Raw genomic sequence first — 56,492 nt, forward strand, 5'->3', positions numbered from 1 at the left:
TCTGGAAGGTACCAATGGCCGCGCCGAACGCCTTGCGCTCCTTCACGTACTCCAGGGTCGCTTCATAGGCGGCACGGGCGATGCCGATGGCCTGCGAGGCGATACCGATGCGGCCAGCATCGAGCACGCTCATGGCGATCTTGAAGCCCTCGCCTTCCTGGCCCAGCACGTCTTCAGCCTGCGCCACGTAGTCGTTGAACTCGATCTCGCAGGTGGCCGAAGCGCGGATGCCGAGCTTCGGCTCCGTCTTGCCGCGACCGAAGCCCGCCTTGTCGGTATCGATGATGAAGGCGGTGATGCCGCGCGCGCCCTTTTCCGGCTCGCTCATTGCGAACAGCACGATGTACTTGGCCACCGGGCCGGAGGTGATCCAGCTCTTCTTGCCGTTGATGACGAAGGTGCCATCGGCCTGCTTCACTGCACGGCAGCGCATGGCGGTGGCGTCCGAACCGGACTGCGGCTCGGTCAGCGCGAACGCGCCGATGGCCTCGCCTTCGGCGATGGCACGCACGTAGGTCTGCTTCTGTTCCTCGGTACCGTGGGTGAGGATGCCGTTGCAGAACAGCGAGTTGTTGACCGACATGATGGTCGAATGGGCTGCGTCGGCGGCGGCGACCTCCACCATCGCCAACACGTACGCCACCGGGTCCATGCCCGCGCCACCGTATTCGGTCGGCACTTCGATGCCCATCAGGCCGTTTTCGCCCAGCAGGCGGATGTTGTCCAGCGGGAACTCGCCGGTGCGGTCATGGTGCTCCGCGCTGGGGGCGATCTTTTCCTGCGCGATGCGCCGCGCCACGTCCTGCAGCATCAACTGCTCTTCAGTAAAGCTGAAATCCACAACACCCTCCCGGGTACATGAAGTTATGGGCCGCGCACCGCGCGCCCAGGTGCCTCGATTGTACCGGGGCCCGCCAGTTTCCGTACGCCAGCGACTTGACCGCGGCAGGCGTTCTCAGCGAATATATCTCTATATCGCGATAGGTAGATATTTATGGATCTGGAAGACTGGTCGACCCGCCTCAAGGTGTTCGCCGATGCCACCCGCGTGCGCCTGCTGGCGCTGCTGGAGCAGGAGGAACTGACCGTGGCCGAACTGTCGGCGATCACCCGGCTGGCACAGCCACGGGTATCCACCCACCTGGCGCGCCTGAAGGAAGCCGGCCTGGTCCGCGACCGCCGTGCGGGCGTGTCGGCCTATTACCGCTTCGACGAGGCCCAGCTGGACCCGGCGCAGCGTGCATTGTGGCATGCCTTGAGCAATGGAAGCGACGACCCGTTGCTGCGGCAGGACGCTGAACGTGTCGCCGCCGTGCTGGCCCACCGTGCCTCCGACCAGAACTGGGCCGACAGCGTGGCCGGCGACATGGAGCGCCACTACTCTCCGGGCCGCACCTGGGAGGCGCTGGCGCGCACGGCGCTGCCGCTGCTGGAGACCGGCGACGTGCTGGACATCGCCTCCGGTGACGGCGTGCTGGCCGAACTCGTCGCCCCGCATGCCAAGCGCTACATCTGCATCGATACCAGCGCGCGCGTGGTTGCCGCCGCCAGCGAGCGCCTGCGCCGCCTGCCCAATGTGGAAGTGCGCGAGGGCGACATGCATGCGCTGCCGTTCAAGGACGGCAGCTTCGACCTGGTGGTGCTGATGCATGCGCTGACCTACGCCAGCAAACCGGCGCAGGCGGTGACCGAAGCCGCGCGCGTGCTGCGCTCCGGCGGCCGCCTGCTGCTGTGCAGCCTGGCCCGCCACGAGCACAAGGCGGCGGTGGAGGCCTACGGCCACGTCAACCTCGGCTTCAGCGACAAGGAGCTGCGCAGGTTCGTCGACAAGGCCGGCCTGCAGGTATCCAGCCTGGAGACGGTCACCCGCGAAAAGCGTCCGCCGCACTTCGAAGTGATTTCACTGATCGCCAACAAGCCCTGAGCCCGAGATCGCCATGCCTGCCCTGCCCTGGTTGCATCCTGATCGTGCCAACGCCCTGCTCGACGCCCTGCGCGAGCGGATCCTGATCATCGACGGCGCGATGGGCACCATGATCCAGCGCCATGGCCTGCAGGAAGACGACTACCGCGGCGAGCGCTTCGCCGGTGGCTACGATCATATGCATGGCCCCGCTTGCGACCACGCCGTGCAGGAAGGGCATGACCTGAAGGGCAACAACGATCTGCTGCTGCTGACCCGGCCGCAGATCGTCGCCGACATCCACACCGCCTACCTGGAAGCGGGCGCGGATCTGGTCGAGACCAACACGTTCAACGCCACGTCGGTCAGCCAGGCCGACTACCACCTCGAACACCTGGTGTACGAGTTGAACAAGGCTGGCGCAGCGGTGGCACGCGCCTGCTGCGATACGGTAGCCGCAACCACACCAGGCAAGCCACGCTTCGTGATCGGGGTGATCGGCCCGACCAGCCGCACCGCCTCGATCAGTCCCGATGTCAACGATCCGGGCTTTCGCAACACCAGCTTCGACGAGCTTCGCGACACGTACCGCGAAGCCATTGACGGCCTGATCGACGGCGGCGCCGACACCATCATGGTCGAGACCATCTTCGACACGCTCAATGCCAAGGCCGCGCTGTATGCACTGGAGGAGGCCTTCGATGCACGCGGCGCAAGGTTGCCCGTGATGATCTCCGGCACCATCACCGATGCCTCTGGGCGCACGCTGTCCGGGCAGACCGCCGAGGCCTTCCACGCGTCGCTCGCGCATGCGCGCCCATTGTCGATCGGCCTGAACTGCGCACTGGGTGCCGACGCGATGCGCCCGCACGTGGAAACCCTTTCGCAGGTCGCCGACTGCTACGTCAGCGCGCACCCCAACGCAGGCCTGCCCAATGCCTTCGGCGAGTACGACGAGACGCCCGAGGACATGGCCAGCACCCTGCGCGGTTTCGCCGAGGATGGCCTGTTGAACCTGGTCGGTGGCTGCTGTGGCTCCACCCCTGACCATATCCGCGCAATCGCCGAGGCCGTGGCCGGGCTGCCGCCGCGCGCCCTGCCCGGTGTCCAGGAGCAGGCCGCATGAATGTCGCCGCCACCGTTCCGCACTTCCCGCCCTATTGCTGTTGAGCCGACGCCTGCCATGACGCCTGTCCGCCCTACCCGCCTGTCCGGCCTGGAACCTCTGGTCATCACTCCGGACCTGCTGTTCATCAACGTCGGCGAACGCACCAACGTCACCGGCAGCGCGCAGTTCCGCAAGCTGGTCAAGGAAGGCCGCTACGAAGAAGCGGTGGACGTGGCCCGCCAGCAGGTGGCCAGCGGTGCGCAGATCCTCGACGTCAACATGGACGAGGGCCTGATCGATTCGGAAGCGGCGATGACCCGCTACCTCAACCTGATCATGTCCGAGCCGGACATCGCCCGTATTCCGGTGATGGTCGACTCCTCCAAGTGGAGCGTGATCGAGGCCGGCCTGAAGTGCCTGCAGGGCAAGAGCGTGGTCAATTCGATCTCGCTGAAGGAAGGCGAGGCGCTGTTCCGCGAGCACGCACGCAAGGTCCTGCGCTATGGCGCGGCCGCGGTGGTGATGGCATTCGACGAAAGCGGGCAGGCTGACACCTGCGCACGCAAGGTCGAGATCTGCACCCGCGCCTACCGCATCCTGGTCGACGAGATCGGCTTCCCACCGCAGGACATCATCTTCGACCCGAACATCTTCGCCGTCGCCACCGGCATCGAAGAGCACGACAACTATGCGGTGGACTTCATCGAAGCCACCCGCATCATCAAGCAGACGCTGCCGCACTGCCATGTGTCCGGCGGTGTTTCCAACGTCTCGTTCTCGTTCCGCGGCAACGAAACGGTGCGCCAGGCCATCCACTCGGTGTTCCTGTACCACGCCATTGCCGCCGGCATGGACATGGGCATCGTCAACGCCGGCGCCATGCCGATCTACGACGAACTGGAACCGGAACTGCGCGAGCGCGTGGAGGATGTGATCCTCAACCGCCGCAGCGATGCCACCGAGCGCCTGCTGGAAATCGCCGAGCGCTACAAGGGCAAGAAGGGCGCGGCGAAGACCGAAGACCTCGCCTGGCGCGAGAAGCCGGTGGCGCAGCGCCTGGCCCACGCGCTGGTGCACGGCCTGGATGCCTTCGTGGAAGAAGACACCGAACTGGCCCGGCAGGCGTCCAGCCGCCCGCTGGACGTGATCGAAGGTCCGTTGATGGATGGCATGAACGTGGTCGGCGACCTGTTCGGCGCCGGCAAGATGTTCCTGCCGCAGGTGGTGAAATCCGCGCGCGTGATGAAGAAGGCCGTGGCCTACCTGCTGCCCTACATCGAGGCCGAGAAGGCGCGCAGTGGCGACACCGCCAAGAGCAACGGCAAGATCATCATAGCCACGGTGAAGGGTGATGTGCATGACATCGGCAAGAACATCGTCGGCGTAGTCCTGGCCTGCAACAACTTCGAGGTGGTCGACCTTGGCGTGATGGTGCCGGCGCAGAAGATCCTTGATGCCGCGCGCGAGCACAACGCCGACCTGATCGGCCTGTCCGGCCTGATCACTCCATCACTGGAAGAGATGAGCCACGTGGCCCGGGAGATGCAGCGCCAGGGCTTCGACCTGCCGCTGCTGATCGGTGGAGCGACCACCTCGCGCGCGCACACCGCGCTGAAGATCGACCCACATTACAAGGCGCCCACGGTGTGGGTGAAGGACGCCTCGCGCGCGGTCGGCGTGGCCCAGTCGCTGATCTCGCGTGACCTGCGCGAGGCCTTCGTAGCCGCCAACGAGGCCGACTATGCCGAGATCCGCGCGCGCCATCGCAACCGTGGCGATGCCAAGCGCCTGGTTTCGCTGGAACACGCGCGTGGGCAGAAATTCCAGGGCGGCTGGGACACCTACACGCCGCCGGCACCGAACCAGCCCGGCCTGCACGTATTTGACGACTACCCGCTGGCCGAACTGGTCGACTACATCGACTGGACGCCGTTCTTCCAGGCCTGGGAGCTGGCCGGCAAGTTCCCGGCCATCCTCACCGACGAGATCGTCGGCACCCAGGCCAGCGATCTGTACAGGGACGCCCGCGCGATGCTTGAGCGCATCGTCAATGAGAAATGGCTGACCGCCAAGGCCGTGTTCGGCCTGTGGCCGGCCAACAGCATCGGCGACGACGTGCGCGTGCAGCACCCGCAGGGCGAGACCACCCTGCACTTCCTGCGCCAGCAGGTGGACAAGCCGGCCGAGCGCCCGGATTTCTGCCTGGCCGATTTCATCGCCCCGGCCGACAGCGGCAAGCAGGATTGGATCGGCGCCTTCGCCGTCACTGCCGGCATCGGCATCGACGCGCACGTAGCGCGCTTCGAAGCCGACCACGATGACTACAACGCGATTCTGCTGAAGGCCCTCGCCGATCGCTTCGCCGAAGCGCTGGCCGAGCGCCTGCACCAGCGCGTGCGTACCGAATTCTGGGGCCATGAGCACGCCGAGACGCTGGACAACGAGGCGCTGATCGACGAGGAGTACCGTGGCATCCGCCCGGCACCGGGTTACCCCGCCTGCCCGGAGCACAGCGAGAAGCGACGCCTGTTCGACCTGCTGCAGGCCGAAGCCAACGCCGGCATGGAACTGACCGAGAGCTTCGCGATGCTGCCTACGGCGGCCGTTTCGGGCTACTACTTCAGCCATCCGCAGAGCCAGTACTTCGTGGTCGGCCGCCTCAGCCGCGAGCAGGTCAGCGACTACGCCCGCCGCAAGGGCGTGGACCGCGCCCAGGCCGAGCGCTGGCTGGCCTCCAACCTCGACTACGACCCCGAATGACACAAAAAGGGGACGGAGGGGATTAAGTCGTTTGTGCCTAAAACGACTTAATCCCCTCCGTCCCCTTTTCGCTTCATCATTGCGCTGGGCTTTGACGGTTTCTCGTCCGGTGTCGTTTGCCCTGGTCGGCGCACTGCTGTGCTTTTTCGCACCGAGCCTGCCACTGATCCGCGCACGCCGGAGCCGCTTCAAGGCCTGACGCCGGCGCGGTCCTACTGCTGCAGCAGTACCTGCTGCAGCGACGGCAGCAGCACACGGTTGCCATGCGCGCTGAGGTGATCGCCATCGAAGAACAACGGCCGGCCATCGCGCTGCGCCGGGCACAGCACGTCACCACACAGCACCGGCATCGGATCCCGCAGCACACCCCCTGGCAGGCCATCGACCACCTGCTGCAGGCTGCCCAGCATCGGCGCACGCAGCGTTTCCATCGCCTCACGCGTGCTGTCCAGGCCGTTGCGGCAGACCTCGTTGCGTGAATTGAAGCGGTCAGAGCAGCGATACGGCGGCGCCGGCAGCACCGGTTTGGGCGCCTCCAGCACAATTCGCACACCGCGCTCGGCCAACGGTTTCCACTGGGTGATCGCCTCGGCCACTTCGGCCTCGCGTCCTGCAGTGGCTTCCGGGGTCACCTCGCCCGCCAGCTGCGCCTGCGCATCGAACAATACGAACTGATCGGACAAGCGCGGTATCCGCAGCGACACCAGCACCACGGCATCACCTGGCTGCGCACGCTGCGTGACATCGGCGAGCATCGCTGCGTCGAAATCACTGCAACCGGCACCCGCGCCGCGCCACTTCTGCAGGCTCACCTGCGGGCATCCACCACGACCGTAGAGAATTACCTCCGAGCCACTCTCAAGCGCCAGCCGCTGCAGCAGCTCGATGTAGGCCATTGCATGCGAATCGCCAGCAACGAACACCTGCTTCGGCGCACCGGCAGGCGCCGGCCGATCGCAGTCACCACGCGCATAGGTCCGCATGCTGCCACCTTCGAAGCGTCGCTTGGTGGTCACCAGGCTGCAGTCGGGATAGTCGCCTGCCACGCTCTTGCCGTTGGGATACCAGTCGCCGGGATGCCGACTGACCGTGCTCAGTGATATCCGCGGTGCCTGCAGGTACAGCAGCGTCTGGGTGCCGGCCGCGACCAGCAGCACAACCGAACCTGCCAGCACCCAGCGACCCGGGCGCAGACGCTGCGCCAAGGGGCCCCGGAACGGTTGCTCCACCCAGCGCCACGACAACCACGACAGCAGCAGCACCAGCGCCATCGCAGCACTCATCTGCAGGGGTGTCTGCAGGCCCACGGTCCAGCGCATCAGCACGAATACCGGCCAGTGCCACAGATACAGCGAGTACGACAGCAGGCCGATGGAGCGCATCGGCCTGCTGGCCAACAGGCGTGCCACCCAGGACCGGGGATGATGATGCAGCGCCCACAGCAGGCCTGCCGCCGCAAAGGTCGGCAGCAGGCCATCAGGCCACGGCGAACGTCGGGCCCGTGCGGTCCACAATGCCCAGCACAGCAAGGCCAGCGCCACCATCGCGAGCAGCGAGAACACGGGCGCAGCGCGCTTCAGTGCAATCGTCGTCACCGCATCCACTGGCTGGCGAACATGCAGCAGCTGGAACAGCAGTACGCCAACGCCCAGCTGCCACAGCCGCGTAGTGGTGGCGTAGAACGCCCACGATGGCGGCGCCTCGCGCAGGCCCAGCACCGCCGCATGCAGCAGCGACGCCGCGCTGACCACGGCAAACAGGCCAAGGCTGATCCAGCGCCCGCGCGCGCCGCGCGCCCAGGCCAGGAACAGCAGCGGGAACAGCAGGTAGAACTGTTCCTCCACGCCCAGCGACCAGGTATGGGTATAGGGATTGAATTCGGCCTTGGGCGCGAAATAGTCGTTGCCGATCAGCGCCAGCACCCAGTTGCTGAAGCCGAAGAATGCCATCAGCCCGGTCTTGTCACTGGCCTCGCTGAGCCAGGACTCGGGAATGAACAGCACGCTGCCGACGGCGGTCAACAGCAGGCAGCTGATCAGCGCAGGTGCGATGCGGCGGATGCGACGCGAATAGAAGCGCAGCATCGACTGCCACAGCGACAACGGCGGCAGCCGGTGCACCGACGCGCTGACCACGAACCCGGAAATGACGAAGAACACGTCTACGCCGGTGAACCCGCCCGGCAACCAGGCCGGGTCCAGGTGGAACACGATGACGGCCAGCACGGCAATCGCGCGCAGGCCGTCAATGTGCGGCACGTAGCCGCGGCTTGGATCAGCGGTCATCCCTTCCCCCCAACCGCGGGGGCAGTGCCGTCCGCGGTGGTTGCGCCTTTACCAGACCAGGTCGTCCGGCACCTGGTACTGCGGATCCGCATACGGATCTTCCTCGGCCGGCGCATTCGGATCGACCTTCAGCGCCACCGAGGCGGCGAACACCGCCTCGGACTGTGCCAGCACGTCGGCCGTTACCAGCAGGTAGCGGCCATTGAGCTGGACCACACCCAGCTCACCGGCATTGAGCGCGGTCAGCTGTTCGGCGGTCACATAGATGCGCTTGATCTTGCCGCCATACGGGAAGTGGCGGGCGATGTCCGCTGCCTCGGCGTTGAGGCTCTTGTCCTTCAGCAGTTCTTCCAGCTTGGCCTTCGCCTCGCGGCGCACGCGTGCTTCTTCCTGCTTCAGGCGCTCGGTCTCGATGCGCTCTTCCTTCTCCCGCTGCGCCCGGATGGCATAGGCCTTGGCCAGGTCCATCTCTTCGGTGCTGCGCGGCTTGCGCGGGCCCTGCTGGCCCTGGCCACCGCGGGCATGCCCGCCGGGCTTGCCCGCGCCATGGCCCTGCCCACGACGCTCACCGGGCTTGTGCTCGCCCTTGCCTGCGCCCTGCGGCTTTCCATTGCCGTTGCCGTTGCCACCCTTGCCCTGCGGGCGGCCATCACGGCGGGGGCCATCATTCTTGCGCTCGGGCTTGGGCGCGGGCTTGAAGCCCAGGCCCATCAGCTGGTCGCGGAGGGTATCGCTCATAGGATTCGGATCAGTAGTGCGGCGGCGGCGGTTCGCTCGCCGGATCGGAAGAATTCAGTGCGTTGCGGACCTTGCCCAGGTCTTCCAGCAGCACGCGCAGCACATCGGCGTTGCGCATGCCCTGCATGCGGGCATCAGCCAGCGCGTCGCTCAGCTCGGCCAGCGCCTGTTCCTGGAAGGACACGCGCATTTCCAGCTCGACCAGGCGCGCTTCCAGCGCCTGCTCGCGTTCAGTGGGCAGATCAGACATGCAACGAGCGCCCCCGGCCAATGCCGTAGTACGCAAGACCTGCGGCTTCCACTTCGCCCGGCTCATACAGGTTGCGGCCGTCGAACACCGCCGCATCCTTCAGCTGCTCGCGCAGCTTCTGGAAGTCGGGGCTGCGGAACTGCTTCCACTCGGTCACCACCACCAGCGCGTCGGCACCCTGCAGCGCCTCATCGGCACTGTTGCAGAACACCAGATCATCGCGTTCGCCGAAGATGCGCTGCGACTCGTGCATCGCCTCCGGATCGTAGGCACGCACCGTCGCACCGCCTTCCCACAGCTGCGCCAGCAGTCGACGGCTGGAGGCCTCACGCATGTCGTCGGTGTTCGGCTTGAAGGCCAGACCCCATACGGCGAAGGTCTTTCCACGCACGCCCTCGTCCTCGCCCTTGTCGTAATGACGCTGGATGAGGGCAAACAGATGGCCCTTCTGCGCATCGTTGACCGCTTCAACCGCATTGAGCAGCTTCGGCTCAAGGCCATACTGCTGGGCGGTACGGGCCAATGCCTGCACATCTTTGGGGAAGCACGAGCCGCCGTAACCGGCACCCGGATAGATGAAGTGCCAGCCGATGCGTGGATCCGAACCAATGCCCTGGCGGACCTGCTCGACATCGGCACCGACGCGTTCAGCGATGTTGGCGATTTCATTCATGAACGAAATCTTGGTCGCCAGCATCGCATTCGCGGCGTACTTGGTCAGTTCGGCCGAACGCACGTCCATTTCCACCACGCGGTCGTGGTTGCGGTTGAACGGCGCGTACAGGCGACGCATCACCGCCACCGACTCTTCGTTCGCCGCACCGATGATGATGCGGTCCGGGCGCATGCAGTCCGCAACCGCATCGCCTTCCTTCAGGAATTCCGGGTTGGACACCACGTCGAAGGCGATGTCCGCGCCACGCGCGGCCAGCTCTTCGGCAATGGCGGCACGCACCTTGTCGGCGGTGCCGACCGGCACCGTCGACTTGTTCACCACCACGGTCGGCACACTCATGTGCCGACCAATGGTTCGGGCTACGGCAAGCACGTATTGAAGATCGGCACTGCCATCCTCGTCCGGCGGCGTACCAACGGCGATGAACACCACCTGGCCGTGATCGATGGCGGCCGCGGCATCCGTGGTGAACGCCAGCCGCGCTGCGGCATGATTGGCCTTCACCATCGGCTCCAGGCCGGGTTCATAGATCGGGATGATGCCCTGGTTGAGGCCATCCACCTTGGCCTGGTCGATATCGACACAGACCACCTGATGACCAACATCGGCCAGGCAGGTACCGGTCACCAGTCCAACGTAGCCGGTACCAAAAATCGCAACGCGCATATCCGTATTCGCTCCTGAATGACTTACGGCAGAACGCCCAGCAGCTCGACGTCGAACGTCAGAGTCGCGTTCGGGCCGATCGGGCCGCCCGGGGTGCCGTTCTCACCGTAGGCGAGTTCGCCCGGGATCCAGAAGCGGTACTTCGAACCGACCGGCATCAGCGCGACGCCTTCGGTCCAGCCCTTGATCACCTGGTCCAGGCCGAACTCGGCCGGCTGGCGGCCGTAGGAACTGTCGAACACGGTGCCGTTGAGCAGCTTGCCTTCGTAGTTCACGCGCACCTTGCTGCTCGGCAGCGGGCGCTCGCCGCTACCCGGGCGGATCACCTGGTACTGCAGGCCCGACGAGGTGGTCACCACGCCCGGCTGGGTCTTGTTCTTGGCCAGGAATGCGTTGCCTTCCGTGCGGTTGGTCTGCGCAGCCTGGGCGGCCTTGGCCTGCATTTCAGCCTGCTTGGCACCCATGAAGGCCTGGATGGTGGCGGTCGCGTCAGCTTCCGTCATCTTCGGCTGGCCCTTGGTCAGGCCGGTGCTGATTGCGTCAAACAACGAGGCGACATCGATATCGTCCTTCAGCTGCGCCAGCGACGGACCCACCGAGTAGGAGCCGATCATCTGCGACACCTTGACGCGGTCGACCTTCGGCGGCTGCGAGCCCGGTGCCACGCCCGGCACCTGCTGGCCGCTGCGGGCCATAACGACCTGGCGCAGGGCGGCATCGGTGGCCTTGGCCTGTTCCTGGGTGATCTGCGGCTGCAGGCCCTCGAACGAACGCTCAACGGCGGTGCGCAGGGCGGCCACATCGATCTCATCGGCGATCGGGGTGAACGACTTGGCGACATCAAGGCCGATGGCGTAGCCGAGCTTCTGCTTGGGGGAATTCAAGGTTGCGGTCTCCTTGGCGGCTGCGGGGGCAGCCGGTTGTTGCGACAGAGCGACACCCGAAGTGCCCATCGCCAGAATCAGAACCGACGCCGCGGCGCCGCGCATTCCCATCTTCATTCGCTGCATTCCTGGAAGTGTCTGGGCGCCGACGTCGGCGCGAAAAGAAACATTGTCGCACGCATGCCGTCGATGTCGAGGCATGCGTGCTGGATATCAATGCGTGGCGGCTGCCGCCAGCGCCTTGTCGATGGCCGCGGTCAGCTGCGGATCGTCCGGCGTCACCTTGCTGGCGAACTGGGCAATGACCTTGCCATCGCGGCCCACGAGGTACTTGTGGAAGTTCCAGGCCGGCGCAACGCCGGTCGCTGCGGTCAACCGCTGGTACAGCGGCGTGGCCTGCGTGCCGACCACATGCACCTTCTCGAACATCGGGAACTTGACGCCGTAGGTCAGGGTGCAGAAGTCCTGGATCTGCTTCTCGTCACCCGGTTCCTGGCCCTTGAAGTCATTGGAAGGAAAGCCCAGCACCGCAAAACCGCGGCCTGCATAGCGCTTCTGCAGCGCCTCCAGCCCTTCGTACTGCGGCGTGTAGCCACACTTGCTGGCGGTGTTGACCACCAGCAGCACCTGCCCGTGATAGCGCTGCTGCAGATTCACCTGCTGCTTGCTGGCCAACGGCCGGTATTCCAGATCGAGCAGGTCGGCCGCCAGCGCGCTGGCGGAACCGGCGGCGCCGGCCACCATCAGGGCCAGCAGGGACAGGCCGCGCAGGCGGCACGGGGAAACGGTCGGCAGGGGCATCAGAGGCGGTCCGCGGTAGCCATTCACAAGGCCCGGCCAGTGCTGGCCGGGAATCGGCCGAACTATAGCACCGGGCTCTGGAGCCCCTGATGGCACAGGTCCACCCCGGGCTTTGCGCGGCGTGGCGAATGTGCTGCCCGGGCGCCATCGAAGGCGCAGTGATGACATAGCATGGACATCACTGAATGGAAGGCCGCCCCGAAAAGCCCCTTGCAGAAGATTCATTTCCCTTTTAAATCAATCGACTAAAGGGATGTTTCAGCAATCTGACCACCCCTGCCATCAGTTGGGGACGGCAAGGGGTTGCACGTAGGCGTGCCGGTGTTATAGTTGCATACAACACCAGTCACCTGAGACAGGGGGAAGCCATGAACGTCCGGATCCGTCGCAACCTCACCGCACCCGCGGCCGTCGCTGTTTCGACCCTGCTCGTGCTGGCCTGGTGGGCCACGCCCACCGCCCCTGTTTCCGCCGCTGCTGAAAGTGCGCAGGACGCGACTCTCTCCCCCGCAGGGAACGCCCCCTCCTCCTCCCCCCTCCCCCGCGTCGGCTGCACAGCGCGCTGTCCATGCCGTATTTCTCGTTCGCCCAGCCGCTGACCCCACGGAGCTGAATATGAGCGACATCCAGTGGAGCGACGGCGCTCCCATCTACCGTCAGTTGAAGGAGCGCGTGATCGCCATGATGCTCGACGGAATCCTCAAGCCGGGCGATGCCCTGCCTTCGGTGCGCCAGGTGGCCGCCGACTATCAACTCAACCCCATCACCGTTTCGCGCGCTTACCAGGAGCTGGCCGACGAAGGCCTGGTCGAGAAGCGCCGCGGCCTGGGCATGTTCATGACCGAGCAGGCGGCCACGCAGCTGCGCAGCAGCGAACGCGACCGTTTCCTCAACGAAGAATGGCCGGCGGTTCTGGAGCGCATCCAGCGCCTGGGCCTGAGCCTCGACGAATTGCTGCCCCAGGGGAAAGTCTGATGAATAGCACTGCAAGTGAGTCGGTCATCACCGCCCGAGGCCTGCGCAAGGCCTACAAGACCACGGTCGCCCTCGACAACGCCAGTTTCAGCATTCCAAGCGGGCGCATCGTCGGCCTGATCGGGCCCAATGGCGCCGGCAAGACCACCGCGCTGAAGGCCATTCTTGGGCTGACCTCGGTGGAGGGTGAACTGAGCGTGCTCGGCCGCGACCCGCGACTGCACCGCGACGAACTGATGAACGACATCTGCTTCATCGCCGACGTCGCCGTGCTGCCGCGCTGGCTGAAGGTGCGCGAGGCGATCGATTTCGTGGCCGGCGTCCACCCGCGCTTCGACCGCGCCCGCTGCGAACGCTTCCTGGCCAACACCAAGCTGCAGCCGAAGCAGCGCGTGCGCGAGCTGTCCAAGGGCATGATCGTGCAGCTGCACCTGGCGCTGGTGATGGCCATCGATGCCCGCATCCTGGTGCTGGACGAGCCGACCCTCGGCCTGGACATCCTGTACCGCAAGGAGTTCTACCAGCGCCTGCTGGAAGACTACTTCGACGAACAGAAAACCATCATCGTCACCACCCACCAGGTGGAGGAGATCGAGCACATCCTCAGCGACGTGATGTTCATCCGCGATGGCCGCATCGTGCTCGACGCGGAAATGGACGACGTCGGCCAGCGCTATACCGAGCTGCTGGTCAATGCCGACCAGCTGGACACCGCGCGCGCCCTGAAGCCGATCGACGAGCGCAGCCTGGCGTTCGGCAAGACGGTGATGCTGTTCGATGGCGTGCCGCGCACCCAGCTTTCCTCTCTCGGCGAGACCCGCATCCCGGGCCTGGCCGACCTGTTCGTCGCCATCATGAAGGGGACCTACGCATGAATGCCATCAAGCACCCCATCAGCCCGATCGGCACCCTGCGCTGGCTGCTCAAGCGCGAGTACTGGGAGAACCGCGGCGGCTTCCTGTATGCCCCGTTGATCGCGGGCCTGATCTCACTGGTGATGAGCATCGCCGGCATTGCCTTCGGCCTGTTCGCGCTGAACCGTGCGGCACGCGACGGCGGCCTGCACATCGATGGCGAGAACGTGAACATCAACGGCCTGAACCTGGCCCTGCTCACCCGTGACATCAGTGCCAAGGACCTTGCTGATCTTGGCAACGGCCTGGACCTGACTCTGGTACTCAGTTCAAGCTGGCCGTTCGTGGTGCTGGCCTTCGTCGTGTTCTTCTACTGCCTGGGCGCCCTGTACGACGATCGCCGCGACCGCAGCATCCTGTTCTGGAAGTCGTTGCCGCTGTCGGACACGCAGACCGTGCTGTCCAAGGTGATCAGCGCACTGATCGTGGCACCGTTGATCGCGGTCATCGCCGGCATCCTCACCATGTTCGGCTTCATGCTGATCATCAGTGCCGTCGCGCTGCTGCACGGTGGCAGCCCGATGACCCTGATCTGGGGCCCGGCCAGCCCGCTGACCCTGGCCGCTGGGCACCTGTCCTGGATTCCGGTCTATGCCCTGTGGGCCCTGCCCACCGCCGGCTGGCTGTTGCTGTGCTCGGCATGGGCCAGGAGCAAGCCGTTCCTGTGGGCGGTAATGTTGCCGCTGTTTGCCGGCATCATTGTCAGCTCCACCAAGATGATGCCGCTGTTCGGCCTGACCACCGGCTGGTTCTGGCAGAACATCGTCGGCCGCCTGCTGCTGGGCGGCGTGCCCGGCATGGACCTGCTGTATCGCCTCGGCGCCGACGAAGCATCGCGCCGCGATCTGGACTCGGTCGTCAGCCTGATGTCCCCCGCCTCGCAGCTGAAGTCGCTGGCGATACCGGAGCTGTGGATCGGCGCCGTCGTCGGTGCAGTGTTCATCTTCCTTGCCATCCGCCTGCGCAAGCGCGCCGGCGAGATCTGATCCCATCCATCCGGAGGCACCACCCATGCGTTCTTTGCTCGCCTGTTCTGCGTTGTTGCTGTTGCCGTTGTCGGCGCTGGCCGCCGATGCTCCGAACTGCAAGTTCACTGCCGCCCGCGCACTGAAGCTGGACGTGGCTGGTGCCAGGACGGTGGTGTTCGAGGTCAATCAGCATGACCTGAAGGTGGTCGCCAGCGCTGGCGGCGGCCAGCTGGACGGCCGCGCCTGCGCGTCCAGCCAGGAATGGCTGGACCAGCTGGTGCTGGAGCAGCGCAAGGTCGGCGACAAGCTGGTGGTGAGCCTGCGCCGCGACGGCCGCCAAAGCGGCATCAGCCTGGGCAACAGCTACGCCTGGCTGGATATCCGTGGCAGCGTGCCGGACAACATCCCGCTGCAGTTCAAGATCGGCTCGGGCGATGCCAGCGTGGAGAACGCACAGTCGCTGAGCGTGGACGTGGGTTCCGGTGACGCCGTGGTCCGCGGTACCCGCGGCAGCATCCACGCTGCAGTGGGTTCGGGCGACCTCAACATCGATGGCGGCAGCTCCCTGAATCTGCTGTCGCTGGGTTCCGGCGACGTCACCGTACGCAACATCAGCGGCGATGCCAGCACCGGTACCGTCGGCTCCGGTGACCTGAAGATCAGCGATGTGCGTGGCAACGCGCGACTGGATACCGTGGGCTCGGGTGATATCGAGTTCAAGCGCGTGCAGGGCAGCGTTGAAGTGGGCGTGGTCGGCTCCGGCGGGGTCGATCTGGCCGACATCGGTGGCAATGTGCATGTCCGCAGCCACGGCTCGGGCGACATCAACGTCGACGGCGTGCGCGGCACCCTGACCGTCGACCACAGCGGCAGCGGTGACGTCGATCATCGCAACGTCAGCGGCCGGGTCACTCTGCCGCGCAGCAAGTAAACCCTCTTCCAGACACTACCAGGGGAACACCATGAACCTGTTGCGCCTGTTGCCCGCTGTGCTGCTGTCCCTGCCGCTGATCGCCTGCGGCGGCACGTCGTCAGCACCCGACAAGACCGTTGGCAAGAGTGTGGCCGAAGCCACAGGCGGCGTCGGCGAGACCGTCAGGAACGCGATGGACGATGCCCGCAAGGATATCGCCCAGGGCAACATCAAGATCTCGGCGGACAAGCAGCCGCGTGCGGAGATCACGCCGGATGGCCGCCTGCTGATCGCGGGCAAGGAGATCGCCGCCAACGATATCCAGCGCCGTCATCTGCAGGACTACCGCGGCCACGTGGTCGCCATCGCGATGGACGGCATGGATGTCGGCCTGGCCGGCGCCAAACTGGGTGCCAGTGCTGCCGGCGAAGCGCTGAAGGGCATTTTCAGTGGCGACAGCGAAGGTGTCGAAAAGCGCATCAATGCCGAAGCCGAGAAGATCGAAGCCCAGGCCAAGCGCATCTGCGACCGCCTTCCGGCGATGCTGGCCAGCCAGCAGGCGCTCGCACGTGAACTGCCAGCATTCAAGCCCTACGCGACCATGGACCAGAGCGACGTGGACGACTGCGGCAAGGACACCGTGGTCCAGCGCTAGGCCTGTGACAGATCAGCGCACCCGGCCGGCAGCGGCGTCCGGCTGCCGGCCGTAGTGCGCCGCCCGGCTTACAATGGCGGCCCCGGACGCCCCCGAACCGAATGTCATGAAGAAGTTGTTTCTGCTGTTGACCGCCCTGCTCTGCCTTGGCCTGGCCGGCTGTGACCAGGAGTACCGCAACCACCGCGCCGAGCGTGGCAAGCCCAAGATTTCCGTCAGCGAAGGCATGGTCACCGTGCGTCGCCCGCCCGCGCCGAACATCATCATCCTCGCCGACGGCACGATGAAGATGGACGAGATCCAGATTCCGCTGGACGACGGGCAGAAACAGATGCTGCAGACCATGTTCGGCAAACTGCAGGTGCTGCGCCAGAACACCCTGGTGGCCGCACCGGCCGATCCCAACATGCAGCCGGTGAAGATCCAGCCGCCGGAGGGCATGGACGTGATTCCGGCGGACCTGATCCAGCGCATCCCGGAGTTCAAGGATTACACCGACACCTTCGGCAACATCGTCGCCGACCGTCGCTGAAAAAAAACGCCGCCCAAAGGGCGGCGTTTCTGCTTTCTGTAGAGTCGAGCCACGCTCGACTCCGGAACAACAGTCGAGCATGGCTCGACTCTACAACCGGCCGATCAACCGCCGGCGCCGCCGCCACCGGCCTGGATGCCACCGGCGGTCAGCGCGGTCGGGTCCAGCAGGCGACGCAGCTCGGCCTCCTCCAGTCCACTGTCCTCCAGCGCCACATCCAGCACCGGGCGCTGTTCCTTGTACGCGCTTGGCGATCGCCGCCGCCTTCTCGTAGCCGATGATCGGGTTGAGGGCGGTAACCAGGATCGGGTTGCGCGCCAGCGCCTCGGCAACGCGGTCCTCGCGCACCTTCAGCCCGGCAATCGCACTGTCGGCCAGCAGGGTGGACACGTTGGCCAGCAGGCCGATGCCATCGAGCAGGTTCACTGCGATCAGCGGCAGGGTGACGTTGAGCTGGAAGTTGCCGGTCTGCCCGGCCACGGTGATCGCAGTGTGGTGACCGATCACCTGTGCACAGGCCATCACCGTCGCTTCCGGAATCACCGGGTTGACCTTGCCCGGCATGATCGAGCTGCCCGGCTGCAGCGCCGGCAGTTCGATCTCGCCCAGCCCGGCCAGCGGACCGGCGTTCATCCAACGCAGGTCGTTGGCGATCTTGATCAGCGCCACCGCCAGCGCATTGAGCTGACCGGAAAGCTCCACCGCGTCGTCCTGTGCGGCCAGGCCTTCGAACTTGTTCTCGGCACTGTCGAACTTGAAACCGGTCTGCTGCTTCAGTGCCTTGGCCACCTGTGCACCGAAGCGCGGATCGGCATTGATGCCGGTGCCGATGGCGGTGCCACCCAGCGGCAGCCGGCGCACGCGCTTGAGGCTGTCTTCGATACGCTCCTGCGCCGACGCCAGCTGCGCCGACCACGCGCCGAATTCCTGCTCGAAGGTCAGCGGCATCGCATCCATCAGGTGGGTGCGGCCGGTCTTGACCACCTTGCGCAGGCTGCGGCCCTTCTTGTCCAGGGTCTTGCGCAGGTGCACCAGCGCCGGCAGCAGCTGCTCATGCGTCGCCAACACCGCCGACACCCGCAACGCGGTCGGAATCACGTCGTTGGAACTCTGCCCCTGGTTGACGTGGTCATTGGGGTGCACACTGGTCTTGCCCGCCTTGCCGGCACGGTTGGCCAGGGTGGCGATGACCTCATTGGCATTCATGTTCGACGACGTGCCAGAACCCGTCTGGTAGACATCGATCGGGAACTGCGCGTCCCAGTTGCCGGCGGCCACTTCGGCGGCAGCGGTCTGGATGGCCTTGGCCACGTTCTTCGGCAGGTGGCCCAGTTCTGCGTTGACGCTCGCGGCGGCGCCCTTGACCAGGCCCAGGGCACGGATGAAACCGCGCGGCATGCGCTGGCCCGACACCGGGAAGTTCTGCACGGCACGCTGGGTCTGGGCGCCCCACAGGGCGTCCGCAGGCACCTGCAGCTCGCCCATGCTGTCGTGTTCGATTCTGAAACCCTTGCTTGCAGCTTTGCTCATTGCATCAACTCCGCACTACTTCAGTTGGGGAAAGGGAAGCGGCGGCTGGCAGGGTGTCGCTTCCCGGGCTGGCGGCTGCGCCAACGATACTCCCTTGCCCGCAGCGTGGGATGACGAGGGCGGGCCAGATCGTTTCATCCGCAGGGCCGATCTGCACGCGCAAGGGGTAGTGCCGGCCGCTGGCCAGCAATCCATGGAATCGTGGGCCGGGCGTGGTTGCCGGCCAGCGGCCGGCACTACCTCACCGGCACGTCGTAGAATATGGCCCCCGCCGCTCGCCCCAGCCCTGCCGACATGTCCGATTCCGCCCTGCTCGCCCTGTCCCCGCTCGATGGCCGCTATGCCGGCAAGGTCGACGCCCTGCGCCCGATCTTCTCCGAGTACGGCCTGATCAAGGCCCGCATCACGGTCGAAGTGGAGTGGTTGCTGGCCCTGGCCGCCGAGCCGGGCATCGTCGAACTGGCCCCGTTCTCCGACGCCGCCATCGCGCGCCTGCGTGCCCTGGCCGCCAGCTTCAGCCCGGTCCAGGCCGCGCGCGTGAAGGAGATCGAACGCACCACCAACCATGACGTCAAGGCGGTGGAGTACTTCATCAAGGAACAGCTGAAGGACGACGCCGAGCTGGCCCCGGCGCTGGAATTCGTGCATTTCGCCTGCACCAGCGAAGACATCAACAACCTCAGCTACGGCCTGATGCTGGAACAGGCCCGCCGCGAGGTGGTGCTGCCGACCCTGGACGGCATCGCCAACAGCCTGCGCAGCCTGGCCCACGCCCAGGCCGGCCAGCCGATGCTGTCGCGCACCCACGGCCAGACCGCCTCGCCGACCACGCTGGGCAAGGAACTGGCCAACGTGGTCGCCCGCCTGGAACGCCAGCGCAGGCAGATCGCCGCGGTCGAACTGACCGGCAAGATCAATGGCGCGGTGGGCAACTACAACGCCCACATCGCCAGCTACCCGGACGTGGACTGGCCGGCCTTCGCCGAGCGCTTCGTGACCGGCCTGGGCCTGGTGTTCAACCCGTACACCACGCAGATCGAACCGCACGACAACATCGCCGAGATCGGTGATGCCGCACGCCGCGCCAACATCATCCTGATCGACCTGGCCCGTGACATCTGGGGCTACGTTTCGCTTGGCTACTTCAAGCAGCGCCTGAAGGAAGGCGAAGTCGGCTCGTCGACGATGCCGCACAAGGTCAACCCGATCGATTTCGAGAATGCGGAAGGCAACTTCGGCATTGCCAATGCGCTGTTCGAGCACTTCAGCGCGAAGCTGCCGATCAGCCGCTGGCAGCGTGACCTGACCGACTCCACCGTGCTGCGTGCACTGGGTACCGCGTTCGGCCACAGCCAGGTGGCGCTGGATTCGCTGGCCAAGGGCCTGGGCAAGCTGGAAGTGAACCCGCAGCGCCTGGATGCCGATCTGGATGCGGCCTGGGAAGTGCTGGCCGAGGCCGTGCAGACGGTGATGCGTCGCCACGGCCTGCCGAACCCGTACGAACAGCTGAAGGCGCTGACCCGCGGCCAGGGCATCACCGCCGAGTCGATGCGGGCGTTCGTGCAGGGGCTGGAGCTGCCGGCGGATGCGAAGCAGCGCCTGCTGGAGATGACCCCGGGCAGCTACACCGGCCTGGCCGAGTCGCTGGCGAAGAAGATTTAAGGAGTTTCCTTTGCGGCGGCGGCCGCGGGCGCTGCCTGCGGCAGGCAACAGCAACAGCAACATCAACGTCAATAGCGGCTCTGGGTTTTTGCCGTGCTTGGCGGGGCGGGTTGGATTCGCGGGACACGCCGTGAACCCGTCCTTGGGGGCTCGATGGCGCCATCCATGGCGCCAACGGTCCCGCGAACCCAACCCGCCCCACCTCTGACAGATTCCCGGTGACGGATCGAAGAGCATTGGGTTGTCGGGACGGAATTTGAAAGAGGGACGCGGCTTCGCCGCGTCCCTCTGTTGTTTTTGGCTGATTGTAGAGCCGAGCCCATGCTCGACTGCTTGTTCCAACAGCAAGCCGAGCATGGGCTCGGCTCTACAGGAGCATGAGCAAGCGCAGCGCGCGACCCGCTTTTGCCTTTGATCTTCTTCTTCCATTCCGTGGCGGGCCGCGCCGGAAACTGTCAGGGGCCGGGCGGGTGGGCCATGCAGGGGCGATGGCGCCATGGATGGCGCCATCGAGCTTACAAGGACGTACTTGCAGCGTCCCCTGCATGGCCCACCCGCCCGGCCAAGCGCGGCTTTTGATTCTGAACCACCCCGCCACGAGGGGCTCCGCCGTTGGCCGGACACCCCGCGACAAACCCGCGCACGTGCGCAATCCCCACGAACGGCGGACAATGGAGATCTCAGGCGGCCCGCCGCGCCGCCCCTCCCGCTTTCCGCTGCAAGGAACTCCCCCATGGCCGCCCGCAAGTCCTCCGCCCCCCTCATCGAAGTCACCGCCCGCCCCGGCCAGCCGCTGGGCATGGCGCCGGCCACCTTCCTGCGCGACTTCTGGCAGAAACGCCCGCTGCTGATCCGCAACGCCTTCCCCAACTTCCAGACCCCGGTGCAGCCGGAAGACCTGGCCGGGCTGGCCTGCGAGGAAGGCGTGCTGGCACGCCTGATCGAGCACGACAAGACCCAGGACGGCTGGCGCGTACGCACCGGTCCATTCCAGGAAGACGTGTTCCCCGCCCTGCCCGACCACGACTGGACCCTGCTGGTGCAGGACGTGGACAAGTGGGACCCGGACGTGCGCGCCCTGATCGAGCACTTCAGCTTCCTGCCGCGCTGGCGCATGGATGACGTGATGATCAGCTTCGCCGCCACCGGCGGCTCGGTCGGCGCCCACGTCGACCAGTACGACGTGTTCCTGCTGCAGGCCCATGGCCATCGCCGCTGGCAGATCGATGCCAGCGAATCGATCAAGGGCAAGCAGCCGCCGCTGGGCTTCCGCCCCGACGTGGAGCTGAAGCTGCTGAAGGTGTTCAAGCCGACCCACGACTGGGTGCTGGCGCCGGGCGACATGCTGTACCTGCCGCCGAACGTGCCGCACCACGGCGTCGCCGAAGATCCCTGCCTGACATTCTCGTTCGGCATGCGCGCGCCGTCTTCGGCCGAGCTGATCAGCGACTACCTGGACACCCTGATCGCCGATGCCGACGAGAACATCCGCTACCAGGATGCCGACCTGAAGGTGCCGGCCGACCCGAACGAAATCGACACGGTGGCGATGGCGCGGGTGATCACCGCGCTCAACGCCATCCGCATGAACGACCCGGACAAGCTGGGCGACTGGTTCGGCCGCTTCATCACCACCTACCGCGCGGCCGGCGAAGTGATGGCCCACCAGGCCGCACCGGCACAGGAAGAAGTGGTCCAGGCCCTGGCATCGGGCCTGCTGCTGCAGCGCCACCCGTGGGCCCGGCTGGCCTGGCGCCGGGCCAAGCGTGGCGCCAGCCTGTATGTCAGCGGCCAGGACTTCGCGCTGCCGGTGAAGGACGCGCAGCGCCTGGCTGGCACCGAACAGCTGGACGCCGCCGCTTATCGCGGCCTGTCCGACAAGGGCCGTGCCGTGGTCCAGCAGCTGCTGGTCGGCGGGGTGTTCCAGCTGATCGACCCGAATGAGGTATACGAGGCCGAAGACGAGGAAGACGGCGAGGATGCCGTGGTGCTCGGCGAGGTCGTCGAAGGCCGCGACCGCGTGGATGCGATCGACGCCGACGCGGTGTCCGACGATGTCCACTCCGTGACCGTACACGACGACGGCATCGAGGTCATCGTCAACTTCGAGGACGACGAGGAAGACGACAGCGGTGCTGGCCGCGCCTGAGTCGCCACCATGATCCGGGTCCAGCAGGTCAGCCACGCCGATGCCCACGTTGCCATCCACGAGGTGCGCCAACGCGTGTTCGTGCAGGAACAGGGCATCGCCGCCGAGCTGGAACGCGATGCGCTGGACCCGGTCAGTGCCCATGTGCTGGCGCTGGACAGTGACAACCAGCCGGTCGGCACGGGCCGGCTGGCCCCGGATGGCCGCATCGGCCGCATGGCGGTGCTGGCCAGCCATCGCAGCCACGGGGTCGGCGGGGCCCTGCTGGAAGCACTGGTGGAGGCCGGGCGCCGGCTCGGCCTGGCCGAGCTGCATCTGCACGCCCAGCTGCCCGCCCGTGACTTCTATGCCCGCCAGGGTTTCCTGCCCGAAGGCGAGGTGTTCGAGGAGGCCGGCATCGGCCACCAGCAGATGCGCCGCCGGCTGGGCGCGGCCAGCGCCATCGACAGCCGCGCCGAGGCGGTGGCCACCACCACGGCCATCATCCACCGCGCCCGTCGGCAGCTGTGGCTGCACAGCCGCCAGCTGGACCCCGGACTGCTCGACGCGCCCCCGGTACAGGCCGCCCTGCGCCGCTTCGTCACCGCCCGCCACGACAAGCAGCTGCGGGTGATCGTGCACGACGCCGCCGCGATCGCCTCTAGCGGGACGCCGCTGCTGGCGCTGGCCCAGCGCCTGCCCAGCGTGATCCAGTTCCGCGAGGTCACCGACCCGGTCGACCGTGCACTGGCCTCGGCCTGCCTGCTCAACGATGCGGGCGACTTCTACTTTCGTCTGATCGGCCATCGCCTCGACGGCGAAGCCGGCATCGCGCTGCCGGCATGTTCGCAGCCGTTCGAGCAGCAATTGCAGCGCGTCTGGGACCGTTCGCGTGATTGCAGCGAACTGCGCGCACTCGGCATCTGAGCGGAGCGGGCTGACTCAACCTGTCTGGAACCGGCACCGGGGGACGCGCGATACCTCTGGTGGTGCCCCTTCGTGTCCGGTTGGGGGTACAATTTGGCTGTTTGAACGCGCCCGCGCAGGGCTATTCATCTTCCTGCCGGGTCCTTCTGAAGCCATACCCCACAAAGCGAATCAACACCCTCCATCGTGGACAATCAACTGAAGCAGTTTGCGCAATCTTCGCAACTCGCCGGCGGCAACGCCTCCTATGTCGAGGACCTGTACGAGCAGTACCTGGTCTCCCCGGATAGTGTCGATCCCAAATGGAAAACCTACTTCGACGGCTTCAAGGGCCGTGAAGCAGGTGACATTCCGCACTCGGCCGTCATCTCCCACATTGCGGACGCGGCCAAGGATGCGCTGAAGGCCGGTACCGGCAACGGTGCAGGCGACGAGCGCGAGCGCAATGTCGGTCGTCTGATCACTGCCTACCGTTCGCGCGGCCACCTGGACGCCCGCCTCGATCCGCTGGGCCTGGCCGCACCGGTCAACACCCCGGACCTGGGCCTGCCGTTCCACAGCCTGTCCGATGGCGACCTCAACAGCGAGTTCAGCACCGGCGGCGTCGGTGGCCAGCCGCGCATGAAGCTGCGCGACCTGCTGGCACGCCTGAAGGCGACCTACACCGGCTCGATCGGTGCGGAGTTCATGCACATCTCCGAGGTCGAGCAGCGCCAGTGGATCTACAAGAAGCTGGAACTGGCCGGTGGCAACTACCAGCTGGACGCTGATACCCAGCGCCGCACCCTGGAGCGCCTGACCGCAGCTGAAGGCCTGGAGCGCTACCTGCACACCAAGTACGTCGGCCAGAAGCGCTTCTCGCTGGAAGGCGGCGACTCGCTGATCCCGATGATGGACACCATCATCCGCAGCGCCGGCAAGGATGGCGTCAAGGACGTGGTGATCGGCATGGCCCACCGCGGCCGCCTGAACGTGCTGGTCAACACCCTGGGCAAGAACCCGCGCAAGCTGTTCGACGAATTCGAAGGCAAGTTCGAGCACGACGAGCACGCCTCGGCCGGTGACGTGAAGTACCACATGGGCTTCTCGGCCGACGTCGCCACCGATGGCGGCCCGGTGCACCTGGCGCTGGCGTTCAACCCGTCGCACCTGGAAATCGCTGACCCGGTCGTGGCCGGTTCCGTGCGTTCGCGCCAGGAGCGCCGCAAGGACACCGCGCGCAAGCAGGTCATGCCCATCCTGATCCACGGCGACGCGGCCTTCTCCGGCCAGGGCGTCGTCATGGAACTGTTCCAGATGTCGCAGGCCCGCGGCTTCGCCGTCGGCGGCACCGTGCACATCGTGGTCAACAACCAGGTCGGCTTCACCACCTCCAACCCGCTGGACACGCGTTCCACGCGCTATGCCACCGACGTGGCGAAGATGATCGCCGCCCCGGTGCTGCACGTGAACGGCGATGATCCGGAAGCCGTTGTGTTCGCCGCGCAGCTGGCCTTCGAGTTCCGCCAGAAGTTCGCCAAGGACGTGGTCATCGACCTGATGTGCTACCGCCGCTGGGGCCACAACGAGGCCGACGAACCGGCGATCACCCAGCCGCTGATGTACCAGGTGATCCGCAAGCACGCCACCACCCGCGAGATGTACGCCGAGCAGCTGGAAAAAGCGGGCGTGATCGCCGCCGGTGCCGGCAAGGCGATGGTCGATGCGTACCGCGAGAAGCTGGATGCCGGTGAAGTGACCACCGAGCTGGCCAAGGTCGAGAAGACCCCGCCGACCAGCCCGCTGTTCGTCGATTGGCCGAAGCTGCTGGAAGGCAAGCTGTCCGACCCGATCTCGACCAAGGTCGAGAAGAACAAGCTGGTCGAGCTGGCCAAGCTGATCAACACCATTCCGGACGAAGTGCAGCTGCACTCGCGCGTGGCCAAGGTCTACGACGACCGCCGCAAGATGGCCGCTGGCGAGATCCCGGGCGACTGGGGCTTTGCCGAGAACCTGGCCTACGCCACCCTGCTCGACGAAGGCAGTGCCCTGCGCCTGGTGGGCCAGGACGTGGGGCGCGGTACGTTCACGCACCGCCACGCGATCCTGCACGACCAGAAGACCGACAACTACTACATGCCGCTGCGGCAGCTGGTGGATTCGCCGGAGAAGGCCACCGTCATCGATTCGCTGCTGAGCGAAGAAGCGGTGATGGCCTACGAGTACGGCTTCTCCACCACCGATCCGAACACGCTGTGCATCTGGGAAGGCCAGTTCGGCGACTTCGCCAACGGTGCCCAGGTCGTCATCGACCAGTTCATCGCCGCCGGTGAAGCCAAGTGGGGCCGCATCTCCGGCCTGACCCTGCTGCTGCCGCATGGTTATGAAGGGCAAGGCCCGGAACACAGCTCGGCGCGCCTGGAGCGCTTCCTGCAGCTGTGCGCGCTGGAGAACATGCTGGTGGTGGTGCCGTCGACCCCGGCACAGGCCTTCCACATGCTGCGTCGCCAGCAGCACCTGACCACCCGCAAGCCGCTGGTGGTGATGTCGCCGAAGTCACTGCTGCGCCACAAGCTGGCCGTGTCGACCCTGGACGAGCTGGCCAACGGCGAGTTCCAGCACCTGATCGGCGACGCCAATGCGGACGCCAAGAAGGTCAAGCGCGTGGTGCTGTGCTCGGGCAAGGTCTACTACGACCTGCTGGAAGACCAGACCAAGCGTGGCCAGGACGACGTGGCGATCATCCGCGTGGAGCAGCTGTACCCGTTCCCGCGTGCGCTGCTGGCTGCCGAACTGAAGAAGTACGGCAAGGCCACCGACGTGGTGTGGACGCAGGAAGAACCGCAGAACCAGGGTGCGTGGTACCAGATCCGCCACCACCTGCAGTTCTGCCTGGCCGATGGCCAGAACCTGCACTACGCCGGTCGCGCACGTTCGGCTTCGCCGGCTGCCGGTCACATGGCTGACCACGTCCGCGAACAGCAGCAGCTGGTCGCCGATGCACTGGTCAACCCGTTCAACGACACGTTCGCTGAATAATCCTCCCCCTATTTAGAAGACAAACCAGGAAGCTCCCGCAATGGCCACCGAAGTCAAAGCCCCGGTACTGCCCGAATCCGTCGCCGACGGCACCATCGCCACCTGGCACAAGAAGGTGGGCGACGCCGTCAAGCGCGACGAAAACCTGCTTGACCTGGAAACCGACAAGGTCGTCCTGGAAGTGCCGTCGCCGGTCGACGGCGTGCTCAAGGAAATCAAGTTCGCCGAAGGCTCGACCGTGACCTCCAGCCAGGTCGTGGCGATCATCGAGGAAGGCGCCGTCGCTGCTGCCCCGGCTCCGGCCGCTGAAGAGAAGAAGGCCGAGGCCGCTCCGGCCGCTGCCGCTCCGGCCGCCGCCGCTGCTCCGGCCCCGGCTGCCAAGTCGGCCGCCGACACCCTGCCGCCGGGCGCCCGCTTCACCGCCATCACCGAAGGCGTGAACCCGGCCGACGTCGACGGCACCGGCCGTCGCGGCGCGGTGACCAAGGAAGACATCGTCAACTTCGCCCGCAACGGCGGCGCCGGCAAGGCCGGTGGCGCACGTCCGGAAGAGCGCGTGCCGATGACCCGCATCCGCAAGCGCATCGCCGAGCGCCTGATGGAGTCGAAGAACTCGACCGCCATGCTGACCACCTTCAACGAAGTCGACCTGTCCAAGGTGTCGGCGGCGCGCAAGGAACTGCAGGACGAGTTCGTCAAGGCACACGGCATCAAGCTGGGCTTCATGAGCTTCTTCGTGAAGGCCGCTGCCAATGCCCTGCAGCGCTTCCCGCTGGTCAACGCCTCGATCGACGGCGACGACATCATCTACCACGGCTACTCGGACATCTCGATCGCCGTGTCGACCGAGAAGGGCCTGGTCACGCCGGTGCTGCGCAACGTCGAGCGCATGTCGTTCGCCGACATCGAGAAGACCATCGCCGACTACGCCAAGAAGGCCCGTGATGGCAAGCTGAGCCTGGAAGAACTGCAGGGCGGCACCTTCACCGTGACCAACGGCGGCACCTTCGGCTCGCTGCTGTCGACCCCGATCATCAACCCGCCGCAGAGCGCCATCCTCGGCATGCATGCCATCAAGGAGCGTCCGATCGCCCAGAACGGCCAGGTCGTGATCGCGCCGATGATGTACCTGGCGCTGTCCTACGATCACCGCATCATCGACGGCAAGGACTCGGTGCAGTTCCTGGTGGACATCAAGAACCAGCTGGAAAACCCGGGCCGCATGCTGTTCGGCCTGTAAGACACCTCCCGCCCCTCCGCGCCTGCGCGGAGGGGTTCTGGTAATGCATCAAGGAATAATTCAATGGCTGAACAATTCGACGTCGTCGTCATCGGTGCCGGCCCGGCCGGTTACCACGCTGCCATCCGCGCCGCGCAGCTGGGCCTGAAGACCGCCTGCATCGACGCAGCGCTGGGCAAGGACGGCAAGCCGGCGCTGGGCGGCACCTGCCTGCGCGTGGGCTGCATCCCGTCCAAGGCGCTGCTGGATTCCTCGCGCCAGTTCTGGAACATGGGCCACATCTTTGGCGACCACGGCATCAGCTTCAAGGATGCCAAGATGGACGTCGAAGCGATGGTTGGCCGCAAGGACAAGATCGTCAAGCAGTTCACCGGCGGCATCGCCATGCTGTTCAAGGCCAACAAGGTCGCAACCTACTACGGCTTCGGTGAACTGCAGCCGGGCAACGTGGTCAAGGTCACCCAGCATGACGGTTCCATCGTCGAGCTGAAGGGCACCAACGTCATCATCGCCGCCGGTTCGGATTCGATCGAACTGCCGTTCGCCAAGTTCGACGGCGAGACCATCGTCGACAACGTCGGCGGCCTGGACTTCACCGAAGTGCCGAACCGCCTGGCCGTGATCGGCGCCGGCGTGATCGGCCTGGAACTGGGCAGTGTGTGGAAGCGCCTGGGCGCTGAAGTCACCATCCTGGAAGCACTGCCGGAGTTCCTGGCCGTGGCCGACGCCGAAGTGGCCAAGACCGCTGCCAAGGAATTCAAGAAGCAGGGCCTGGACATCCGCCTCGGCGCCAAGGTCTCCAAGACCGAGATCACCGGCAAGGGCAAGAAGAAGGAAGTCGTTGTCACCTACACCGACAGCGAAGGCGAAAAGACCCTGACCGTGGACAAGCTGCTGGTGGCCGTTGGCCGTCGCGCCGCCACCAAGGGCCTGCTGGCCGAAGGCACCGGCGTCAAGATCAACGAGCGCGGCCAGATCGAAGTCGACGCGCACTGCCACACCGGCGTCAACGGCGTGTGGGCGGTCGGCGACTGCGTGCGTGGCCCGATGCTGGCGCACAAGGGCTTCGAGGAAGGCATCGCGGTGGCTGAGCTGATCGCCGGCCTGCCGGGCCACGTCAACTTCGACACCATCCCGTGGGTCATCTACACCGAGCCGGAACTGGCCTGGGTCGGCAAGACCGAAGCCCAGCTGAAGGCCGAAGGCATTCCGTACAAGGCTGGCAGCTTCCCGTTCGCCGCCAACGGTCGCGCCGTGGCGATGATCGAGCCGGCAGGCTTCGTGAAGATCCTGGCCCATGCCGAAACCGATCGCATCCTCGGCATGCACCTGGTCGGCGCCAACGTCTCCGAGCTGGTGCACGAAGGCGTGCTGACCATGGAGTTCAGCGGCTCGGCCGATGACCTGGCCCGTATCTGCCACGCTCACCCGTCGCTGTCGGAAGTGATCCACGACGCCGCGATGGCGGTCAGCAAGCGCGCCATCCACAAGGCGAACTGATCTGCATCCGGGTAGGTGCCGACCGTTGGTCGGCACGCGCCTGCAGACAAAAAACCCCGCCTCGGCGGGGTTTTTTGTTGGCGTTGATGATGTAGAACCGAGCCCACGCTCGGCTATCCCGGGAAAAGCAGCCGAGTATCGGCTCGGCGCTACACCTTTCCAGCAGGCTTCTTCGGTGGATCGTCGCAGACCCGATGCTGCACAACCGTCTCGCCGACCTTCCATTCCTTCGCGACCCTGCAGCGCTCCTTGGCTTTCTGCACAGAGACCGCGGCAGCATTTGCCTCGTCAGCCGCAGCAGTCTGCTGGCGTTCCAGCCACACCGACGGTGGCGCTGGAGGTGTGGCCAGTGCCGGCCCCGCGAGCAATGCCAGCGCCACCAGCAGCACCGTCCTCATGCGGCCACCGCCCTGCCACCGAGCAGGCGCGCCGGCAGCATGAACAGCGCGCGCAGGAACGCGAACAGGGCCGAGAAGGTGATGCCGACCAGGCGGAACGGCAGGCTCAGCAGCCACACGAACGGCCAGGCGATCAGGGCGAGGATCGCCAGCGGCCAGCACAGCACGAACAGCAGGCACCACACACCGAGCGCGAACAGGGTCTTCATCACGGTCTCCTTGTGGCGGCACCTTGCCGCCTGCGGACACCTTGGCGCCCCGCCCTGGCCGCCGGCAAACGGTTTGCGACGAAACCGGGCTGGGGGCGATGAAACCGGTGGTGGGGAAACCGGAGATTGATCAGGTTGCCGGCCAGCGGCCGGCACTACCGAATGGATTCACACCGGGACTGCGCCCGGGCGGCCGTGGGTCACCTGGAAACGCGCCGCGGTGCGCACCGCAGCGTCCGCACGCAGCACACTGTCGGCGAAGCGCAGTTCCGCATCCACGGTCTGCCGGTTCAGCTGCAGCTTCCACCAGCCACGGCGGTCACCGTCGAAATAGCGGATATGCGGGTTCTGCGGAATCGACGGCCCGTAGTACGGGCCATAGGGCGTGTCGTCGCCGCCACTGCTGATCGCCGGGGCGATGAATTCGGTGGCCACGACCGGCGCACTGGCGGCATCGAAGTCCAGCTTCAGGTCGTTGACGAAGGTGGAATGCCAGTCGCCGCCAAGCACGATGGCATTGCCCTGCCCGCCTGCCTGCAGCGCCTGCAGCAACCGCTTGCGTGCGGCAGGATAGCCATCCCAGGCGTCATTCCAGAAGCGCTCGCGTGGCGTGCCACCGTCCAGCCGCAGCTGCGCCATCAGCAACTGCTGCACCACCACGTTCCAGCGCGTGCCCTGCGCGGCCGCCATCGACTGCGCGAACCACGCCTCCTGGCCCGTGCCGAGCATGCTCATCCGCGGGTCCAGTGCAGCATCACAGCGTGGCGACTCGCCCACACCACAGGGATTGGCCGGGCGGAACTGGCGGCAATCAAGCAGGGTCAGCTGTGCCAGATCGCCGTAGCGCAGGCGCCGATGCACGCGCAGGCCGCCGTTGCCCGCAGGTGTGCTGCGCATCGGCAGATGCTCGTAGAACGCGCGGTAGGCGGCGGCGCGGCGGATGATGAAGTCCTCCGTTGATACGCCGGGTTTTTCCGGGTGGATGCCGGAGTAATCATTCTGTACTTCATGGTCATCCCAGATCACCGCGAACGCGTGTGCGGCATGCGCGGCCTGCAGATCCGGATCGAGCTTGTACAGCGCGTACTGGTCACGATAGCGCTCCAGGCTGACGGTCTCGCCACTGAAGCGTTGCGCATCCAGCGCACGACCACGCGCGTTCTGCAGCGGGCTGTATTCGTACAGGTAGTCCCCGGCATGCAGCACCAGGTCGACATCGCTCTGCGCGATATCGCGCAGGACCGGGTAGTAGCCGCTGTTCCAGGCCTGGCAGGTGCACAGGGCCAACCGAAGCTGCTGCAGTTGCGTGTCCAACGGCGGCGCGGTGCGGAAGTGGCCGACCGCGCTTTCCTCATCGCCGTCGCAGGCGAAACGGTAGTAGTAGTCGCGGCCTGGGCGCAGGCCGTTGACCTCCACGTGCACCGAATGCGCCAGCTCGGGCACCGCGGCCGCAGTCCCCCGCTGCACCAGCCGGCGCATGCCCGGGTCCTCGGCCACGAACCAGCGCACCGGCACCGCCCGCGACGGCATGCCGCCGCCATTGAGCGGGTCCGGCGCCAGCCGCGTCCACAATACGGCCCCCTGTGGATCCGGATCACCGGCGGCGACACCGAGGGTGAACGGATCGCGCCCCAGCCGCGGCCGTGGGCCGGCCGTGGCCAGCCCCGGCATCGCCGCCAGCGCGATCGCCGCCCCCGTGCCCTGCCACGCCATGCGCAGCAGGCGACGACGGCTTTCCGGATCGACAGGCCCGCGCATCAGAAGCGCACGGTAGCGGTGGCCATCACCTGGCGCGGCGCGCCGACCTGCATGGTCGCCAGGCTGCGGGTCGGGTCGGCGGCGTAGGTGCCATTGGTGTTGATCGAGGACAGGTAGCGCTTGTCGGTCAGGTTGGTCAGGTTCAGCGCTACGGTCAGGTTCTGCGCCGGGCCGAGCTTGCCGAAGTCATAGGCCGCCGAGGCGTTGACCAGCCAGTAGCTCGGCACCGACACATCGTTGGTATAGGTCACGTAGCGCTTGCCGACATGGTTGGCGGCCAGGCGCAGGTCCCAGGGGCCCGGGGTCCACGCCAGGGTGCTGGCGAACATCCATTCCGGGGTGTCGACGGTCGTCTTGCCGCGGGTCGGCACCACGCCGTTGTTCACGTAGTCGTTGTCGTAGGTGCTGTCATTCCAGGACAGCGCATTGGACCAGGTCAGGTCCTGCATCGGCTTCAGCTGCAGGGTCGCCTCGGCGCCGCGGCTGGTCACCGAACCGACGTTGGAGAACAGTGCCGGGCAACCGAGGATGCCCACGCACTGCGCGATGGCCAGCAGGCGGTTGTCGAACTTGACGTCGTACACCGCCACCGAGGCTTCATAGCCGCGGCCGTAGCCACGCCAACCCAGCTCGATGGTGCGCGACTGTTCCGGCTTCAGGTTCTTCGCGCTGGCATCGAAGGCGGCCTGCGGCACGTTGAACGGGCTGCCCACGCCCAGCGCATAGGCGGCGACGTTCTTGGCAAACGAACCGAAGATCTCGTTGCCTTCGTTGAGCTTGAAGTTGAAACCCGCCTGCGGCAGCAGGCCCTTCTTCGAGGTCAGGCTGCTGTTGTTGGCATAGCTGCCCAGCGGCGTGCGCACGCTGGTGCGGGTGTGCGGCGACTTCGCGCCGATGTCGATGGTCAGGCGGTCATCAAACAGGCGGAAGCGGTCCTGCACGTAGAACTGGCGGGTGATGGTGGTGTAGCGCTGGTGCCACACGCGCTGGTCCGGGTTGCGCAGGAAGAAGTCGTCGGTGATCGGGCCGTCGATGTAGTAGAAGTTGCGCTGCACGCTGTGGCCGTTGTCCTCGTACCAGAGGCCCGCTTCCAGTTCGTGGCCACCGACGTTCCAGGTGAACGCCGAGGTCACGCCGGTACGGTCGATCGCGTACTCGGTGGTGCGGACCGAGATCGGAATCTCGCGGCTGGTGCCCGGGTTGGACGGATTGGACGGGCTGAACCAGTGGCCCTGGCCACGGTTGCTGTGGTTGTAGACATTGACCTTCAAGCGCATCGACTCGTTCAGGCCGAAATCACCGGCAATGCTGGACAGGTCATCGTTGCGCAGGCCGTGGCCGGAGTAGTACGCATCCCACGGGCTGTTGACGCCGCCGCTGAACTTGCCGCGTGCGGCGGCGACGGCGCGATCCCAGTCCGGCGCGTAGTTGTCCCAGTCCCAGCCGAGGCGATCGATCATTTCCAGCGACAGATCCTGGTAATCGGCCTCGACGCGGCGCGAGGCGTTGAACAGCGCGGTGATCCTGCTGTCCGTTCCGAAGTTGTAGGTGGCCTTGCCGTTGAACTGCTTCAGCTCCTGCGAGCCCTTGCCCTTCCACTTGTCACCTTCCGAATACACGCCGGACAGGTAGGCGGCAAAGCCCTGGTGCTCGCCGGTATCGAGGCGTGCATAGCTGCGGCGTGCGCTGTCACTACCAAAGCTCTGTGCCAGCACGACTCCATACTCGGTGGACGGATCGATCGAGTAGAACTGGAACACGCCGCCGAGGTTGCTGGTGGACGGCGTACCCAGTGCGCCGATGCCGGTGGAGACCTCCGCACCGCCCAGGTTCTCGCTGATCACCGCGCGGCTGATGTGCAGGCCGTTGCTGTTGCCATAGGCCATGTTGCCCAGCGGGCTGCCATCGAGGGTGTAGCCCAGGCGGTTCTGGTTGAAGCCACGCAGGCTGATGGTGGTGGACCATTCGTAGGCGCCGGTGGCATCGGCCGATTCGAAATGCACGCCCGGCTTGGTTGCAAGCAGCTTCAGCGGATTGGCACCCGGCGGCAGCACCTTCATGTCCTCGGCGGTCACGCGCTGCACCTGGCGCGCTTCACCGCGGCCGATCACCGAGACCGAATCGAGGGTGGTGGCCGACTGTGCGTCGGTGGCGGGGGCGGTTTCAGCGGCAGCCAGCGACGGCAGCGAAGCACAGACCAACAGGGCCAGCAGATTGCGGCGAAGCGGAGCGTGGGACGGCATGGGGGCGGATTCCTTGGGCACGCTGGACGCCGAAGGGCGGCGTCGAAGGGCAGCAGCGGCGGAATCGTAGAAGCGTCGCGTTACATGTCATTTACACGCCACATACGGACGTTCGGCGTTTCGAATGGTTTGCCGGCCATGGGGTGGTTGCCGGCCAGCGGCCGGCACTACGGCTATTCGAATGAACCGACCGAGTCGTGGGCCAGGTTGTCGAAGCGGGTGTACTCGCCGAAGAACTTCAGCTTGCACGACCCGGTCGGGCCGCCACGGTGCTTGCCGATGATGATCTCGGCCAGGCCCTTGTCCGGCGAATTTTCCTTGTTGTAGTAATCATCGCGGTAGATGAAGACGATCATGTCCGCATCCTGCTCGATTGCGCCCGATTCGCGAAGATCGGCCATCACCGGGCGCTTGTCGGTACGCGTTTCCAGCGAGCGGTTGAGCTGCGACAACGCGATCACCGGCACGTGCAGTTCCTTGGCCAGGCCCTTCAGCGAACGCGAGATCTCCGAGATTTCGGTCGCGCGGTTTTCGCTGTTGCCCGGCACGCTCATCAGCTGCAGGTAGTCGATCACCACCAGGCCCAGGTCATGTTCGCGCTTGAGGCGGCGGCACTTGGAACGCAGCACTTCCGGCGACACGCCAGGCGTGTCGTCGATGAAGATCTTGGTTTCCTTCAGCATCTTGATCGCGCTGGTGACGCGGCTCCAGTCCTCGTCTTCCAGCTGGCCGGTACGCAGGCGCTGCGCGTTGATGCGGCCGTTGGAGGAAATCAGGCGCATCGCCAGCTGCGATGCCGACATTTCCATCGAGAACACCGCCACGCCCTTCTTCGACTTGATCGCCGCGTACTCGGCGATGTTCAGTGCGAAGGTGGTCTTGCCCATGGCCGGGCGCGCGGCAAGGATGATCAGGTCGGTCGGCTGCAGGCCGGAGGTCATCGCATCGAAATCGTTGTAGCCGGTCGGCAGGCCGGTGATGTTGCCGCCGTTCTCGAAGCGGCTGCGCAGCTCTTCGAAGGCATCCTTCAATGCACCGGGCATCGCCACGAAATCGGTACGGCCGCGTGCGCCCTGTTCGGCGATGGCGAACACGCTCTTTTCCGCCGAGGCCAGCAGCTCGCTGCTCTCGCGTCCCTCGGGCTGGAAACCGTCGTTGACGATGTCGGTACCCACCTGGATCAGCTGCCGCAGCACCGCCTTGTCACGCACGATCTCGGCGTAGGCCACGATGTTGGCCGCCGACGGGGTGGTACTGGCCAGTTCGATCAGATAGGCACCATCGCCCACCAGTTCCATCTTGCCCTGCGATTCGAACCACTCGCCCAGGGTCACCGCATCGAACGGCCGCTCGCGCTCGGACAGCTCACGGATCGCGCGATAGATCATCTGGTGGTCGCGGCGGTAGAAATCGCCTTCGGTCAGCTGGTCATTGACCCGGTCATAGGCCTCAGGGGCCAGCATCAGGCCACCCAGCACCGCCTGCTCGGCTTCCACCGAATGGGGCGGTACCCGCAACTGGTCGATGCGCGACTCGTCGCGATCGCGATCGCGATCGAAGCCATCACCGCGCTCTCTGCGGTTGGAACGGAAGCCGGGGCGAGCGGACATGCTGCGGTGTTTCCTGCGAAAGTGGGCCGGACGAGTGTAGGCATGCGCCGACCCCGGCGGCCATGGACAAGCCTGTGGATAAGCCGTGGAGAAACGGGGGATATCCGCCGGTGCCTGGCCAGACTGGCGTGGGGGCGTCGCACTGCCTGCGACGGGCGCCATTGCGGCACCCGAGCGGACATTATCGCAGATGGGGCTGGCAACCGCTGGCGTCAATCGCCCTTGACGTGAACCGCGATCAGCGCCAGGAACCGGTCCACGTAGCCCTGCAGGAATTTCTGCGTGCCTTCATTGTGGACCGTGCCATCGGCATCGATCAGGCCGTCCTTGAAATGAATGAACGCCTCGGGCTGGCCGAGCACGTGCATGTCCAGGAAGGCCAGGCTGTTGCGCAGGTGCTGCTGGGCCACGGCGGTGCCGATCTGGCCGATGGAGGCGCCGATCACCGCCGCCGGTTTGCCGGCAAACGCGCTGTCACCGTAGGGGCGCGAGCCGATATCGATGGCGTTCTTCAGCACGCCCGGCACCGACCGGTTGTATTCCGGGGTCACGAACAGCACCGCATCGGCGGCACGGACCTGGTCCTTCAGCCGGGTACCCTGCGCCGGATAGTGGCCATCGAAGTCCTGGTCGTACAGCGGCAGATCACCGATCTGCACGTACTGGAAGCGCGCACGGTCGCCGGCAATCTTCTCCAGCGCATGGGCCAGTTTGCGGTTGCAGGAATCCTTGCGCAGGCTGCCGACGAACACGGCGATGGTGGGGACGGACATCGGGACATACTCCTCACGGTGCGGGAGGCCCAGCCTAGTCGCCGGGCCCTTGCAGGCCGGTGAAGATCAGCCGCCGGTCACGCCCGCGCGCACCTGCCGCCAATGCGCCTGCCAGGCCTGGAACATCAGCACGTTCCACAGATGGGTATGCCACTTGCGCTGGCCGCCGAGGAACTGCTGCCACAGCGGCTGTACCGCGGCCGCCGACAGCACGCCCTCCTGCTCCAGCCGCGCGGGCTGCAGCAGATCTTCGGCCCACGGCCGCAGGTCGCCCTTCAGCCAGTCACTGACCGGCGCGCCGAAACCACGCTTGGGCCGGTGCACCATCGACTGCGGTACATAGCGGCCCAGCACGCGCTTGAGCAGCACCTTGCTGGTAGTTTCACTGCGCTTGAAGCCCAGCGGCAGCGACCAGGCGAACTCGGCCACGCGAGAATCCAACAGCGGTGCGCGGGCTTCCAGGCTGACCGCCATCGAGGTGCGGTCGACCTTGCACAGCAGGTCATCCGGCAGGTAGGTCACGTAATCGGCCAGCATCATCGCATCGGCCGGTGTGCCGGCACCGTGCAAAGGGTCGGCCAGGTCGTAGAAGCTGCCCGCGGCCTGCGCTCCGGGCACTGCCGCCGCCGGGTCGCGCCAGCGCGAGATGCGGTTGCGGTACACGTCACCGATGCCACGCGCGCCGGATTCTGCCAACAGCGCGGCCAGGCCGCCGGTACGCGAGGCCTCGCCCTGCTGCTGGGAGCGCGCGCCCATCCAGCGCCGCAGCGGCCCCGGCACACGGCCCAGCATCTGCCAGTTGCGCAGCGCGCGTACATAGCGGGTATAGCCGAAGAACAGCTCGTCGCCACCATCGCCGGACAGCGCCACGGTCACGCCCTGCCGCGCCAGGCGGGCGACCAGCGCGGTCGGCACCTGCGAGGCATCGGCGAAGGGTTCGTCGAACATCGCCGGCAACTGCGGCACCACCGCCAACGCATCGGCACCGCTGACGTAGAGTTCAGTGTGGTCGCAGCCCAGATGCGCGGCCAGTTCCTTGGCCAGCGGCGCCTCGTCGTGGCCCGAACCGGTGAACCCGATGCTGAAGCTGTGCACCGGCTGGCCACTTTGTGCCTGCATCAGCGCGGCCACCAGCGACGAATCGGTGCCGCCGGACAGGAACACGCCCACCGGCACGTCGGCCACCATGCGCAGCGCCACCGCGTCACGCAGCAGCCCGTCCAGCTGCTCCTCGGCTTCCTCGATGCGGCCCTGGAACGGCGCAGCCAGCGCCGCCTGCATGCGCGCACGCGCATCCCAGTACGGGCGCTGCGCCTGTTCCGGGCGATGTGCGGCGGCCCCTGCAGCGACAGCGGCCGCATCCAGGCGCAGCACGCGGCCCGGCATCAATTTGTAGCAGCGCTGGTGGATGCTGTGCGGCGCCGGAATGTAATCCAGCCGCAGCAGCAGGGTCAGTGCGTCACGGTCGATGTCGTTGTCGAAGGCCGGGTGCTGCCACAGCGCCTTCAGTTCCGAACCGAACACCAGCGTGTCGCCGGCCCAGCCGTAGTACAGCGGCTTCTTGCCGACACGGTCGCGGGCCAGCCACAGGCACTGCTCCTGGCGGTCCCACAGCGCAATGGCGAACATGCCGTTGCAGCGCTGCAGGGTGTCTTCCATACCCCACTGCAGGATCGCTGCCAGCAGCACTTCGGTGTCGGAGTGCCCACGGAAGGCGTGTCCCAGCGGCTCCAGTTCGGCACGCAGGGTGGCGAAGTTGTAGACCTCGCCGTTGTAAGCCATCACGTAGCGACCATCGGACGAGGCCATCGGCTGGTGGCCCAGCGGCGACAGATCGAGAATGCTCAGCCGACGGTGCGCCAGCGCGATGCCGGCCCCGGCATCGACCCAGCTGCCGCCATCATCCGGCCCGCGATGGTGCAGCGCCTCGCCCATGGCCAGGACCTGCGCCTGCAGCACCTCGGCCGACGCCACCGGCGCCGGCAACAACATTCCCGCCAATCCACACATGCATCAAGGTTCCTGCGCCAGTTCAAGGGCGGCGCCAATCACCGCATTGTCGCTTGGAAGCCCGAACATTGCTGCCCCCGCCAGCGGCGTATAGGTATCGGCACCGCAGACCCGGCGCAATGGCAGGTGGCCGAAACCGGCCTCGACCAGGGCGGTGACCACGCCCTCGCCCACCCCGCCACTGTGGCGGCCCTCATCCAGAACCAGCACGCGCCGGGCGCTGGCGGCTTGCGCGGCGATGAAACCGGCATCCAGCGGCACCAGCCAGCGCAGGTCGACCACCCGCACCTGCCAGCCCAACTGCTGCTCGATCGCCCGCGCCGCGCGCAGCGCCATCGGCACGCCGTTGCCATAGGTGTAGACCACCAGGTCGCCCGCCTCCGGCGCATAGACCCGGCCCTCGCCCGGTACCAGCGCCTGGCCCTGGGCGGGGTAGTCGAACAGCCACTGGCCATCGCCCGGCGCATGCAGGTCCTTGCTCATGTACAGCGCGATCGGCTCCAGGAACACCGCCACCCGCCCGTCCACCCGCGCCAGCGCGGCCAACGTGCGCAGCATCATCACCGCATCGTCGCCGCGCGACGGGCAACCGACCACCAGGCCGGGAATGTCGCGCAGCGCGGTGATCGAATTGTCGTTGTGGAAGTGGCCACCGAAGCCTTTCTGGTAGCCCAGCCCGGCCACCCGCACCAGCATCGGGTTGCGGTATTGGTCATTGGAGAAGAACTGCAGCGAGCACGCTTCGCCGCGCACCTGGTCGATGGCGTTGTGCAGGTAGGCCAGGTACTGGATCTCCGGAATCGGCAGCATGCCCATGTTGGCCAGGCCCTGCGCCATGCCCAGGATCATGGTCTCGTCCAGCAGGGTGTTGAACACCCGGCGTGGGCCGAAGCGGCGCAGCAGATCCTTGGTGACGGTATAGACACCGCCCTTCTGCGCGACGTCCTCGCCGAACAGCAGGCTCTGCGGATACTTCGCCAGCAGTTCCTGCAGCCCATGGTTGATCTGGATGGCGAGGTGCCGAGGTGCCTGCCGCTCAGGCAGGGTCTCCGCACCGCCATACAGCGCTTCGCGCGCATCGGCGGGCACCTCGCGCCGCGCCTCGGCCTGCACCGCCGCCGGCGTGTACGGCGCCAGCGGCGCCATCACCTCCTGCAGCGACTGCAGCGTCGGGCGGCCCTCGGCATCCGCCGCCGCGGCCATGCAGCGCGCGCGCATCGTTTCGTAGGCGACCTCGATGGCGGCCGCATCCATCCAGCCCGACTCCATCGCGATCTGCGCCGAGCGCAGCAGCGGATCCTGCGCCTCGGCCGCGCACAGCTCCGGCAGCGCGCGCCATTCCACTTCAAAGTCGGTGCCGGCGTGGCCCATCAGGCGGGTGGTGCGCAGATGCAGGAAGGTGGGCCGCCGCGTGCGCCGGCAGTGCTCCACCGCCGCCTGCACCTGGGCGTGCCCGGTGGCCAGGTCGAGACCATCAGCGAAGAAATAGTCGAGCCCCGGCTGGCGGCTGAAGCGCTCGGCAATCCAGCCTTCCGGCGTCTTCACTGAAATGCCCAGCCCGTTGTCCTCGCAGACGAACAGGATCGGCGCCGGCAGCTTCTGGTAGGCCGACCACATCGCGGTGTTGAACGCGGTCTGCGCGGTGGCATGGTTGGCCGAGGCGTCGCCGAACGAGCACAGCACGATGCTGTCGGCCGGGATTGGCAACGGCTGCCCCAGACGCTTGCCGCTCTCGATGGCCAGCGCGGTGCCCAGCGCTTTCGGCAGGTGCGACGCGATGGTCGAGGTCTGCGGCAGCACCCACAACGGTTTGCTGCCCCACACCTTGTGGCGGCCCCCGCTGGCCGGGTCATCGGCGCTGGCGGCGAAAGACAGCGCGGCATCGCGTAGCGGATCGATGCCCGGCACCTGGCGCGAACGCTCGGCCATGAAGGCACCGGAGCGATAGTGCAGGAAGGCTGGATCGGTATGCCGGCAGGCCCGCGCCAGCAGCGCGTTGCCCTCGTGGCCGGAGGAACCGATGGTGTAGAAGACCTTGTTCTGAACGCGCAGCACGCGTGCCATCAGGTCCAGCTGGCGGCTGGCCAGCTGCGAATCGAACAGTTCGCCAAACGCGGCGGCAGTGAGCGTGCTGCCCGGCAGGATCGGCGCATCCGGCGCCGGGCGCGGACGCGGGGTTCCACGCCAACCACGCACCGCATCGAGAAAGTTGACGTCGCACACTTCGGCGCGGTTGAGCACGCGCATGCGTGCGGGAATCGGATCTGGAACCACAGCGAACATCGAACACCCTCCGTGTCGTTGTTGCATTCCGCCCGGCGTTGGCCAGGCGCTACCCTGTGGGAGTCACCCTGGTGAGACTCACGCAGCCTCGAATCGCGAGCGCACTTCGGCAGTCACGGCCGGCATCGGCAGGAAGCGCGGTTGTTCACGCACGCGCTGCAGCCAGCCACGCACTTCCGGGAATGGCTGCAGGCTGATACCGCCCTCTCCAGCCACGTCGGTATAGGCAAACAGCGCGATATCGGCGATGCCATATCCGTTGCCGGTGAACCACTGCGCTTCGCGCAGATGTTGCTCCATTACTGCCAGCGCGGTGGCGGCGCGCTCGTGCAGGCGCGGCAGTTCGGCGCGGCGCGGTGAATCAGCGGGGGTCCAGCCACGGATGAAGCGCGCCACCGCCACGCACGGCTCGTGCGTGTACTGCTCGAAGAACATCCAGCTCAACGCCTGCGCGCGCCCCCAGCCATCGGTGGGCAGGTACGGCGTGCCCTCGGCCAGCCAGAACAGGATCGCGTTGGATTCGGTCAGCACGCGGCCATCGTCGCGGACGATCAGCGGCACCTTGGCATTCGGATTCAACGCCAGGAATTCGGGGGTGTGGGTCTGGCCATGGGCGCTGTCCACCTCCACCCAGCGGTAGCGGCTGCCGAGCTGCTCCAGCAGCAGGCGCACCTTGTGGCAATTGCCCGAGACCGACATGCCATGCACCGTCAACGGGACGCGCTCTTCCACCATCGCCTGCTCCATCGGATCCGGCCGGCGGCCAGCTGCGTGCAGTCTGGCAAGCGTGCCGATGAATGCCAAGCGCGGGTGCAGCATGGCAACACGGTAGTGCCGACCGCTGGCCGGCAATCGCGCGAATCTGCCGCAACGCGGTTGCCGGCCAGCGGCCGGCACTACCGGGCAAGGCTCAGCGCGCGCGCTGCCGCCACTGCTCGCGCGACTGGCCCCAGATCTGCATCGGCTTGTCGTTGTACGGCGCTGGCAACTCCCCCATCCGCAGCAGCGTGCTGCCGAGCTTGCGCGCCACGGCCCGCGAGTTGTCATTGTTCTCGGCAATGGTATGGATCACTTCGTCCCAACCCAGCGTGTCGAACGCCCAATCGATTGCTGCGACCGCCGCTTCCGGCGCATAGCCCCGGCCCCAGCTGGCATGACGGATGCCCCAGCCGACCTCGGTACCGGGCCAGTCCTGCGGTTGCCAGGGCCCCATCCGCCCGATCCAGTCACCGCTGGATTTCTCGATCACGCTGAACATCGAGAAGCCAAACAGCTGCCAGGCGCCAGCCAGGCTGCAGAAGCCACGCCAGGCCACCGACGGCGGCTGCACGCCACCAAGGGTGCGCATCGTTTCCTCGTCGGCGCAGAACGCCAGATACGGCTCGTAGTCCTCGCGCAGCAGCGGCCGCAGGATCAGCCGTTCGGTTTCGATGCGCAGGTCGAAGATGCTCATGCCGGCTCCATGTCGAAGGAAGCGTCCATGATGGTGGATTCACGCCCCGCGCGGATGAATTTCGCCGGCTGCAACGAAACGGGCCGGCATAAGCCGGCCCGTCAGGTACTGCATGCTGCGTCTGGATTACTGGCGCGTGCTGGCCGCCGTGGCACCGGCAGCAGCGGTCTGCGTGACCAGCTGGCCATCGACCACCGGCAGGCGATCGCTGGCCGGCTTGTTGTCCATGCGCACCGTCTTCTCGGCGCCGTCATAGCGGTAGGTCACGTTGTACCCCTTCACCACGTCGTTGGTGCCCATGGCGATGCGGTTGCCCGGCTTGCTGGCCATGCGCATGGTGCCGGTGGTGCCGTCCTCGTTGCGGTAGGTCACGTTGTAGCCGGTGACGCGGCTCGACTCGGAGGTTGCGGTCTCGGTGTGGCACTGGCGCTCGGTTCGGTTGACCACACGGCCACCCACATGGCGCTTGTCGATCTGGTTGCCGATGAAGCCACCGGCCACCGCGCCGGCCGCAGTGGCGGCCTTCTTGCCATTGCCGCCGCCGACCTGGTTGCCCAGCAGGCCACCCACCACAGCACCGACCACGGTACCGCCGACGTTGCCGTCACGTTCCGGCAGGCGCTCCTGCACCGTCACGTCCTGGCAGACTTCATGCGGGGTCTGGGTGGTGGAGGTCTCACGCACCGCGTCGGTGCCGATCACGGTGGCGTAGGCCTTCTGCTTCTCGGTGATCGGGTCGACCTTCAGCACGTCGGCGTATTCCAGGCCGCGCGGCGCGGTCGGGTCGAGCGTGTCAGCACGCGTGCCATCGTCAGCGGCGTTGCCGTCGACCAGGCGCGATTCACCATTGGGGGTTCCGGCGCTGATGGAATCGGGCGATTTGTCGCCACTCTTCATGAAGGCGGCAGTGGCGATGCCACCGACCAGCAGCGCGCCCGCTGCGACCAGGACAGTTGTAGTTGTGCTTTTCATGACCTGCTCCTTGCGGACCATCCGCAACGTTCTCGAACCAGATTGCAGCATGCGCTGCCTGAACGGAATCTCCACATTTCCTGCTCATTCCCGTAACCCATTCAGCATCGGGAAATGCTGGGCCCGTGGTAGCGTTTGCATATTCCCCAGGAGGACCCCCGCCATGGCCAACCCGATGCTGCTGCCGGTACTGCAATGGGCGCGCCGGCTGCGCTACCCCACCCTGTTCAAGCTCACCGCGGGCCTGTTCGCGCTGACCCTGTTCATCCCGGACCCGATTCCGTTCGTCGATGAGCTGGTGCTCGGCTTCGGCACCCTACTGCTGGCCAATTGGAAGCGCCGCAACACCACCACGCCTCCGCCGCTGGAGCAGCATTGAGCCTGCTGGTCGACAGCCACTGCCATCTGGACGCCAGCGAGTTCGACCGCGACCGCGCCGCGGTGGTCGAGCGTGCGCAGGCCGCTGGCGTGCACCAGCAGGTGGTGCCGGCGGTGACCGCAGCCAGCTGGCCGAAGCTGCGCGGGGTCTGCCAGCAGGCGCCGGGGCTGTACCCAGCCTACGGCCTGCATCCGATGTTCCTGGCCGAGCACCAGCCTGGGCACCTGCCGCTGCTGCGCGAGTGGATCGAACGCGAACGCCCCTGCGCGATCGGCGAATGTGGTCTGGACTTTTTCGTTGAAGGCCTGGATGCCGAGGCGCAACAGGCATATTTCATCGGTCAGCTGGAGCTGGCCCGTGAGTTCGAGCTGCCGGTGATCGTGCATGCACGGCGCGCGGTGGATGCGGTGATCGCCGCGATCCGTCGCGTCGGCGGCCTGCGCGGCGTGGTGCACAGCTTTTCCGGCAGTCCGGAACAGGCAGCGCAACTGCACAGGCAGGGCTTCCTGCTCGGGCTCGGCGGCCCGTTGACCTACGAACGCGCGCAACGCCTGCAGCGGCTGGCGCGCGAGATGCCGCTGGAACAGCTGCTGCTGGAGACCGACGCCCCGGACCAGCCTGACGCCGGCATCCGCGGCCAGCGCAACGAACCGGCCCGGCTGGCGATCATCGCCCGCCACGTGGCGGCGCTACGCGGGATGGAGCTGGACGCGGTGGCCCAGGCCACGACGGAGAACGCGCGGCGGCTGTTCGCGCTGCCCGCTATGCAACGGTAGGTGCCGGCCGCTGGCCGGCATCTGCGCTGATTCAATCATTCCGGGTTGCCGGCCAGCGGCCGGCACTACCATCACGCGTCAGCGTGATCCTCGACCGCTTCGGCCTTGACCTTCTTCGGCTCCAGCAGCATTTCCAGCGCCTTGCCTACCGCCGCGAACGCGAACGCACCGGTGATGTGGGTCGCCGCACCCAGGCCCGCGCCGCAGTCCAGCTTCAATGCCGCATCAGCGCCCAGGTTCGGGCGGATGCCACAGACGCTGCCATCGGCCTGCGGGTACTTCACATTCTCCAGCGAATACACCGCCGGCACGCCGAAGTAGCGCTTGGCATTCTTCGGAAAGTTGAACTCGCTGCGCAGCTTCTTGCGGATCAACGCCAGCATGGCGTCGTGCTCGGTGCGCGAGACATCGCGGATGCGTACCAGGGTGGGATCGGTGCGGCCACCGGCGGCACCCACGGTCAGCAGCGGCAGCTTGCGGCGGCGGCACCAGGCAATCGTCTCGACCTTGACCCGGAAGCTGTCGCAGGCATCGATCACCAGATCAAAGCCACGGTCCAGCAGTTCGGCCATGTTCGACACCGTCAGGAACGCCTGTACGGCATCGACCGCGATGTCCGGGTTGATCGCGCGGCAGCGTTCGGCCATCGCCTCGGCTTTGTTACGGCCGTAGTTGCCTTCCATCGCCGGCAGTTGCCGGTTGGTGTTGGACACGCAGATGTCATCGGCATCGATCAGGGTCAGGTGACCGACCGCCGAACGGGCCAATGCCTCCACCACCCACGAGCCAACGCCACCCATGCCCACCACCGCCACGCGGCTGCTCTGCAGGCGCTCGAGTGCGCCCACGCCATACAGCCGTTCGATGCCGGCGAAGCGTTGTTTGACCTGTTCGTTCATCCGGCTATTTTAACGTGCAGGCGCCAGCGCCTGCAGCGCGCCGGTATCGAACCCACCGTTGCACGTCCGGAGAGCCCGCCATGAACGCCAGCCCGCCCCGCCGCCCGTCCACCGCCTACCGCTATCTGTTCGTGCTCGGCCTGGGCCTGTTGATCGGCCTGATCGCCACGGTGATGGTCGGCCGCGCCCTGCAGGCCCGCCGCGATCCGTTCCCGGACAGCCTGATGCAGGTGATGCAACGGCAATCGCAGCTGCTGCAGCAGGCCCAGCAGCAGAACCGCTGCAGCCTGGCCGACAGCGTGCCGCGGTTGCAGGCCATGCGCCTGCTGTCCAACGACCTGGACCTGGCCTTTCCCGGGCTGAAGGACAGCGCGCAGTTCCAGAAGCATGCCAGCCAGCTGCGCGGCAACCTCAACGCCGCTCTGGCTGCGCCGCCCAGCGACTGCGCGGCCTTGGCCCGGGTGGTGGAAACGGTGCAGGCCGACTGCCGCGCCTGCCACCAGGACTTCCGCTGAGCCGCATTCATCCTGCAGCCGGACAAGGCCTGCGCGGTTGGCGCCTTGTTCACGTTCAAAAGGGGACGATTCGTCCACCCTGCTGCATGACGCAGTACCACCCCAGACACCCGCCTTCACGGCCAGGAGACGCCCCATGAAGATCCAGCTCATCGCCGCCAGCGCCATCGCTACCCTTGCCCTGGCTGGCTGTGCCACCTCGCCCGGCTACGGCGGTGGTGGTTACAACAACGGCTACAACAATGGCGGCTACGGCAACAATGGTGGCTACAACCAAGGCCGCTGCGCCGACTGCGGCATCGTGACCCGCATCAACACCGTGCAGTCCGGCCGTACCGCGCCCAGCGCGACCGGCGCGATCCTGGGCGGCATCGTCGGCGCCGTGGCCGGCCACGAGATCTCCGACCACACCGGCGGCAGCCGTGGCAACAAGAACATCGCCGCCGCTGCAGGCGCGGTCGGTGGCGCACTGGCCGGCAACCAGATCCAGAAGAACGTGACCAGCGACACCTACGACATCAGCGTGCGCATGGACGATGGCCGCACCATCGTGGTCAACCAGCGCGACCTCGGCGGCATCCGCGAGAACACCTACGTGCGCGTGGTCAACGGCAAGGTCATCCTGCGCTGACCTGCATCGGGCCGATGGCAAAGAAAAGGCCCGCTTGCGCGGGCCTTTTCATTTGACGGTATGCAGCGCGATCAGGTCGGCTGAACGGCGTCGGCCTGCAGGCCCTTCTGGCCCTGCACGACGGTGAAGGTGACCTTCTGGCCTTCCTTCAGGCTCTTGAAGCCCTGGGTCTGGATGGCACGGAAGTGCACGAACACGTCTTCGCCGTTTTCACGGCTGATGAAGCCGAAGCCCTTTGCATCGTTGAACCACTTGACGGTACCGGTCTCGCGATCAGACATCTCACTAACTCCCTGGTGACTCTCTCTTGTTGTAGGAAACGCCTGGTGGGCGGCTGACAAGCAAGGGGGAAGCGAGGTGCATCGATGCAGCGGATCGGGAAGATCTTGCTTCATCAGGCCACGATCCACGGTGACCTTGCCAAGCTCAGCGACTGCAACTTAACCCGCCCAAAACGAAAAAGCAACTGGCAAAATCTTTCACTGTCAACCCCAAAACGACCACCATACGGGACAGCATGGGACTCTCATTCATCTTATATCTGCTAGCGGTCATTTTTGTCCTCGTCGGCATCGCCGGAATCATCCTTCCGGCCCTCCCCGGCATCCCGCTGGTATTCATCGGACTGCTGCTTGCGGCGTGGGCCGACGGCTTCGCCCACGTCGGCTGGCCGACCCTGGTCGCGCTGGGCGTACTGACCCTGCTCTCGCTGCTGGTGGACGTGCTGGCCACAGTGGTGGGTGCGCAGCGGGTCGGTGCCAGCCGCAAGGCGCTGTGGGGCACGTTCGTCGGCAGCATCGTCGGGCTGTTCTTCATGCCGATCGGCCTCTTTGCCGGGCCCCTGATCGGCGCCCTGGCCGGCGAGTACTGGCACACCCGTGAACTGGGCCGCTCGACCAAGGTGGGTCTGGCCACCTGGCTCGGCATCCTGCTCGGCCTGGCGTTGAAGCTGGCGGTGGTGATCGCGATGCTGGGCCTGTTCGCCTTCGCCTGGTTCCTGTAACCCGCACCGTCTTCACGCCGCGCGCACGCGGTGGCCGTGCATAAACCGTGGGGGCTGGCCGCGATGCGGTACAGCCGCCACACTGTGCGATTCCCGTATTCACCGAAGGGCCTGCTGGAATGACCCTCCCCCCGCTGCTTCCCCGCCTTGCGCCGCTGGCGCTGGCCCTGGCCAGTGCCCCATTGGCCGCGCAGGAATTCGTGCCCAGCACCGATACCTCGCCGGCGGCGTGTGCCGCCATCACCACTGACGCGGCGCGCCTGGCCTGCTATGACCGCCTGTTCGCGCATACGCCGCAGGCCACGGCCGCCGCGGATGCCGCTGCCGAGGCGGCCGCGCAGGCCCGTCGCGAAGAACGCCAGACCGCACGCGTGAGCCAAGGCGAAGAGAAACTGCGCGAGCGGGTCAGCGACCTGTTCCGCCCCGCTGCGCCGGACAGCGCGCTGGCCAATGCCGGCCGCGGTTCGCTGTTGGACAGCCGCTGGGAACTGGCCGAGGACTCCAAGCTCGGCCCATTCCAGCTGCGTGCCTACAAGCCGGTGTACCTGCTGCCCGCGTTCTGGACCAGCGACCGCAACACCACGCCGCATTCACCGAATCCGGCCAACACGGTCACCACGCCGCAGGTGCTGGACAGCGCCGAACTGAAGTTCCAGATCAGCTTCAAGACCAAGATCGCCGAGAACCTGTTCGGCGACAACGGCGACATCTGGGCCGGCTACACCCAGAGCTCGCGCTGGCAGGCCTACAACGGCGAGGATTCGCGCCCGTTCCGCGAAACCAACTACGAGCCGGAAGTGATGATGGTGTTCCGCAACGGCTACTCGATCGGTGGCTGGCGTGGACGCATGACCGGCATCGCGCTGAACCACCAGTCCAACGGCCGTGCCGACCCACTGTCGCGCAGCTGGAACCGGGTGATGCTCAACATCGGCCTGGACCGCGAGAACTGGGCGCTGGTGCTGCGGCCGTGGTACCGCATTCCCGAGACCCGCAGCGACGACAACAATCCGGACATCGAGGACTACATGGGCCGCGGTGATGCGACCCTGACCTGGAACCGCAACGGCCACGAAGTCTCACTGATGGCGCGCCACTCGCTGCGCACCGGCAGCCGTTCGCACGGCGCCCTGCAGCTGGATTACGGCTTCCCGATCAGCAACCTGCTGCGCGGCCATGTGCAGGTCTTCGACGGCTATGGCGAGAGCCTGATCGACTACAACCACAAGGCCACCTACGTGGGCGTGGGCGTGTCGCTGCTGGAGTGGTTCTGATGGACGTGACGATCTGGCACAACCCGGCCTGCAGCAACTCGCGTGGCGCATTGAAGCTGATCCGCGATGCCGGCTTCGAGCCGGAGGTGATCGAGTACCTCGGCAATCCACCCGATGTGGCCACACTGCGCCAGGTGCTGGCCGAATCCGGCCTGGACGCGCAGGCGCTGGTGCGCAGCAAGGAAGCACAGTTCACCGAACTGGGCCTGGAAGATGCGGACGAGGCCACGCTGCTCGCCGCGATGGCCGCACACCCGCGCCTGATCAACCGCCCCGTGGTGCGCACGCCCAAGGGCACCCGGCTGTGCCGTCCACCGGAAACGGTGCTGGAGATCCTGTAACGGAAAAGGGGACGGAGGGGATTAAGTCGCTTGTGCACAAACGACTTAATCCCCTCCGTCCCCTTTTCTGGTTACCGCCAGTCGGTGATGCCCTCGCGGCGGTATACCTCGGCGAACGCCGGGCGCGCCTTCATCGACGTGGCATGTGCCTTCAGCATCGGCCAGGTGTCGCTGGGCTTCGGCATGTTGCGCGACCAGCGCATCAGCATCACCAGCATGTAGTCGACCACGCAGGGCGTGGTGCCCAGCAGGTAGGGGCCATGCGCCTGCAGGTGCGTGGCGACCTGCTGCCAGGCCGCCTCAAGGCGCTGACGGGCCATCTCGCGGCTCGCTTCGATATTTGCCTCACCTGCCATTTCGTGCGGATAGAACCAGGCCCGATAGGCCGGCTGCAGCGTATTGGCACACCAGAACATCCAGCGGTAGGCATCGGCGCGCTGCGGCGTGCCCAGTGCGGGCAGCAGGTTGGCCTCCGGATGGCGGTCAGCCAGATACAGTGCGATCGCCGCCGCTTCGGTCAGTACCAAGCCATCGATCAGCAGTGTCGGCACCACACCGGCCGGATTCAGCGCCAGGTACTCCGCCGACTTGTGCTCGCGCGCGTCGAAATCCAGCAGCACCAGTTCGTGCTCGATGCCCAGCTCGATCAGCAGCCAGTGCACCACCAGCGCGGCGGTACTGGTTGAACCATACAGCGTGGTACTCATGCGCGGGGCCCGTGTGGATGGATCGGCCGATTATGCGCCCACACGGGCTGTCGCTGCTCAGCCGCAACTGCTCATGCAGGTATCGCGGCTTTCGCCACAGGACATGATCGGCGTGCGTATCGCGCAGTCGTGCGTCTTCAGTTCACAGGAACGGCGCAACTCGGGGTTGGCAACGTCCTTGCAGCGCTTGTCCGGCGCCGGCACCATCTGTTGTTCGCAGCTGAAGTCGTTGCTGCCGATACTGCCCCGCGCCATGCAGCTGCGATAGTCGGCCTGACACTGCATGCGGCACTGCGAGGAGGCGGAGAAGTCCGCACCTTCATAGGACGAGGTTGTACTGCAGCCGGCCAGGGCCAGCAGGATCGCAACGGCGATGAATCGATGCAGGCCCATGAACACGTCCTGTGTGAGGTCGCGCCGAGCCTAGCAGAGCAGAGCAGATGCTGCAGGTTCGTTAACCCTCACCACACAACAACGGCGCCACACGGGCGCCGTTGCTTGAACCGGAAGCGCGGCAGGATTACTCCACCACCACCGGAATCTTGCCGATGCGGGCCTGCCACTCGCGCGGGCCGGTCTTGTGCACCGATTCGCCGGTGGAATCCACCGCCACGGTCACCGGCATGTCCTGCACGGTGAACTCGTAGATCGCCTCCATGCCCAGGTCGGCGAAACCGACCACCTTGGCCGCCTTGATCGCCTTGGACACCAGGTAGGCCGAACCACCGACGGCCATCAGGTAGGCCGACTTGTTGTCACGGATCGCTTCGATCGCCGCCGGACCGCGCTCGGCCTTGCCGACCATGCCCAGCAGACCGGTCTGCTCCAGCACCTGACGGGTGAACTTGTCCATGCGGGTGGCCGTGGTCGGGCCGGCCGGGCCCACTACTTCGTCACGCACAGGATCGACCGGGCCGACGTAGTAGATGAAGCGGCCCTTCAGATCGACCGGCAGTTCCTCGCCCTTGTTGAGCATGTCGACCATGCGCTTGTGCGCGGCGTCGCGGCCGGTCAGCAGCTTGCCGTTCAGCAGCAGGGTCTGGCCCGGTTTCCAGCTGGCCACGTCCTCCGGGGTGATCGTGTCCAGGTCCACGCGGGTGCCCTTGGACGAATCGTAGGTCAGCTTCGGCCAGTCCTCCAGCGACGGCGGGTCCAGCATCACCGGGCCGCTGCCATCCAGGGTGAAGTGCGCATGGCGGGTGGCCGCGCAGTTCGGGATCATCGCCACCGGCAGGTTGGCCGCATGAGTCGGGTAATCGTTGATCTTGATGTCGAGCACGGTGGTCAGGCCACCCAGGCCCTGCGCACCGATGCCCAGCGCGTTGACCTTCTCGTACAGCTCCAGGCGCAGCTCTTCAATGCGGTTGGACGCACCACGGGCCTGCAGCTCGGTGATGTCGATCGGCTCCATCAGCGCTTCCTTGGCCAGCAGCATCGCCTTCTCGGCGGTGCCGCCGATGCCGATGCCGAGCATGCCCGGCGGGCACCAGCCGGCGCCCATGGTCGGCACGGTCTTCAGCACCCAGTCGACGATGGAATCGGACGGGTTGAGCATGGCGAACTTGGTCTTGGCTTCCGAACCACCCCCCTTGGCGGCGACGATGACGTCGACGGTGTTGCCCGGCACCACCTTGACGTTGACCACGCCCGGGGTGTTGTCCCTGGTGTTGATGCGCTTGCCGGCCGGATCAGCCAGCACCGAAGCGCGCAGCTTGTTGTCCGGGTGCATGTAGGCGCGGCGCACGCCTTCATTGGCCATGTCTTCCACGCCCATGGTGGCGTCGTCCCAACGCACGTCCATGCCGATTTCCAGGAACACGGTGACGATGCCGGTGTCCTGGCAGATCGGACGGTGGCCTTCGGCGCACATGCGCGAATTGATCAGGATCTGCGCCATCGCTTCCTTCGCGGCCGGCGACTCCTCGCGCTCGTAGGCGGCAGCAAGGTTCTTGATGTAGTCGACCGGGTGGTAGTACGAGATGTACTGCAGCGCGTCGGCGATGGACTGGATGAGGTCTTCCTGCTTGATCGATGTCACGACTTGCTCGCTTGCTGGAGGCTGGCGGGGGTAATCCCCCCATTTTACCCCCTCCCCCGGCCGCAGGGTGGTAGTGCCGGCCGCTGGCCTGCACTATCCACGCACACCCTCTGTCACGCCACGCGCCACTGCGGCGTCCTTGCCCACATGAACGCTGAAACCGCTTTCCAGACCCACCGTCCGCGCCTGATGGCGCTGGCCTACCGCCTGCTCGGCAGTCGCGCCGACGCCGAAGACGTGGTCCAGGATGCCTGGCTGCGTTGGTCCGGGGCGGACCCGGCGGCTGTCCGCGACCCCGAAGCCTGGCTGGTCACCACCACCACCCGGCTCGGCCTGGACCGGCTGCGCGCAGCCAAGCGCGAGCGCGTGCATTACGTCGGCCCGTGGCTGGCCGAGCCACTGGCGGTCACCCTGGAGCCCGACCCGGCGCCCGGCCCCGCCCAGCTGCATGCGTTTGCCGACGATGTCTCGGTGGCTTTCCTGACCCTGCTCGAACAGCTCGGCCCCGAGGAGCGCGCCGCCTTCCTGTTGAAGGAGGCCTTTGACCACGATTACCGCGAGATCGCCGACCTGATCGGCCACAGCGAGGCCAACTGCCGGCAGCTGGTGCATCGTGCCCGGCAGCGCCTGCAGGCCGGGCGGCCGCGCTTCAACGCCGACGCCAGCCAGCACCGGCAGCTGCTGGCGCGCTTCATGGACGCTTCCCAGCGTGGCGACAGCGAAGCGATCCAGGCCCTGCTGCACGCCAACGCGGTACTGGTTTCCGACGGCGGTGGCGTGGTTACCGCGGCGGTGCGGCCCCTGCTGGGCGCCGAGCGCATCGGCCGCCTGTTCTGGGCCATCGCCCGCCGTGGCGCGGCGCATCCGGCGCAGCTGGGCTACGTCAACGGCGAGCCTGCGATCCTGCGCTTCCAGGGCGATCGCCTGCACTCGGTCACCACCATCGAGGTGGTCGATGGCCGCATCGCCAACGTGTACAGCGTGTTGAATCCGGAAAAGCTGCCGGACGTTGTCACGCGCGGTGACGGCACGGCGTCCTTGTAATGAAAGGCGGCCATCGTGGCCGCCGTGGAGCCGAAAATGTCCGACCACGCCTCTCCCCGCGTCCCTTACACCCGCCTGGCCGCCGAAGCCTTCAAGGGCCTGCTGGCCACCAGCCAGGCGGTGCATGACAGCTCGATCGATCCGACCCTGATGGAACTGCTGTTCCTGCGCGTGTCGCAGCTCAACGGCTGCGGCTACTGCATGGACATGCACGGCACGGCGCTGCGCAAGGGCGGCATCGAGCCGCGCAAGCTGGACACCCTGCCCGCCTGGCACGAAAGCCGCTTCTTCGATGCACGCGAGCGTGCGGCGCTGGGCTGGGCCGAGGCACTGACCCGGCTGACCGACGGTGCGCCGTCGCAGGCCGCGTTCGATGCACTGGCGCCGCACTTCGATGAGAAGGGCATCAGCGACCTGAGCATGGGCATCGCGGTGATCAATGCCTGGAACCGGCTGGGCGCCGGGCTGCTGCCGCCGCTGCCGTAAAGGGAGGCAAGCCGGGCCAGGCAGGTTCTGCAGCTGTTGGTAGGTGTCGACCTTGGTCGACACGGTAGATCCACGCCATGCGTGGATGTGGTGGGTCGGATCCCTTCGCATTACGAAGGGCTCTGACCCGATCCGGGCAGATGAGGTCAGAGCCCTTTGCGCCGCAAAGGGATCTGACCCCGGCGCGGCCACACGCCTGCACTGACCCCATCTGCACGCGTCAGGCGCGCACAATACGCGCATGCCTGCTACCCCCACCGCTGGCGCTGCCGCCGCGAAGAAACCCAGCCTGCGCCAGCGCTTCAAGGCGATGCGCAACCTGCCACCGTTCCTGCGCATGGTCTGGAAGACCAGCCCCGCGCTCACCCTGGCCAGCCTTGGCCTGCGCCTGATCCGTGCGCTGCTGCCGGTGGCGATGCTCTACGTCGGCAAGCTGATCATCGACAGCGCCCTGCACCTGAGCCAGCACGACGCTGGCTTCCCGCCGCTGGGCGAAGCACTGTCCAGCGGCATACTGAATCCGCTGCTGGGCCTGCTGGCGCTGGAATTCGGCCTGGCCATCGCCTCGGATCTGCTCGGCCGGCTGGTCAGCTACGCCGATGCTCTGCTCTCGGAACTGTTCGCCAACGTCACTAGCATCCGGCTGATGGAGCACGCTGCGACGCTGGATCTGGAGGATTTCGAAGACCCGGACCTGCAGGACAAGCTGGACCGTGCGCGACGCCAGACCATGGGCCGGATGAACCTGATGAGCCAGTTGTTCGGCCAGGTGCAGGACGCGATCACCGTGGCCAGCCTCGCCGTCGGCCTGCTGGTCTACGCGCCGTGGTTGATCCTGCTGCTGGCGCTGGCCCTGGTGCCGGCCTTCATCGGCGAATCGCACTTCAACGCGGCCGGCTACAGCCTCAACTTCCAGTGGACGCCCGAGCGCCGCCAGCTCGACTACCTGCGCCAGCTCGGTGCCAGCGTGGAAACGGCCAAGGAAGTGAAGATCTACAACCTGCATCGCTTCCTGGTGGAGCGCTACCGGCGCCTGTCGGTGGCGCTGTTCCAGGCCAACCGCGCCCTGGCCCGGCGCCGCGCGTTCTGGGGCACGCTGCTGGCCGCACTGGGCACGCTGGGCTACTACACCGCCTACGCCTACATCGCCTGGCGCACGGTGCGCGGCGACTTTTCGATCGGCGACCTGACCTTCCTCGCCGGCAGCTTCCTGCGCCTGCGCCAGCTGCTGGAGGGCCTGTTGATCGGGTTCTCGCAGGTGGCCAGCCAGGCGCTGTACCTGGATGACCTGTTCTCGTTCTTCCAGATCCAGCCGGAAATCCACTCGCGTGAAGGTGCGGTGCGCGTGCCGCAGCCGATCCGCCAGGGCTTCGTGTTCGAGAACGTCGGCTTCCGCTACCCGGATGCCGAGCAATGGGCGGTGCGCCACCTTGATTTCCAGCTGCAGGCTGGCGAAGTACTGGCGCTGGTCGGTGAGAACGGCGCCGGCAAGACCACCCTGGTGAAGCTGCTGGCACGGCTGTACGAACCGGACGAGGGCCGCATCCTGCTCGATGGCCGCGACCTGCGCGACTACGACCTGGACGACCTGCGCGCCAACCTCGGGGTGATCTTCCAGGACTTCGTGCGCTACAACCTCAGCGCCGGCGAGAACATCGGCGTCGGCCAGGTCGAGGCGATGGACGACCAGGCGCGCATCGCCGACGCCGCACGGCGTGGCATGGCCGAGGAAGTGATCGACGACCTGCCCGGCGGCTACGACCAGCTGATCGGCCGCCGCTTCAAGCAGGGCGTGGACCTGTCCGGCGGCCAATGGCAGAAGATCGCCATCGCCCGCGCATGGATGCGCAATGCGCAGGTGATGATCCTGGATGAGCCAACGGCGGCGCTGGATGCGCGAAGTGAGTTCGAGGTGTTCCAGCGGTTCAGGGAACTGGCGGATAATCGCACCGCAGTGCTGATTTCCCACCGTTTCTCTTCGGTACGCATGGCCGATCGCATCCTGGTGCTGGCCGATGGCCGGATCGAGGCCAGCGGCACCCATGAAGAGCTGATGGCCCAGGGCGGCCGCTACGCCGAGCTGTTCGAGCTGCAGGCGGCCGGCTACCGCTGAGAACGCCTCTCGTTCCGCCTAATGAGAACCTGTCTCATTTGAGATAGAATCACCCCGACGACTTCCGATAGATACGCCCATGTCCTCCGCTTTTGGCGCCGAAACGGTGCTTGAGGTCCGTCATTGGACCGATGCCTACTTCAGCTTCACCCTCACCCGCGACAGCGGTTTCCGCTTCGAGAACGGCCAGTTCGTGATGATCGGCCTGGAAACCGAGGCGCGGCCGCTGCTGCGCGCGTATTCCATCGCCAGCGCCAACTGGGAAGAGCATCTGGAGTTCTTCAGCATCAAGGTGCAGGACGGCCCGCTGACCTCGCGCCTGCAGCACATCAAGCCGGGTGACAAGGTGCTGGTCGGCAAGAAGCCCACCGGCACCCTGCTGATCAGCGATCTGCACCCCGGCAAGAACCTGTACCTGCTGGGCACCGGCACCGGCATGGCGCCGTGGCTGTCGGTCATCAAGGACCCGGAAACCTACGAGCGCTTCGAGAAGGTGATCCTCTGCCACGGCGTGCGCTACGAAAAGGACCTCGCCTACCGCGACTACTTCGAGAAGGAACTGCGTGAGCATGAGTTCCTGGGCGAGATGATCGGCGACAAGCTGCTGTACTACCCGGCCGTCACCCGCGAGCCGTTCGCCAACCAGGGCCGCCTGACCCAGCTGATGGAAAGCGGCGAGATGCAGCGCACCCTCGGCCTGCCGGAGCTGAGCCCGGAGAACGACCGCGCGATGATCTGCGGCAGCCCGCAGATGCTGGCCGACCTGCGCAGCGTGCTCGATGCCCGTGGCTTCCAGGTCTCGCCGCGTATCGGCCAGCCGGGCCACTACGTGTTCGAACGCGCCTTCGTCGAGAAATAAACAAAAAAAGGGGACGGAGGGGATTAAGTCGTTTGTGCACAAACGACTTAATCCCCTCCGTCCCCTTTTTGGGTTCATCTCACAGCAGCGCTTCGATCTCGCCGCGCAGCTGCTCCGGCTTGGTGGTGGGCGCATGCCGCGACACCACCTGCCCCTGGCGGTCGACCAGGAACTTGCTGAAATTCCACTTGATGCGGGCGCTACCCAGCAGGCCGCGCTTCTCGCGTGACAGCCATGCCCACAACGGATCAGCCCCCTCGCCGTTGACCTCGATCTTCTCCGACAGCGGGAAGCTGACCGGGTAGTCCAGCGAACAGAACTGGCGGATCTGCGCGGCGTCGCCGGGCTCCTGTGCACCGAACTGGTTGCATGGGAACCCGATCACCACCAGGCCACGCTCGCGATACTCCTGCCACAGCTGTTCCAGCCCGGTGTACTGCGGGGTGAAGCCACAGCGGCTGGCGACATTGACCAGCAGCATCGGGTGCCCCTGGTACCGGGCCAGGGCCTGCGGCTGGCCGTCGAGGTCGCGGAAGCTGAAGTCGTAGGCAGTGGTCATGGCAGCGGGCCGTGGGCGGTGAATGCATGGTACCCGCGCCCGGCCCCGGCAACATGCCTTTTGACACAAGTGCGGGCGCCGCCGGCCGGGTTACCCTCGGGCCCTTGTTTGCCTTACCGGAGTTCC

At 66.3% G+C, this 56,492-nt stretch carries 50 protein-coding genes and 1 pseudogene (1 of these 51 cut by a window edge); 26 read left to right on the forward strand and 25 right to left on the reverse strand.

Translation table 11 applies throughout. The annotated features are described in order from the left end of the window. On the reverse strand, nt 1-841 hold the 5' portion of the coding sequence (locus tag ACZK13_RS13720) for an acyl-CoA dehydrogenase family protein (RefSeq protein WP_032127665.1). Its footprint begins 308 nt before the window's first position; the window shows 841 of its 1,149 coding nt (coding positions 1-841); its start codon is at nt 839-841; the stop codon falls past the left edge of the window. Between the two features lie 153 nt (nt 842-994). On the opposite strand from ACZK13_RS13720, the gene ACZK13_RS13725 reads away from it, so the two are divergent. From ACZK13_RS13725 to metH, 3 genes are read left to right on the forward strand one after another with little or no spacing between them, the layout of a single operon-like run. Beyond that, nucleotides 995-1,924, forward strand: coding sequence for an ArsR/SmtB family transcription factor (locus ACZK13_RS13725; protein WP_032127664.1), 930 nt, complete (start codon nt 995-997; stop codon nt 1,922-1,924). A gap of 13 nt (nt 1,925-1,937) precedes the next feature. Then, nucleotides 1,938-3,029 carry a homocysteine S-methyltransferase family protein gene (locus ACZK13_RS13730; RefSeq protein ID WP_478481815.1) on the forward strand — a complete coding sequence of 364 codons (1,092 nt, stop codon included), beginning with the start codon at nt 1,938-1,940 and terminating at the stop codon, nt 3,027-3,029. A gap of 57 nt (nt 3,030-3,086) precedes the next feature. After that, nucleotides 3,087-5,771 (forward strand): methionine synthase, encoded by a 2,685-nt coding sequence (gene metH, locus ACZK13_RS13735; RefSeq protein WP_478481817.1) that lies wholly within the window; start codon nt 3,087-3,089, stop codon nt 5,769-5,771. 212 nt (nt 5,772-5,983) lie between these two features. On the opposite strand, the gene ACZK13_RS13740 is transcribed toward metH, so the two are convergent. The 6 genes from ACZK13_RS13740 to ACZK13_RS13765 form a co-directional block, all read right to left on the reverse strand. After that, nucleotides 5,984-8,056 (reverse strand): acyltransferase family protein, encoded by a 2,073-nt coding sequence (locus ACZK13_RS13740; protein ID WP_478481819.1) that lies wholly within the window; start codon nt 8,054-8,056, stop codon nt 5,984-5,986. A gap of 48 nt (nt 8,057-8,104) precedes the next feature. Next, on the reverse strand, nt 8,105-8,794 hold the full coding sequence (locus ACZK13_RS13745; protein WP_032127660.1) for a DUF2058 domain-containing protein: 690 nt from the start codon (nt 8,792-8,794) through the stop codon (nt 8,105-8,107). A 10-nt stretch (nt 8,795-8,804) separates the two neighbouring features. Then, nucleotides 8,805-9,044: a SlyX family protein gene (locus ACZK13_RS13750; RefSeq protein ID WP_019660397.1), complete on the reverse strand. Its 240-nt coding sequence runs from the start codon at nt 9,042-9,044 to the stop codon at nt 8,805-8,807. Further along, complete coding sequence (locus ACZK13_RS13755; protein WP_032127659.1) at nt 9,037-10,386, reverse strand: UDP-glucose dehydrogenase family protein; 1,350 nt, start codon at nt 10,384-10,386, stop codon at nt 9,037-9,039. Before ACZK13_RS13755 ends, ACZK13_RS13750 begins: the two co-directional genes overlap by 8 nt. A 23-nt stretch (nt 10,387-10,409) precedes the next feature. Next, nucleotides 10,410-11,387 carry an FKBP-type peptidyl-prolyl cis-trans isomerase N-terminal domain-containing protein gene (locus tag ACZK13_RS13760; protein WP_019337358.1) on the reverse strand — a complete coding sequence of 326 codons (978 nt, stop codon included), beginning with the start codon at nt 11,385-11,387 and terminating at the stop codon, nt 10,410-10,412. A 96-nt stretch (nt 11,388-11,483) separates the two neighbouring features. Next, nucleotides 11,484-12,071, reverse strand: a complete 588-nt coding sequence (locus ACZK13_RS13765) for a glutathione peroxidase (protein ID WP_019337359.1) — start codon at nt 12,069-12,071, stop codon at nt 11,484-11,486. Between the two features lie 615 nt (nt 12,072-12,686). Between ACZK13_RS13765 and ACZK13_RS13770 the strand changes: the two genes are divergently transcribed. The 6 genes from ACZK13_RS13770 to ACZK13_RS13795 all read left to right on the forward strand — a co-directional run bounded on the left by ACZK13_RS13770 (nt 12,687) and on the right by ACZK13_RS13795 (nt 17,028). Further along, nucleotides 12,687-13,046 (forward strand): GntR family transcriptional regulator, encoded by a 360-nt coding sequence (locus ACZK13_RS13770; protein WP_006453095.1) that lies wholly within the window; start codon nt 12,687-12,689, stop codon nt 13,044-13,046. Beyond that, nucleotides 13,046-13,921 carry an ABC transporter ATP-binding protein gene (locus ACZK13_RS13775; protein WP_032130455.1) on the forward strand — a complete coding sequence of 292 codons (876 nt, stop codon included), beginning with the start codon at nt 13,046-13,048 and terminating at the stop codon, nt 13,919-13,921. Before ACZK13_RS13770 ends, ACZK13_RS13775 begins: the two co-directional genes overlap by 1 nt. Continuing rightward, nucleotides 13,918-14,946: an ABC-2 transporter permease gene (locus ACZK13_RS13780; protein ID WP_253144048.1), complete on the forward strand. Its 1,029-nt coding sequence runs from the start codon at nt 13,918-13,920 to the stop codon at nt 14,944-14,946. Before ACZK13_RS13775 ends, ACZK13_RS13780 begins: the two co-directional genes overlap by 4 nt. 25 nt (nt 14,947-14,971) lie before the next feature. Continuing rightward, nucleotides 14,972-15,859 carry a DUF4097 family beta strand repeat-containing protein gene (locus ACZK13_RS13785; RefSeq protein WP_125892127.1) on the forward strand — a complete coding sequence of 296 codons (888 nt, stop codon included), beginning with the start codon at nt 14,972-14,974 and terminating at the stop codon, nt 15,857-15,859. Nucleotides 15,860-15,890: 31 nt separating this feature from the next. Next, nucleotides 15,891-16,496 carry a YggN family protein gene (locus tag ACZK13_RS13790; protein ID WP_164081210.1) on the forward strand — a complete coding sequence of 202 codons (606 nt, stop codon included), beginning with the start codon at nt 15,891-15,893 and terminating at the stop codon, nt 16,494-16,496. A 106-nt stretch (nt 16,497-16,602) separates the two neighbouring features. Continuing rightward, entirely contained in the window at nt 16,603-17,028 is a 426-nt protein-coding gene (locus ACZK13_RS13795) for a hypothetical protein (protein WP_125892130.1), read from the forward strand. A 104-nt stretch (nt 17,029-17,132) separates the two neighbouring features. On the opposite strand, the pseudogene ACZK13_RS13800 reads toward ACZK13_RS13795, so the two are convergent. Continuing rightward, nucleotides 17,133-18,558 (reverse strand): annotated as a pseudogene (locus ACZK13_RS13800) (class II fumarate hydratase). A 294-nt stretch (nt 18,559-18,852) separates the two neighbouring features. Here ACZK13_RS13800 and purB point away from each other — a divergent pair. The 6 genes from purB to lpdA all read left to right on the forward strand — a co-directional run bounded on the left by purB (nt 18,853) and on the right by lpdA (nt 29,033). Next, nucleotides 18,853-20,220 (forward strand): adenylosuccinate lyase, encoded by a 1,368-nt coding sequence (gene purB, locus ACZK13_RS13805; protein ID WP_478481820.1) that lies wholly within the window; start codon nt 18,853-18,855, stop codon nt 20,218-20,220. Nucleotides 20,221-20,953: 733 nt separating this feature from the next. Further along, a complete protein-coding gene (locus ACZK13_RS13810) occupies nt 20,954-22,369 on the forward strand; it encodes a ribosomal protein uL16 3-hydroxylase (RefSeq protein WP_478444837.1) in 1,416 nt (471 codons plus the stop codon). Nucleotides 22,370-22,378: 9 nt separating this feature from the next. Then, the gene (locus ACZK13_RS13815; protein WP_478481822.1) at nt 22,379-23,275 is read left to right on the forward strand and encodes a GNAT family N-acetyltransferase; all 897 of its coding nucleotides are present in this window, start codon (nt 22,379-22,381) and stop codon (nt 23,273-23,275) included. Between the two features lie 186 nt (nt 23,276-23,461). Continuing rightward, nucleotides 23,462-26,293 carry a 2-oxoglutarate dehydrogenase E1 component gene (locus ACZK13_RS13820; RefSeq protein WP_032129626.1) on the forward strand — a complete coding sequence of 944 codons (2,832 nt, stop codon included), beginning with the start codon at nt 23,462-23,464 and terminating at the stop codon, nt 26,291-26,293. A 40-nt stretch (nt 26,294-26,333) separates the two neighbouring features. Beyond that, nucleotides 26,334-27,533: a dihydrolipoyllysine-residue succinyltransferase gene (gene sucB / locus ACZK13_RS13825; protein ID WP_032129627.1), complete on the forward strand. Its 1,200-nt coding sequence runs from the start codon at nt 26,334-26,336 to the stop codon at nt 27,531-27,533. A 63-nt stretch (nt 27,534-27,596) separates the two neighbouring features. After that, on the forward strand, nt 27,597-29,033 hold the full coding sequence (gene lpdA, locus ACZK13_RS13830) for a dihydrolipoyl dehydrogenase (RefSeq protein ID WP_478481824.1): 1,437 nt from the start codon (nt 27,597-27,599) through the stop codon (nt 29,031-29,033). A 149-nt stretch (nt 29,034-29,182) separates the two neighbouring features. On the opposite strand, the gene ACZK13_RS13835 is transcribed toward lpdA, so the two are convergent. The 11 genes from ACZK13_RS13835 to ACZK13_RS13885 all read right to left on the reverse strand — a co-directional run bounded on the left by ACZK13_RS13835 (nt 29,183) and on the right by ACZK13_RS13885 (nt 42,742). Beyond that, complete coding sequence (locus ACZK13_RS13835; RefSeq protein ID WP_253143566.1) at nt 29,183-29,431, reverse strand: hypothetical protein; 249 nt, start codon at nt 29,429-29,431, stop codon at nt 29,183-29,185. Next, nucleotides 29,428-29,640 (reverse strand): hypothetical protein, encoded by a 213-nt coding sequence (locus ACZK13_RS13840; RefSeq protein ID WP_010486834.1) that lies wholly within the window; start codon nt 29,638-29,640, stop codon nt 29,428-29,430. The genes ACZK13_RS13835 and ACZK13_RS13840 overlap by 4 nt, the downstream gene beginning before the upstream one ends. A 168-nt stretch (nt 29,641-29,808) precedes the next feature. After that, nucleotides 29,809-31,398 (reverse strand): alkaline phosphatase D family protein, encoded by a 1,590-nt coding sequence (locus ACZK13_RS13845; RefSeq protein WP_478481826.1) that lies wholly within the window; start codon nt 31,396-31,398, stop codon nt 29,809-29,811. Then, nucleotides 31,398-33,641 (reverse strand): TonB-dependent receptor family protein, encoded by a 2,244-nt coding sequence (locus ACZK13_RS13850; RefSeq protein ID WP_478481827.1) that lies wholly within the window; start codon nt 33,639-33,641, stop codon nt 31,398-31,400. Before ACZK13_RS13850 ends, ACZK13_RS13845 begins: the two co-directional genes overlap by 1 nt. A gap of 173 nt (nt 33,642-33,814) precedes the next feature. Next, nucleotides 33,815-35,251, reverse strand: coding sequence for a replicative DNA helicase (locus ACZK13_RS13855; protein ID WP_032129633.1), 1,437 nt, complete (start codon nt 35,249-35,251; stop codon nt 33,815-33,817). A gap of 212 nt (nt 35,252-35,463) precedes the next feature. Then, a complete protein-coding gene (locus ACZK13_RS13860) occupies nt 35,464-36,024 on the reverse strand; it encodes an NADPH-dependent FMN reductase (RefSeq protein ID WP_032129634.1) in 561 nt (186 codons plus the stop codon). A gap of 66 nt (nt 36,025-36,090) precedes the next feature. Then, the gene (gene asnB / locus ACZK13_RS13865; RefSeq protein ID WP_478481829.1) at nt 36,091-38,034 is read right to left on the reverse strand and encodes an asparagine synthase (glutamine-hydrolyzing); all 1,944 of its coding nucleotides are present in this window, start codon (nt 38,032-38,034) and stop codon (nt 36,091-36,093) included. Between the two features lie 3 nt (nt 38,035-38,037). Further along, nucleotides 38,038-40,317: a thiamine pyrophosphate-dependent enzyme gene (locus ACZK13_RS13870; RefSeq protein WP_478444843.1), complete on the reverse strand. Its 2,280-nt coding sequence runs from the start codon at nt 40,315-40,317 to the stop codon at nt 38,038-38,040. Nucleotides 40,318-40,395: 78 nt separating this feature from the next. Next, nucleotides 40,396-41,052: a glutathione S-transferase family protein gene (locus tag ACZK13_RS13875; protein ID WP_478482525.1), complete on the reverse strand. Its 657-nt coding sequence runs from the start codon at nt 41,050-41,052 to the stop codon at nt 40,396-40,398. 175 nt (nt 41,053-41,227) lie between these two features. After that, nucleotides 41,228-41,770 (reverse strand): GNAT family N-acetyltransferase, encoded by a 543-nt coding sequence (locus tag ACZK13_RS13880; protein ID WP_049460564.1) that lies wholly within the window; start codon nt 41,768-41,770, stop codon nt 41,228-41,230. Between the two features lie 126 nt (nt 41,771-41,896). Beyond that, entirely contained in the window at nt 41,897-42,742 is an 846-nt protein-coding gene (locus tag ACZK13_RS13885; protein WP_317618053.1) for a glycine zipper 2TM domain-containing protein, read from the reverse strand. Between the two features lie 163 nt (nt 42,743-42,905). Between ACZK13_RS13885 and ACZK13_RS13890 the strand changes: the two genes are divergently transcribed. Further along, a complete protein-coding gene (locus tag ACZK13_RS13890) occupies nt 42,906-43,121 on the forward strand; it encodes a DUF6116 family protein (protein WP_049398753.1) in 216 nt (71 codons plus the stop codon). Further along, a complete protein-coding gene (locus ACZK13_RS13895; RefSeq protein ID WP_253143572.1) occupies nt 43,118-43,897 on the forward strand; it encodes a TatD family hydrolase in 780 nt (259 codons plus the stop codon). The genes ACZK13_RS13890 and ACZK13_RS13895 overlap by 4 nt, the downstream gene beginning before the upstream one ends. Before the next feature lie 71 nt (nt 43,898-43,968). On the opposite strand, the gene ACZK13_RS13900 is transcribed toward ACZK13_RS13895, so the two are convergent. Next, nucleotides 43,969-44,796, reverse strand: a complete 828-nt coding sequence (locus tag ACZK13_RS13900) for a tRNA threonylcarbamoyladenosine dehydratase (RefSeq protein WP_253143573.1) — start codon at nt 44,794-44,796, stop codon at nt 43,969-43,971. Between the two features lie 80 nt (nt 44,797-44,876). On the opposite strand from ACZK13_RS13900, the gene ACZK13_RS13905 reads away from it, so the two are divergent. Beyond that, on the forward strand, nt 44,877-45,311 hold the full coding sequence (locus ACZK13_RS13905) for a cytochrome c (protein ID WP_253143574.1): 435 nt from the start codon (nt 44,877-44,879) through the stop codon (nt 45,309-45,311). A gap of 136 nt (nt 45,312-45,447) precedes the next feature. Then, nucleotides 45,448-45,942: a glycine zipper 2TM domain-containing protein gene (locus tag ACZK13_RS13910; RefSeq protein WP_010486804.1), complete on the forward strand. Its 495-nt coding sequence runs from the start codon at nt 45,448-45,450 to the stop codon at nt 45,940-45,942. A 71-nt stretch (nt 45,943-46,013) separates the two neighbouring features. On the opposite strand, the gene ACZK13_RS13915 is transcribed toward ACZK13_RS13910, so the two are convergent. Beyond that, nucleotides 46,014-46,223, reverse strand: a complete 210-nt coding sequence (locus tag ACZK13_RS13915; protein ID WP_005410290.1) for a cold-shock protein — start codon at nt 46,221-46,223, stop codon at nt 46,014-46,016. A gap of 236 nt (nt 46,224-46,459) precedes the next feature. Here ACZK13_RS13915 and ACZK13_RS13920 point away from each other — a divergent pair, with 236 nt between their 5' ends. The 3 genes from ACZK13_RS13920 to arsC all read left to right on the forward strand — a co-directional run bounded on the left by ACZK13_RS13920 (nt 46,460) and on the right by arsC (nt 48,560). After that, nucleotides 46,460-46,945 (forward strand): DUF456 domain-containing protein, encoded by a 486-nt coding sequence (locus tag ACZK13_RS13920; protein ID WP_049398758.1) that lies wholly within the window; start codon nt 46,460-46,462, stop codon nt 46,943-46,945. A gap of 119 nt (nt 46,946-47,064) precedes the next feature. Continuing rightward, nucleotides 47,065-48,219 (forward strand): phospholipase A, encoded by a 1,155-nt coding sequence (locus tag ACZK13_RS13925; RefSeq protein ID WP_049434855.1) that lies wholly within the window; start codon nt 47,065-47,067, stop codon nt 48,217-48,219. Then, nucleotides 48,219-48,560 carry an arsenate reductase (glutaredoxin) gene (gene arsC, locus ACZK13_RS13930; RefSeq protein ID WP_049420898.1) on the forward strand — a complete coding sequence of 114 codons (342 nt, stop codon included), beginning with the start codon at nt 48,219-48,221 and terminating at the stop codon, nt 48,558-48,560. Before ACZK13_RS13925 ends, arsC begins: the two co-directional genes overlap by 1 nt. 71 nt (nt 48,561-48,631) lie before the next feature. Here the strand turns inward: arsC and ACZK13_RS13935 are convergent, their stop codons facing one another. The 3 genes from ACZK13_RS13935 to ACZK13_RS13945 all read right to left on the reverse strand — a co-directional run bounded on the left by ACZK13_RS13935 (nt 48,632) and on the right by ACZK13_RS13945 (nt 51,305). After that, a complete protein-coding gene (locus ACZK13_RS13935) occupies nt 48,632-49,267 on the reverse strand; it encodes a glutathione S-transferase family protein (RefSeq protein WP_253143575.1) in 636 nt (211 codons plus the stop codon). Between the two features lie 57 nt (nt 49,268-49,324). Further along, on the reverse strand, nt 49,325-49,660 hold the full coding sequence (locus ACZK13_RS13940; RefSeq protein WP_478444848.1) for a hypothetical protein: 336 nt from the start codon (nt 49,658-49,660) through the stop codon (nt 49,325-49,327). A 127-nt stretch (nt 49,661-49,787) separates the two neighbouring features. Further along, on the reverse strand, nt 49,788-51,305 hold the full coding sequence (locus ACZK13_RS13945) for a fumarate hydratase (RefSeq protein ID WP_049434851.1): 1,518 nt from the start codon (nt 51,303-51,305) through the stop codon (nt 49,788-49,790). Between the two features lie 147 nt (nt 51,306-51,452). On the opposite strand from ACZK13_RS13945, the gene ACZK13_RS13950 reads away from it, so the two are divergent. From ACZK13_RS13950 to ACZK13_RS13965, 4 genes are all read left to right on the forward strand, one after another. After that, a complete protein-coding gene (locus ACZK13_RS13950) occupies nt 51,453-52,349 on the forward strand; it encodes an RNA polymerase sigma-70 factor (RefSeq protein WP_329893511.1) in 897 nt (298 codons plus the stop codon). A gap of 36 nt (nt 52,350-52,385) precedes the next feature. Beyond that, nucleotides 52,386-52,835: a carboxymuconolactone decarboxylase family protein gene (locus ACZK13_RS13955; RefSeq protein WP_049460578.1), complete on the forward strand. Its 450-nt coding sequence runs from the start codon at nt 52,386-52,388 to the stop codon at nt 52,833-52,835. Between the two features lie 241 nt (nt 52,836-53,076). Beyond that, on the forward strand, nt 53,077-54,948 hold the full coding sequence (locus tag ACZK13_RS13960; RefSeq protein WP_125895485.1) for an ABC transporter ATP-binding protein: 1,872 nt from the start codon (nt 53,077-53,079) through the stop codon (nt 54,946-54,948). A gap of 79 nt (nt 54,949-55,027) precedes the next feature. Then, on the forward strand, nt 55,028-55,807 hold the full coding sequence (locus ACZK13_RS13965) for a ferredoxin--NADP reductase (protein ID WP_046984352.1): 780 nt from the start codon (nt 55,028-55,030) through the stop codon (nt 55,805-55,807). 79 nt (nt 55,808-55,886) lie between these two features. On the opposite strand, the gene ACZK13_RS13970 is transcribed toward ACZK13_RS13965, so the two are convergent. After that, the gene (locus ACZK13_RS13970; RefSeq protein WP_125895484.1) at nt 55,887-56,366 is read right to left on the reverse strand and encodes a glutathione peroxidase; all 480 of its coding nucleotides are present in this window, start codon (nt 56,364-56,366) and stop codon (nt 55,887-55,889) included. Nucleotides 56,367-56,492: the final 126 nt, after the last annotated feature.

This window comes from Stenotrophomonas sp. 99219_Sma, assembly GCF_056480785.1.

Excerpts from the sequence above, each read along its gene's own strand:
- ACZK13_RS13920 (WP_049398758.1), top strand. The coding sequence starts at position 46,460 with ATGGGACTCTCATTCATCTTATATCTGCTAGCGGTCATTTTTGTCCTC.
- ACZK13_RS13775 (WP_032130455.1), top strand. The coding sequence starts at position 13,046 with ATGAATAGCACTGCAAGTGAGTCGGTCATCACCGCCCGAGGCCTGCGC.
- ACZK13_RS13955 (WP_049460578.1), top strand. The coding sequence starts at position 52,386 with ATGTCCGACCACGCCTCTCCCCGCGTCCCTTACACCCGCCTGGCCGCC.
- sucB (WP_032129627.1), top strand. The coding sequence starts at position 26,334 with ATGGCCACCGAAGTCAAAGCCCCGGTACTGCCCGAATCCGTCGCCGAC.
- ACZK13_RS13810 (WP_478444837.1), top strand. The coding sequence starts at position 20,954 with ATGGCCGCCCGCAAGTCCTCCGCCCCCCTCATCGAAGTCACCGCCCGC.
- ACZK13_RS13785 (WP_125892127.1), top strand. The coding sequence starts at position 14,972 with ATGCGTTCTTTGCTCGCCTGTTCTGCGTTGTTGCTGTTGCCGTTGTCG.
- ACZK13_RS13960 (WP_125895485.1), top strand. The coding sequence starts at position 53,077 with ATGCCTGCTACCCCCACCGCTGGCGCTGCCGCCGCGAAGAAACCCAGC.
- ACZK13_RS13855 (WP_032129633.1), bottom strand. The coding sequence starts at position 35,251 with ATGTCCGCTCGCCCCGGCTTCCGTTCCAACCGCAGAGAGCGCGGTGAT.
- ACZK13_RS13740 (WP_478481819.1), bottom strand. The coding sequence starts at position 8,056 with ATGACCGCTGATCCAAGCCGCGGCTACGTGCCGCACATTGACGGCCTG.
- asnB (WP_478481829.1), bottom strand. The coding sequence starts at position 38,034 with ATGTGTGGATTGGCGGGAATGTTGTTGCCGGCGCCGGTGGCGTCGGCC.
- ACZK13_RS13770 (WP_006453095.1), top strand. The coding sequence starts at position 12,687 with ATGAGCGACATCCAGTGGAGCGACGGCGCTCCCATCTACCGTCAGTTG.
- ACZK13_RS13875 (WP_478482525.1), bottom strand. The coding sequence starts at position 41,052 with ATGGTGGAAGAGCGCGTCCCGTTGACGGTGCATGGCATGTCGGTCTCG.
- ACZK13_RS13925 (WP_049434855.1), top strand. The coding sequence starts at position 47,065 with ATGACCCTCCCCCCGCTGCTTCCCCGCCTTGCGCCGCTGGCGCTGGCC.
- ACZK13_RS13845 (WP_478481826.1), bottom strand. The coding sequence starts at position 31,398 with ATGCGCGGGCCTGTCGATCCGGAAAGCCGTCGTCGCCTGCTGCGCATG.
- ACZK13_RS13755 (WP_032127659.1), bottom strand. The coding sequence starts at position 10,386 with ATGCGCGTTGCGATTTTTGGTACCGGCTACGTTGGACTGGTGACCGGT.
- lpdA (WP_478481824.1), top strand. The coding sequence starts at position 27,597 with ATGGCTGAACAATTCGACGTCGTCGTCATCGGTGCCGGCCCGGCCGGT.
- ACZK13_RS13815 (WP_478481822.1), top strand. The coding sequence starts at position 22,379 with ATGATCCGGGTCCAGCAGGTCAGCCACGCCGATGCCCACGTTGCCATC.
- ACZK13_RS13860 (WP_032129634.1), bottom strand. The coding sequence starts at position 36,024 with ATGTCCGTCCCCACCATCGCCGTGTTCGTCGGCAGCCTGCGCAAGGAT.
- purB (WP_478481820.1), top strand. The coding sequence starts at position 18,853 with ATGTCCGATTCCGCCCTGCTCGCCCTGTCCCCGCTCGATGGCCGCTAT.
- ACZK13_RS13885 (WP_317618053.1), bottom strand. The coding sequence starts at position 42,742 with ATGAAAAGCACAACTACAACTGTCCTGGTCGCAGCGGGCGCGCTGCTG.
- ACZK13_RS13780 (WP_253144048.1), top strand. The coding sequence starts at position 13,918 with ATGAATGCCATCAAGCACCCCATCAGCCCGATCGGCACCCTGCGCTGG.
- ACZK13_RS13950 (WP_329893511.1), top strand. The coding sequence starts at position 51,453 with ATGAACGCTGAAACCGCTTTCCAGACCCACCGTCCGCGCCTGATGGCG.
- ACZK13_RS13795 (WP_125892130.1), top strand. The coding sequence starts at position 16,603 with ATGAAGAAGTTGTTTCTGCTGTTGACCGCCCTGCTCTGCCTTGGCCTG.
- ACZK13_RS13745 (WP_032127660.1), bottom strand. The coding sequence starts at position 8,794 with ATGAGCGATACCCTCCGCGACCAGCTGATGGGCCTGGGCTTCAAGCCC.
- ACZK13_RS13890 (WP_049398753.1), top strand. The coding sequence starts at position 42,906 with ATGGCCAACCCGATGCTGCTGCCGGTACTGCAATGGGCGCGCCGGCTG.
- metH (WP_478481817.1), top strand. The coding sequence starts at position 3,087 with ATGACGCCTGTCCGCCCTACCCGCCTGTCCGGCCTGGAACCTCTGGTC.
- ACZK13_RS13750 (WP_019660397.1), bottom strand. The coding sequence starts at position 9,044 with ATGTCTGATCTGCCCACTGAACGCGAGCAGGCGCTGGAAGCGCGCCTG.
- ACZK13_RS13880 (WP_049460564.1), bottom strand. The coding sequence starts at position 41,770 with ATGAGCATCTTCGACCTGCGCATCGAAACCGAACGGCTGATCCTGCGG.
- ACZK13_RS13935 (WP_253143575.1), bottom strand. The coding sequence starts at position 49,267 with ATGAGTACCACGCTGTATGGTTCAACCAGTACCGCCGCGCTGGTGGTG.
- arsC (WP_049420898.1), top strand. The coding sequence starts at position 48,219 with ATGGACGTGACGATCTGGCACAACCCGGCCTGCAGCAACTCGCGTGGC.
- ACZK13_RS13725 (WP_032127664.1), top strand. The coding sequence starts at position 995 with ATGGATCTGGAAGACTGGTCGACCCGCCTCAAGGTGTTCGCCGATGCC.
- ACZK13_RS13910 (WP_010486804.1), top strand. The coding sequence starts at position 45,448 with ATGAAGATCCAGCTCATCGCCGCCAGCGCCATCGCTACCCTTGCCCTG.
- ACZK13_RS13970 (WP_125895484.1), bottom strand. The coding sequence starts at position 56,366 with ATGACCACTGCCTACGACTTCAGCTTCCGCGACCTCGACGGCCAGCCG.
- ACZK13_RS13900 (WP_253143573.1), bottom strand. The coding sequence starts at position 44,796 with ATGAACGAACAGGTCAAACAACGCTTCGCCGGCATCGAACGGCTGTAT.
- ACZK13_RS13965 (WP_046984352.1), top strand. The coding sequence starts at position 55,028 with ATGTCCTCCGCTTTTGGCGCCGAAACGGTGCTTGAGGTCCGTCATTGG.
- ACZK13_RS13850 (WP_478481827.1), bottom strand. The coding sequence starts at position 33,641 with ATGCCGTCCCACGCTCCGCTTCGCCGCAATCTGCTGGCCCTGTTGGTC.
- ACZK13_RS13840 (WP_010486834.1), bottom strand. The coding sequence starts at position 29,640 with ATGAAGACCCTGTTCGCGCTCGGTGTGTGGTGCCTGCTGTTCGTGCTG.
- ACZK13_RS13870 (WP_478444843.1), bottom strand. The coding sequence starts at position 40,317 with ATGTTCGCTGTGGTTCCAGATCCGATTCCCGCACGCATGCGCGTGCTC.
- ACZK13_RS13905 (WP_253143574.1), top strand. The coding sequence starts at position 44,877 with ATGAACGCCAGCCCGCCCCGCCGCCCGTCCACCGCCTACCGCTATCTG.
- ACZK13_RS13835 (WP_253143566.1), bottom strand. The coding sequence starts at position 29,431 with ATGAGGACGGTGCTGCTGGTGGCGCTGGCATTGCTCGCGGGGCCGGCA.
- ACZK13_RS13765 (WP_019337359.1), bottom strand. The coding sequence starts at position 12,071 with ATGCCCCTGCCGACCGTTTCCCCGTGCCGCCTGCGCGGCCTGTCCCTG.
- ACZK13_RS13760 (WP_019337358.1), bottom strand. The coding sequence starts at position 11,387 with ATGAAGATGGGAATGCGCGGCGCCGCGGCGTCGGTTCTGATTCTGGCG.
- ACZK13_RS13915 (WP_005410290.1), bottom strand. The coding sequence starts at position 46,223 with ATGTCTGATCGCGAGACCGGTACCGTCAAGTGGTTCAACGATGCAAAG.
- ACZK13_RS13790 (WP_164081210.1), top strand. The coding sequence starts at position 15,891 with ATGAACCTGTTGCGCCTGTTGCCCGCTGTGCTGCTGTCCCTGCCGCTG.
- ACZK13_RS13730 (WP_478481815.1), top strand. The coding sequence starts at position 1,938 with ATGCCTGCCCTGCCCTGGTTGCATCCTGATCGTGCCAACGCCCTGCTC.
- ACZK13_RS13940 (WP_478444848.1), bottom strand. The coding sequence starts at position 49,660 with ATGGGCCTGCATCGATTCATCGCCGTTGCGATCCTGCTGGCCCTGGCC.